This window comes from Chromobacterium sp. W521 (assembly GCF_052805975.1).
In genome coordinates this window covers 1-56,022 of sequence record NZ_JBRBAF010000016.1, presented here as the reverse complement: position 1 = coordinate 56,022, position 56,022 = coordinate 1, and the positions used below count along the sequence as shown (strand labels likewise).

51 protein-coding genes (1 of these 51 only partly in view) are annotated in these 56,022 nt (G+C 64.3%); 20 read left to right on the top strand and 31 right to left on the bottom strand.

Going from position 1 to position 56,022, the window contains the following annotated elements; translation table 11 throughout:
• The 4 genes in view from choX to ACUXV1_RS20735 are tightly spaced (at most 1 nt apart) and all read left to right on the top strand, a layout consistent with a single transcriptional unit that may run on beyond the window.
• Positions 1–209: the 3' portion of a choline ABC transporter substrate-binding protein gene (gene choX / locus ACUXV1_RS20750; protein WP_446016376.1), read on the top strand. Its footprint begins 748 nt before the window's first position; only the last 209 of its 957 coding nucleotides appear in the window; the start codon falls outside the window, past its left edge; its stop codon occupies positions 207–209.
• Positions 206–1,108: a 3-keto-5-aminohexanoate cleavage protein gene (locus tag ACUXV1_RS20745; protein ID WP_446016378.1), complete on the top strand. Its 903-nt coding sequence runs from the start codon at positions 206–208 to the stop codon at positions 1,106–1,108. Before choX ends, ACUXV1_RS20745 begins: the two co-directional genes overlap by 4 nt.
• Position 1,109: 1 nt before the next feature.
• Positions 1,110–2,072: an L-carnitine dehydrogenase gene (locus ACUXV1_RS20740; RefSeq protein ID WP_446016379.1), complete on the top strand. Its 963-nt coding sequence runs from the start codon at positions 1,110–1,112 to the stop codon at positions 2,070–2,072.
• Entirely contained in the window at positions 2,065–2,535 is a 471-nt protein-coding gene (locus tag ACUXV1_RS20735; RefSeq protein WP_446016380.1) for a thioesterase family protein, read from the top strand. The genes ACUXV1_RS20740 and ACUXV1_RS20735 overlap by 8 nt, the downstream gene beginning before the upstream one ends.
• 49 nt (positions 2,536–2,584) lie before the next feature.
• Here the strand turns inward: ACUXV1_RS20735 and ACUXV1_RS20730 are convergent, their stop codons facing one another.
• On the bottom strand, positions 2,585–3,520 hold the full coding sequence (locus tag ACUXV1_RS20730) for a GlxA family transcriptional regulator (RefSeq protein WP_446016381.1): 936 nt from the start codon (positions 3,518–3,520) through the stop codon (positions 2,585–2,587).
• 345 nt (positions 3,521–3,865) lie between these two features.
• On the opposite strand from ACUXV1_RS20730, the gene ACUXV1_RS20725 reads away from it, so the two are divergent.
• From ACUXV1_RS20725 to ACUXV1_RS20700, 6 genes are all read left to right on the top strand, one after another.
• On the top strand, positions 3,866–4,573 hold the full coding sequence (locus ACUXV1_RS20725; RefSeq protein WP_143330333.1) for a substrate-binding periplasmic protein: 708 nt from the start codon (positions 3,866–3,868) through the stop codon (positions 4,571–4,573).
• Between the two features lie 461 nt (positions 4,574–5,034).
• The gene (locus tag ACUXV1_RS20720; protein WP_446016382.1) at positions 5,035–6,156 is read left to right on the top strand and encodes a Re/Si-specific NAD(P)(+) transhydrogenase subunit alpha; all 1,122 of its coding nucleotides are present in this window, start codon (positions 5,035–5,037) and stop codon (positions 6,154–6,156) included.
• A 10-nt stretch (positions 6,157–6,166) separates the two neighbouring features.
• Positions 6,167–6,463: a proton-translocating transhydrogenase family protein gene (locus ACUXV1_RS20715; RefSeq protein ID WP_446016383.1), complete on the top strand. Its 297-nt coding sequence runs from the start codon at positions 6,167–6,169 to the stop codon at positions 6,461–6,463.
• Positions 6,464–6,472: 9 nt separating this feature from the next.
• Positions 6,473–7,849 carry an NAD(P)(+) transhydrogenase (Re/Si-specific) subunit beta gene (locus ACUXV1_RS20710; RefSeq protein ID WP_043639174.1) on the top strand — a complete coding sequence of 459 codons (1,377 nt, stop codon included), beginning with the start codon at positions 6,473–6,475 and terminating at the stop codon, positions 7,847–7,849.
• Between the two features lie 173 nt (positions 7,850–8,022).
• Positions 8,023–8,694 (top strand): META and DUF4377 domain-containing protein, encoded by a 672-nt coding sequence (locus tag ACUXV1_RS20705; protein ID WP_043639171.1) that lies wholly within the window; start codon positions 8,023–8,025, stop codon positions 8,692–8,694.
• A gap of 65 nt (positions 8,695–8,759) precedes the next feature.
• The gene (locus tag ACUXV1_RS20700) at positions 8,760–9,437 is read left to right on the top strand and encodes a DUF4377 domain-containing protein (RefSeq protein ID WP_446016384.1); all 678 of its coding nucleotides are present in this window, start codon (positions 8,760–8,762) and stop codon (positions 9,435–9,437) included.
• 196 nt (positions 9,438–9,633) lie between these two features.
• On the opposite strand, the gene pgi is transcribed toward ACUXV1_RS20700, so the two are convergent.
• The 5 genes from pgi to zwf form a co-directional block, all read right to left on the bottom strand.
• Entirely contained in the window at positions 9,634–11,292 is a 1,659-nt protein-coding gene (gene pgi / locus ACUXV1_RS20695) for a glucose-6-phosphate isomerase (RefSeq protein WP_043639165.1), read from the bottom strand.
• Between the two features lie 5 nt (positions 11,293–11,297).
• Positions 11,298–12,149 (bottom strand): transcriptional regulator HexR, encoded by an 852-nt coding sequence (hexR, locus tag ACUXV1_RS20690; RefSeq protein WP_019103156.1) that lies wholly within the window; start codon positions 12,147–12,149, stop codon positions 11,298–11,300.
• A gap of 4 nt (positions 12,150–12,153) precedes the next feature.
• Entirely contained in the window at positions 12,154–13,179 is a 1,026-nt protein-coding gene (locus ACUXV1_RS20685) for a glucokinase (RefSeq protein WP_194427253.1), read from the bottom strand.
• Complete coding sequence (gene pgl / locus ACUXV1_RS20680) at positions 13,160–13,837, bottom strand: 6-phosphogluconolactonase (protein WP_043639158.1); 678 nt, start codon at positions 13,835–13,837, stop codon at positions 13,160–13,162. The genes ACUXV1_RS20685 and pgl overlap by 20 nt, the downstream gene beginning before the upstream one ends.
• A 547-nt stretch (positions 13,838–14,384) precedes the next feature.
• Positions 14,385–15,863: a glucose-6-phosphate dehydrogenase gene (gene zwf / locus ACUXV1_RS20675; RefSeq protein ID WP_446016385.1), complete on the bottom strand. Its 1,479-nt coding sequence runs from the start codon at positions 15,861–15,863 to the stop codon at positions 14,385–14,387.
• 254 nt (positions 15,864–16,117) lie between these two features.
• On the opposite strand from zwf, the gene edd reads away from it, so the two are divergent.
• From edd to ACUXV1_RS20660, 3 genes are all read left to right on the top strand, one after another.
• Positions 16,118–17,968: a phosphogluconate dehydratase gene (gene edd, locus ACUXV1_RS20670; RefSeq protein WP_043639151.1), complete on the top strand. Its 1,851-nt coding sequence runs from the start codon at positions 16,118–16,120 to the stop codon at positions 17,966–17,968.
• 2 nt (positions 17,969–17,970) lie between these two features.
• Positions 17,971–18,597, top strand: a complete 627-nt coding sequence (locus ACUXV1_RS20665) for a bifunctional 4-hydroxy-2-oxoglutarate aldolase/2-dehydro-3-deoxy-phosphogluconate aldolase (RefSeq protein ID WP_446016387.1) — start codon at positions 17,971–17,973, stop codon at positions 18,595–18,597.
• A 236-nt stretch (positions 18,598–18,833) separates the two neighbouring features.
• The gene (locus ACUXV1_RS20660; RefSeq protein WP_043639147.1) at positions 18,834–19,655 is read left to right on the top strand and encodes an HDOD domain-containing protein; all 822 of its coding nucleotides are present in this window, start codon (positions 18,834–18,836) and stop codon (positions 19,653–19,655) included.
• 324 nt (positions 19,656–19,979) lie between these two features.
• Here the strand turns inward: ACUXV1_RS20660 and ACUXV1_RS20655 are convergent, their stop codons facing one another.
• Positions 19,980–21,899: a ribonuclease catalytic domain-containing protein gene (locus tag ACUXV1_RS20655; RefSeq protein WP_081556479.1), complete on the bottom strand. Its 1,920-nt coding sequence runs from the start codon at positions 21,897–21,899 to the stop codon at positions 19,980–19,982.
• Between the two features lie 113 nt (positions 21,900–22,012).
• Between ACUXV1_RS20655 and ACUXV1_RS20650 the strand changes: the two genes are divergently transcribed.
• Positions 22,013–23,602: a GGDEF domain-containing protein gene (locus tag ACUXV1_RS20650; RefSeq protein ID WP_231138257.1), complete on the top strand. Its 1,590-nt coding sequence runs from the start codon at positions 22,013–22,015 to the stop codon at positions 23,600–23,602.
• Between the two features lie 126 nt (positions 23,603–23,728).
• Here ACUXV1_RS20650 and ACUXV1_RS20645 read toward each other — a convergent pair whose 3' ends face one another.
• The 3 genes from ACUXV1_RS20645 to argH form a co-directional block, all read right to left on the bottom strand.
• Entirely contained in the window at positions 23,729–24,496 is a 768-nt protein-coding gene (locus tag ACUXV1_RS20645) for a DeoR/GlpR family DNA-binding transcription regulator (protein WP_446016388.1), read from the bottom strand.
• A 120-nt stretch (positions 24,497–24,616) separates the two neighbouring features.
• Positions 24,617–26,224, bottom strand: coding sequence for an EAL domain-containing protein (locus ACUXV1_RS20640; RefSeq protein ID WP_446016389.1), 1,608 nt, complete (start codon positions 26,222–26,224; stop codon positions 24,617–24,619).
• 610 nt (positions 26,225–26,834) lie between these two features.
• Positions 26,835–28,220, bottom strand: a complete 1,386-nt coding sequence (gene argH / locus ACUXV1_RS20635) for an argininosuccinate lyase (RefSeq protein WP_081556481.1) — start codon at positions 28,218–28,220, stop codon at positions 26,835–26,837.
• Between the two features lie 164 nt (positions 28,221–28,384).
• On the opposite strand from argH, the gene ACUXV1_RS20630 reads away from it, so the two are divergent.
• From ACUXV1_RS20630 to ACUXV1_RS20620, 3 genes are all read left to right on the top strand, one after another.
• Complete coding sequence (locus ACUXV1_RS20630) at positions 28,385–29,377, top strand: sensor histidine kinase (protein ID WP_194427256.1); 993 nt, start codon at positions 28,385–28,387, stop codon at positions 29,375–29,377.
• A gap of 72 nt (positions 29,378–29,449) precedes the next feature.
• Complete coding sequence (locus ACUXV1_RS20625; protein ID WP_446016390.1) at positions 29,450–30,028, top strand: TMEM175 family protein; 579 nt, start codon at positions 29,450–29,452, stop codon at positions 30,026–30,028.
• Positions 30,029–30,155: 127 nt separating this feature from the next.
• Positions 30,156–31,688 (top strand): catalase, encoded by a 1,533-nt coding sequence (locus ACUXV1_RS20620; RefSeq protein WP_337882898.1) that lies wholly within the window; start codon positions 30,156–30,158, stop codon positions 31,686–31,688.
• 133 nt (positions 31,689–31,821) lie between these two features.
• On the opposite strand, the gene ACUXV1_RS20615 is transcribed toward ACUXV1_RS20620, so the two are convergent.
• The 10 genes from ACUXV1_RS20615 to ACUXV1_RS20570 all read right to left on the bottom strand — a co-directional run bounded on the left by ACUXV1_RS20615 (position 31,822) and on the right by ACUXV1_RS20570 (position 44,637).
• On the bottom strand, positions 31,822–32,271 hold the full coding sequence (locus ACUXV1_RS20615; protein WP_446016391.1) for a hypothetical protein: 450 nt from the start codon (positions 32,269–32,271) through the stop codon (positions 31,822–31,824).
• Between the two features lie 1,590 nt (positions 32,272–33,861).
• A complete protein-coding gene (locus ACUXV1_RS20610; RefSeq protein ID WP_337882896.1) occupies positions 33,862–35,277 on the bottom strand; it encodes an alkaline phosphatase family protein in 1,416 nt (471 codons plus the stop codon).
• Positions 35,278–35,281: 4 nt separating this feature from the next.
• Positions 35,282–36,172 (bottom strand): TatD family hydrolase, encoded by an 891-nt coding sequence (locus ACUXV1_RS20605; protein ID WP_196783814.1) that lies wholly within the window; start codon positions 36,170–36,172, stop codon positions 35,282–35,284.
• Positions 36,159–36,857, bottom strand: a complete 699-nt coding sequence (locus ACUXV1_RS20600) for an EboA domain-containing protein (RefSeq protein ID WP_081556486.1) — start codon at positions 36,855–36,857, stop codon at positions 36,159–36,161. The genes ACUXV1_RS20605 and ACUXV1_RS20600 overlap by 14 nt, the downstream gene beginning before the upstream one ends.
• Positions 36,858–36,873: 16 nt before the next feature.
• Complete coding sequence (locus ACUXV1_RS20595) at positions 36,874–37,815, bottom strand: UbiA family prenyltransferase (RefSeq protein ID WP_446016392.1); 942 nt, start codon at positions 37,813–37,815, stop codon at positions 36,874–36,876.
• Complete coding sequence (gene eboE, locus ACUXV1_RS20590; RefSeq protein WP_081862692.1) at positions 37,812–39,047, bottom strand: metabolite traffic protein EboE; 1,236 nt, start codon at positions 39,045–39,047, stop codon at positions 37,812–37,814. Before eboE ends, ACUXV1_RS20595 begins: the two co-directional genes overlap by 4 nt.
• Positions 39,034–40,266 carry a 3-dehydroquinate synthase gene (locus ACUXV1_RS20585; protein WP_205208464.1) on the bottom strand — a complete coding sequence of 411 codons (1,233 nt, stop codon included), beginning with the start codon at positions 40,264–40,266 and terminating at the stop codon, positions 39,034–39,036. The genes eboE and ACUXV1_RS20585 overlap by 14 nt, the downstream gene beginning before the upstream one ends.
• A 292-nt stretch (positions 40,267–40,558) precedes the next feature.
• Positions 40,559–41,620 carry a ferritin-like domain-containing protein gene (locus ACUXV1_RS20580; protein WP_043639121.1) on the bottom strand — a complete coding sequence of 354 codons (1,062 nt, stop codon included), beginning with the start codon at positions 41,618–41,620 and terminating at the stop codon, positions 40,559–40,561.
• A gap of 13 nt (positions 41,621–41,633) precedes the next feature.
• Positions 41,634–43,601, bottom strand: coding sequence for a hypothetical protein (locus ACUXV1_RS20575; protein ID WP_446016393.1), 1,968 nt, complete (start codon positions 43,599–43,601; stop codon positions 41,634–41,636).
• Positions 43,602–43,611: 10 nt separating this feature from the next.
• Positions 43,612–44,637, bottom strand: coding sequence for a hypothetical protein (locus tag ACUXV1_RS20570; RefSeq protein ID WP_337882893.1), 1,026 nt, complete (start codon positions 44,635–44,637; stop codon positions 43,612–43,614).
• 578 nt (positions 44,638–45,215) lie between these two features.
• Here ACUXV1_RS20570 and ACUXV1_RS20565 point away from each other — a divergent pair.
• Positions 45,216–45,554, top strand: coding sequence for a hypothetical protein (locus tag ACUXV1_RS20565; RefSeq protein ID WP_203390303.1), 339 nt, complete (start codon positions 45,216–45,218; stop codon positions 45,552–45,554).
• A 235-nt stretch (positions 45,555–45,789) separates the two neighbouring features.
• On the opposite strand, the gene ACUXV1_RS20560 is transcribed toward ACUXV1_RS20565, so the two are convergent.
• The 11 genes from ACUXV1_RS20560 to ACUXV1_RS20510 form a co-directional block, all read right to left on the bottom strand.
• Positions 45,790–46,443 carry a phage baseplate assembly protein V gene (locus ACUXV1_RS20560; protein ID WP_019102546.1) on the bottom strand — a complete coding sequence of 218 codons (654 nt, stop codon included), beginning with the start codon at positions 46,441–46,443 and terminating at the stop codon, positions 45,790–45,792.
• Entirely contained in the window at positions 46,440–47,504 is a 1,065-nt protein-coding gene (locus ACUXV1_RS20555; RefSeq protein ID WP_231138260.1) for a phage late control D family protein, read from the bottom strand. Before ACUXV1_RS20555 ends, ACUXV1_RS20560 begins: the two co-directional genes overlap by 4 nt.
• Complete coding sequence (locus ACUXV1_RS20550) at positions 47,501–47,716, bottom strand: tail protein X (protein WP_043639107.1); 216 nt, start codon at positions 47,714–47,716, stop codon at positions 47,501–47,503. The genes ACUXV1_RS20555 and ACUXV1_RS20550 overlap by 4 nt, the downstream gene beginning before the upstream one ends.
• A gap of 4 nt (positions 47,717–47,720) precedes the next feature.
• Positions 47,721–48,632 carry a phage tail protein gene (locus ACUXV1_RS20545; protein ID WP_019102549.1) on the bottom strand — a complete coding sequence of 304 codons (912 nt, stop codon included), beginning with the start codon at positions 48,630–48,632 and terminating at the stop codon, positions 47,721–47,723.
• A gap of 61 nt (positions 48,633–48,693) precedes the next feature.
• On the bottom strand, positions 48,694–51,423 hold the full coding sequence (locus tag ACUXV1_RS20540; RefSeq protein WP_446016394.1) for a hypothetical protein: 2,730 nt from the start codon (positions 51,421–51,423) through the stop codon (positions 48,694–48,696).
• Between the two features lie 124 nt (positions 51,424–51,547).
• Positions 51,548–51,676 carry a GpE family phage tail protein gene (locus ACUXV1_RS20535; RefSeq protein WP_194427266.1) on the bottom strand — a complete coding sequence of 43 codons (129 nt, stop codon included), beginning with the start codon at positions 51,674–51,676 and terminating at the stop codon, positions 51,548–51,550.
• A gap of 25 nt (positions 51,677–51,701) precedes the next feature.
• On the bottom strand, positions 51,702–51,956 hold the full coding sequence (locus ACUXV1_RS20530; protein WP_019101636.1) for a phage tail assembly protein: 255 nt from the start codon (positions 51,954–51,956) through the stop codon (positions 51,702–51,704).
• 215 nt (positions 51,957–52,171) lie between these two features.
• The gene (locus ACUXV1_RS20525) at positions 52,172–52,696 is read right to left on the bottom strand and encodes a phage major tail tube protein (RefSeq protein ID WP_043592621.1); all 525 of its coding nucleotides are present in this window, start codon (positions 52,694–52,696) and stop codon (positions 52,172–52,174) included.
• A gap of 2 nt (positions 52,697–52,698) precedes the next feature.
• A complete protein-coding gene (locus tag ACUXV1_RS20520) occupies positions 52,699–54,135 on the bottom strand; it encodes a phage tail sheath subtilisin-like domain-containing protein (RefSeq protein ID WP_446016396.1) in 1,437 nt (478 codons plus the stop codon).
• Positions 54,136–54,137: 2 nt separating this feature from the next.
• Positions 54,138–54,335, bottom strand: a complete 198-nt coding sequence (locus tag ACUXV1_RS20515) for a hypothetical protein (protein WP_043639092.1) — start codon at positions 54,333–54,335, stop codon at positions 54,138–54,140.
• Complete coding sequence (locus ACUXV1_RS20510) at positions 54,332–54,793, bottom strand: Gp37 family protein (protein ID WP_043639089.1); 462 nt, start codon at positions 54,791–54,793, stop codon at positions 54,332–54,334. Before ACUXV1_RS20510 ends, ACUXV1_RS20515 begins: the two co-directional genes overlap by 4 nt.
• A 242-nt stretch (positions 54,794–55,035) precedes the next feature.
• On the opposite strand from ACUXV1_RS20510, the gene ACUXV1_RS20505 reads away from it, so the two are divergent.
• Together ACUXV1_RS20505 and ACUXV1_RS20500 are read left to right on the top strand one after the other, a co-directional pair.
• Complete coding sequence (locus ACUXV1_RS20505; protein ID WP_114155307.1) at positions 55,036–55,383, top strand: Mor transcription activator family protein; 348 nt, start codon at positions 55,036–55,038, stop codon at positions 55,381–55,383.
• A 260-nt stretch (positions 55,384–55,643) separates the two neighbouring features.
• Positions 55,644–56,012, top strand: a complete 369-nt coding sequence (locus ACUXV1_RS20500; protein ID WP_156038999.1) for a hypothetical protein — start codon at positions 55,644–55,646, stop codon at positions 56,010–56,012.
• Positions 56,013–56,022: the final 10 nt, after the last annotated feature.

The following is a 56,022-nucleotide window of genomic DNA, read 5'->3' as shown; positions in this document are numbered from 1 at the left end:
GCCAGCTGCGCTTCAGCCTGGACATGGAAAACCAGGTGATGAACGCCATCCTCAAGCGGGTCCCGCCCGCGCGCGCCGCGCGCCAATGGCTGCAAGCCAACCCTCAGCCGCTGGAACGCTGGCTGGACGGCGTCTCCTCCTTTGACGGCAAACCCGGCCTGCCCTTGGTCCAGGCCTATCTGCGCCAAGGCGAAGGGAACGGGCCATGAACCGGGACATCGTGCTGAGCTGCGCCGTCACCGGCGCCGGCGACACCGTGGGCAAGCATCCGGCGATACCGGTCACGCCCAAGCAGATTGCCGCCGCCGCGGTGGAGGCGGCCCGCGCCGGCGCGACCGTGGTGCACTGCCATGTGCGCGACCCGCTCACCGGCAAGGGCAGCCGCGAGCCGGCGCTGTACCGGGAGCTGGTGGACCGCATCCGCGCGTCCGGCGTGGACATGATTCTGAACCTGACCGCCGGCATGGACGGCGACGTGGAGATCGGCCAAGGCGAGCGGCCGCTGCCGCTGGGGCCGGGCACCGATCTGGTCGGCGGCCTGGAGCGCCTGCTGCACGTGGAGGAATTGCGCCCGGAAATCTGCACCCTGGACTGCGGCACGCTCAACTTCGGCGACGGCGACTTCATCTACGTGGCCAGGCCCGGACAGCTGCGCGACGGCGCGCGGCGCATTCAGCAACTCGGCGTCAAGCCGGAGCTGGAAGTGTTCGACACCGGCCACCTGCGCTTCGCCAAACAATTATTGAGCGAGGGTCTGCTGGACGCGCCGCCGCTGTTCCAACTCTGCCTGGGCATCCCCTGGGGCGCGCCGGCCGACACCACCACGATGAAGGCCATGGTGGACAGCCTGCCGCCGGGCGCGCAGTGGGCGGCCTTCGGCATCGGCCGGCTACAAATGCCCATGGTGGCGCAAGCGGCCTTGCTGGGCGGCCATGTCCGGGTGGGGCTGGAAGACAATCTGTATCTGGCCAAAGGGGTGTACGCCAGCAACGGCGCGCTGGTGGAACAGGCGCGGCGATTGCTGGACCTGATGGGCGCACGCGTGCTGACGCCGGTGGAAGGCCGGATCCACCTGGGCCTGCCCCCGCGCCGCGGAAAAGGAGATTGAGATGTACCGTACCGACATCGCCACCTTCGGCGTGCTGGGCGCCGGCGTCATCGGCGGCGGCTGGGCCTGCCGCGCGCTGGCGGCTGGCCGTGACGTGCTGGCCTGGGACCCCGCGCCGCAGGCCGAAGCACGTCTGCGCGCCCAAGTGGAGCGCGCCTGGCCGGCGCTGGAACGCCGCGGCCTGGCCGCCGGCGCCGCGCCCGAGCGGCTGCGCTTCGTTTCCCGGCTGGAAGACTGCGCCGCCGCCGCCGACTTCATCCAGGAAAGCGCGCCGGAAACGCTGGCGCTGAAACAGGAGCTGCATCGCCGCGCCGATGCGGCCGCGCCGGAGACGGTCATCATCGCCTCCTCCACCTCCGGCCTGCTGCCTTCCGAGTTTTACCAGGACGTCCGCCGACCGGCGCGCTGCGTGGTGGGCCACCCCTTCAATCCGGTCTATCTGCTGCCACTGGTCGAGGTGCTGGGCGGACGCGACACCGCGCCGCAGGCGCTGGATGCCGCCGAACGCGTCTATACGGCGCAGGGCATGCGGCCGCTGCGCGTGCGCCACGAGGTGCCCGGCTTCATCGCCGACCGGCTGCTGGAGGCCCTGTGGCGGGAAGCGCTGCACCTAGTCAACGACGGCGTGGCCACCACCGGCGAAATCGACGACGCCATCCGCTTCGGCGCCGGCCTGCGCTGGGCCTTCATGGGTACCTTCCAGACTTACGCCCTAGCCGGCGGCGAAGCCGGCATGCGCCACTTTCTGAGCCAGTTCGGCCCGGCGCTGCAACTGCCCTGGACCCGGCTACCGGCGCCGGACTTGAGCGAAGCGCTGATAGATCGGGTGGTGGACGGTTGCGCGCGCCAGCTGGGTCAGCGCTCCATCGCCGATCTGGAGCGCTATCGCGACGACTGCCTGATTGGAATCATGGAAGCGGTGGCGGCCGCCAAGCGCAAGCATGGACTGGCCGCGCATGAATAAACGCCTCGTCCTGCTCCACGCGCAAACGCGGCCGGAATGGCTGGACTACAACGGTCACGTCCGCGACGCGTATTACCTGCTGGTGTTCAGCCACGCGGTGGACGCGCTGATGGAGCGCATCGGCATGGACGCCACGGCGCGTGAGCGCGGCGGCCACACCCTATACACGGCGGAGCTGCATCTGCGCTATCTGCGCGAAATCCGCCAACAAGCCGAGCTGCGGGTGGAGGGCCGGCTGCTGGACCACGACGCCAAGCGGCTGCGGCTCTATCTGAGCCTGCATCGCGACGAGGAGGCCGACGCCGCGGCCGGCTGCGAGCTGATGCTGCTCAATGTGGACCCCGAGCGGGGCCGGAGCGCGCCGTTCTCAGCGCCGGTGCGGCACAGCTTGGACGCGCTGGCGCGTCGACAAGCCGGCCTGCCCTGGCCCGAGGACTGCGGCCGCCGCATCGAGATGCGCTGAGAACCTGTTACGTGCCCGCCGCGCTATTGAACAAGCGCTGGAAAGCGGCTCACGCCTCGCGCCGCTCCGTTCCCGGCGCGCAGCCGAAGCGGCGGCGATAGGCGCGCGCGAAGTAACTAGCGGACTCGAAGCCGCACGCCGCGCTGACCTGGGTGACGTTGAGCCCGCTCTGGCGCAGCAAGCGCTGCCCGTGTTCCAGGCGCAGGCCCAGGTAAAAGACATTGGGCGCCGCGCCCAACTGGGCGCGGAACAAGCGTTGCAGCTGACGCGCCGTCACGCCCACCCCGGCCGCCAAGGCCGCGCTGTCCAACGGCGCGTCCATATGTTTTTCCATCAGGGCCAGGGCCTGGATCAATTTGCGGCTGTGCACACCGTAACGCGCGCCCAGCTCCAGCCGTTGATGATCGCTCTGGGCGCGGATGCGCCCCAGCACGAATTGCTCCGAAACCTGCACCGCCAGATCATGGCCATGGCTGCGCGCCATCAAGGCCAGCATCATGTCGATGGAGGCGGTGCCGCCGGCGGAACTGATGCGCCGCGGCCCCAGTTCGTAAAGCTCCTGCGTGGCATTGAGCAAGGGATAGCGCTCGCGGAACGCCGGCAGCGCCTCCCAGTGCAGGGTCAGCCGCTGCTGCCGGAACAGTCCGGCCTCGGCCAGGATGAAACAGCCGGTATCGATGCCGCCCAGCACCCGACCGGCGGCGTCCTGACCGCGCAGCCAGGCCAGCAGGCCGGCGCCGCCGTGGCGCAGCGGATGAAAACCGGCCACCACCAACACCGCGTCGGCCGCCTCCGACTCGCCCCAGGCGCCGTGCGCCGCCAAGGACATGCCGTTGCTGGCGACCACCGGCCGGCCATCGGCGCTCAACAGCCGCCAGCGATAGGCACCGCCGTGAAAGCGGTTGGCCACGCGCAAGGGCTCGGTGGCCGCCAGCAAACCCAGCATGGAAAACTCGGGCAGCAGCACAAAGCTGAAATCCCGCATGCTCAGCCCTCCTCCGCGGCGATGATGAAACCCATGGCGCGCCTTCGTTAAACATGTTTACAATCAACAGCCTACCGTTCTTCGATTGAAAACGGCAAGCCGACGCGCGGCGCTCCACGCCGATCCGCGCCGCGCCAGCCAATGGGACAGGTTGCCAATGCGGACATTTCCAATACCATACTGTTTTCATGGTTTTTTTCGGAACGGTGAATTTTCCCGCCCGTGCCGCGCCCAGCCGTCCGATAATGGCTCTCTGGCTACAGTCGGCTGCGTGGGGCCGCCGACGCCCGTTCGCATCTGTGCATCATTGTGAAACTCAAGTCCCTTTTGGCTCTGGCCTGCCTGATGGCAGGCATGCAGTGCGCGGCGGCGGAGCCGGCACTGGTCTTCGCCTACAATCTGTTCCCGCCCTGGAAGACCATGGACGCGCACGGCGCGCCTCAAGGCCCGTACACCGAGCTGATGCGCGAGATGGCCAGGCGCGCCAAGCTGAGGCTGGTCTTCCTCCCCTGCCCGCTGACCCGCTGTCTTCAATACCTGCGCCAGGGCAAGGCGGATGTGGTGATCGGGGTGAAAAGCACCCCGGCCCGCCGCGAGTTCATCGACTTCATCGACCCCGCCTTCGCCTCCGGCAGCCGTCTAGCCTTGTATCAGCGCGCCGACGACCCGCGGCCGCTGCGCAGTTATCGTCAGCTCTACCCCTTTCTGATCGGCGTGGAGGAGGGCGTGCGCTACCAGGATGAATTCGACAGCGACCTGCGCGTGCGGCGCGAGCCGGCCCCGTCGCTGGACTCCAACTTCCGCAAGCTCAAGGCCGGCCGCATTGACGCCTTGATCGCCGATGAACGCCAAACCGCCGAGCTGGCCGCCAGCTCCGAATTCCGCCAATACGTAAAGCGCGCGCCGCTGCTGCTGTATTCCCCGGAACCGCGCCGCATCGGCCTGTCCCCGCGCTCTCCGCACAAGCGCCGCATCGCCAGGGCGATGCGCTCCATGTTGCAGGACGGCACCGTGGAGCGGTTATTGGCGGAAGCGTCGCGGCCGGCTTTCTAGCCGGCCCTCCGTCGCGCGCGCGCAACAGCCAACGCCGGCCGCCGCGGGCGCTCGCCCTGGCTGGCAACTGGCGCATGGCGCAGCTTTACAAGCCGCGCCATCAACGCTAGTGTCCTGCATAAGCCTTGCCGGCAGCATATGCGCGTCGACCGGCCGTACTTGCCTCCGCGCCTTGTTCCGCCTGCCCGCCCGTGGCTGCTTCGCCGTCTTTCTTCCGCATTTCCGCTCCAACAGCCGTTGACTGGCCTCTGTCTGATTCACGTCACATCGCTGCTGTAGGGTTTTGCTAGCATCCGGCCCTTTATCCGTCGAAATTGTCCGACGGTATACGGTCGGCAATATAAGTGTTGCGCGGAAAAATCCCGCATGCCTTTAATTGAATTCAAACGCTCGTTCGATTTTCGCCGCACGGGCGTTCGCTATCTGGAATCTTTGTTATCTAATCGCAGGAAAGGAAGACCATGCATATCGCTATCCCAGCCGAGAGGCTGGCCGGTGAACACCGCGTGGCCGCAACGCCGGACACGGTGAAGAAACTCGTGGCCGGCGGCCACGCCGTCACGGTGGAAAGCGGCGCGGGCCTCGCGGCCGCGCAGCCGGACGCGGCCTATCAGGACGCCGGAGCCGCCATCGCGGCGGACCGCGCCGCGGCGCTGGCCCAGGCCGACATCGTGCTGACGGTGCGCCCGCTGGACGAGGACGGCATTGCCGCGCTGAAGGACGGCGCGGTGCTGATCGGCCAGCTCAACCCCTATCACAACCACAATCTGCCGGCGCTGGCCGCCAAACGCGTCTCCGCCTTCGCGCTGGAATTGCTGCCGCGCAGCACCCGCGCGCAGAGCATGGATGTGCTCTCCAGCCAGAACAATATCGCCGGCTACCGCGCGGTGCTGCTGGCCACCCAGCACTATCCGCGCTTCATGCCCATGCTGATGACCGCGGCCGGCACGGTGAAGCCGGCCCGGCTGCTGATTCTGGGCGTGGGCGTGGCCGGCCTGCAGGCCATTGCCACCGGCAAGCGCCTGGGCGCGGTGGTGGAGGCCTTCGACGTGCGTCCGGCCACCAAGGAACAGGTGGAGTCGCTGGGCGCCAAGTTCATCGAAGTGCCGATGAGCGAAGAAGAGAAAATGGCCAATAGCGGCGTTTACGCCAAGGAAATGTCCGAGAGCTATCGCCAGCGCCAGGGCGAACTGGTGGCCAAACACGCCAAGGCGGCGGACATCGTGATCACCACCGCGTTGATCCCGGGAAAACCGGCGCCCAAGCTGCTGTCGGCCGAGGTGGTGGAGGCGATGAAGCCGGGCTCGGTCATCGTGGACCTGGCGGCGGAAACCGGCGGAAACTGCGCGCTGACCCGCCCCGGCGAAACCGTGCGCCTGGACAACGGCGTCACCGTGGTCGGCCAGACCAATCTGCCCGGCCTGCTGGCGGCGGACGCCTCCAGCCTGTACGCCAAGAACCTGCTGACCTTCCTCGGCCTGCTGCTGACGCAGGAAGGCCTGAACCTCAATCTGGAAGACGAGCTCCTGTCCGCCACGCTGGTGACCCACGCCGGCCAGGTCCGCTTCCCCGCCGCCGATTAAGGAGAACAAGATGGTAGATCCCTTCATCACCAGCCTCACCGTCTTCGTGCTGGCCGTCTTCGTCGGCTACCACGTGGTCTGGAACGTCACCCCCGCGCTGCACACCCCGCTGATGGCGGTGACCAACGCCATTTCCGGCATCATCATCGTCGGCGCCATGCTGCAGGCGGTGGACATCAACGGTTCCGAAATCACCCTCACGTCAGTGTTGGGCACCATCGGCATCTTCCTCGCCAGCATCAACATCTTCGGGGGCTTCCTGGTCACCCAGAGGATGCTGGACATGTTCAAGAAAAAGAAGAAATAAGGGACCAAGATGGAAAACCTGTCCGCAATTCTTTATCTCATCGCCGCGGTGTTGTTCATCCTGGCGCTCAAGGGGCTGTCCAGTCCGGCCTCCGCCTTGCGCGGCAACCTCTACGGCATGATAGGGATGCTCATCGCCGTGGCCACCACCTTGCTGATCATGGACAAACCGGTGCTGGCGCTGATCGCGTCCGCCATTGTCGCCGGCGGCGCCATCGGCGCGTGGAAGGCCAAGACCGTGCAGATGACCGGCATGCCGGAACTGGTGGCGGCGATGCATTCGCTGGTGGGCCTGTCCGCGGTGCTGATCGCGGTGGCGGCCATCTTTCACAGCGGCGTGGAGCACACCCAGGTGCAAAAGGTGGAGCTGTTCATCGGCGCCTTCATCGGCGCGATCACCTTCACCGCCTCGGTGATCGCCTACGGCAAGCTGTCCGGGCGCTTCGGCTCCAAAGCCGTGAACTTCAAAGGCCAACACCTGCTTAATCTGCTGCTGGCCGTCGCCATGGTTGGCTTTGGCGTGGTGTATTTCCTCAGCGACAGCCAGGCCGCCTTCCTGACCATGCTGGCCATCGCGCTGGCGCTGGGCGTGACACTGATCATTCCGATCGGCGGCGCCGACATGCCGGTAGTGGTGTCCATGCTCAACTCCTACTCCGGCTGGGCGGCCGCCGGCATCGGCTTCACGTTGAACAACCCGGTGCTGATCATCGCCGGCGCTTGCGTCGGCGCTTCCGGCGCTATTCTGTCCTACATCATGTGCAAGGCCATGAACCGCTCCATCATCGCGGTGCTGCTGGGCGGCTTCGGCGCCGAGGCGGCCACGGGGGGCGGTGCCGGCGACAGCGGGCCCAAGAACCACAAATCCGGCTCCCCAGAGGACGCCGCCTTCCTGATGGCCAACGCCGACAGCGTGATCATCGTCCCCGGCTACGGCCTGGCGGTGTCGCGCGCTCAGCACGCCTTGCAGGAGTTTGCCGAAATCCTGCACCAGAAGGGCGTCAACGTGCGCTACGCCATCCACCCTGTGGCGGGCCGGATGCCGGGCCATATGAACGTGCTGCTGGCCGAGGCCGAGGTGCCCTACGAGCAGGTGCAGGAGATGGAGGAGATCAACTCCGACTTCTCCAACACCGACGTGGTGCTGGTGATAGGCGCCAACGATGTGGTCAACCCGGCCGCGCAGAAGGACAAAACCAGCCCGATCTACGGCATGCCCATCCTGGACGCGCACAAATCGCGCAGCGTGATCGTGGTCAAACGCTCGATGAACGCCGGCTACGCCGGTCTGGACAACGAGTTGTTCTATATGGACAAGACCATGATGGTGTTCGGCGACGCCAAGAAAGTGGTGGAGGAGTTGCTCAGGGGAGTGGAGCAGCTATAGCGCATCAAGCATGCCCATGGCATTTCAAAACCGTCCAATGTTTTAAGCTTGGGCGGTTTTTTGTTTCCGTCTATTTCGAGCCCCGCTTTTCCGCGCCGCCCTGCTTCACAAGCGGCGGTTATCAGGTGTATTGTAAACAAATATTAGTTTTTGTTTATACATGGAGTATGGCAATGCAAAATACTGGCTTCTCCGCCCGGCGCCTGGCTGCGCTCTGGCTGGGCGCGCTGGCCTTGCCGCTGCCGGCGCTGGCCATGCCCAATCTGCAGGGAACCGAATGGCAGATGGTGGAACCCGCGCCCGCGGGCCAGCCGCCCACCGTGGCCTTCCAACCGGGCAAGATGACCGGCTTCGCCGGCTGCAACCGCTTCATCCGCACCGTTGACGCTCAGGGCAAGGCGCAGGTGGCCACCACCCGCATGGCCTGCCGGCCGCCGCTGATGGAGATGGAGCAGCACTTCATCGCCTTCCTCTCCAGCCCCTTCCGCGTGCTGCCGGACGGCCGCGCGCAGAAGCTGGTGCTGAAATCGGAACGCGCCGAGTACCGCTTCGTGCGCTTGACGCCTAACCCCGACCCGACGGCCCAGCCGGCCAAGCTGCAATACCTGTACGTGGCGCCTGAACGCCAGGCCTGCCACAACGGCGAAGCCACGCGCGACTGCCTTCAGGTGCGCGAACGCGCCGAGCAAAACTGGCGGCCGTTGCAAGGCGAAATCGCCGGCTTCCACCCCAAGCCCGGCGTCAGCTACTACATTAAGCTGAAACCGGCGGCGCAGGCCGACGCCGGCTCGCGCTGGACGCTGGAACGCATCGTCTACAGCGAGGAAGTCAGCAAGCTACGCTGAACTCTAGAGAACGGCGGGCGCTCCAAGAGCATCCCGTCCCTGCCCTTAACCACGGAACATCGATAATGAAAAAATCTCTTTTGCTCGCCGCACTGACCGCAGCCGCCCTGAGCGCCTGTGCCACCCCGCAAACCGGAGCCAAAATGGACGCTCAAGCGGATATCAAACTGGACGCGCTGGCCGGCCAATGGAAACAGGCCGCCGCCGAGCACACGATCACCCTGAGCTTCAAGGACGGCAGCGTGTCCGCCCGCGCCGGCTGCAACGGCATGTTCGGCCCGGTGTCGCTGGAAAGCGGCAAGCTGGTCAGCGGCCAACTGGGCAGCACGCTGATGATGTGTCCGCCGGAAGCGATGGAGCGGGACCGCGCGCTGGCCGCCTTCCTGGGCGCCAAGCCCGCGGTGAAGCTGGACGGTGACAAGCTGACGCTGCAAGCCGGCGACAAGACGCTGAGCTTTGACCGCCAGCCCTCGCTGGAAGGCGGCCTCACCCGCTTCGTCTATGTGGCGGCCGAACGCAAGCCCTGCACCGGCGTGGCTCCAATGCAATGCCTGCAGGTCCGCGAAAGCAAGGACCAACCGTGGCAGTTGCACTACGGCGAGATCGAGGGTTTCAAACCGGAGCCGGGCATCGCCTACCGCCTGCGCCTGAAGGAATTCAAAGTGGCGAATCCGCCGGCCGACGCCTCGTCCATCCGCTGGGTGCTGGACATGGTGGTGGAGCAGGAAATCGTCAAGAAATAAAGCCTATTCACGATCTCGCGAGCTAAGGCGGGACAAGGAGAAAACGGCCGAGAAAGCGGAGTGCACACAGGGTGCCTGAGCATTTCGAGGCGGTTTTCAACGCGGTATTGCCGCCCGCAACGGATCGTGCGCAGCGGCGAGATCCAAACAAAACGCGAGGCCGAGGCCTCGCGTTTTGTTTGGGCCGGCGTCCGGCTCAGCACTTGCAGTCGTCGGCGTTGACCTGACGGTACAGCTCGATCAACCGCCGGGTGGAGCTGTCGTGTTCGGCGTGCTGGAGCTTGCCGGTCAGCTCGGCGTGTATGGTCTTGGCCAGCTGCTTGCCCAGCTCCACGCCCCACTGGTCGAAGCTGTTGATGTGCCAGATCACGCCCTGCACGAAGATCTTGTGCTCGTACAGCGCAATCAAGGAGCCCAGATTGCGCGGGTTCAAGCGGCTCATCAGCAAGGTGTTGGTGGGCCGGTTGCCGCCGAACACCTTGTGCGGCACCAGCGCTTCCAGCGCCTCGCCCTTGAGGCCCTGCTCCTTCAGCTCTGCGCGCACCTCGTCCGCGGTCTTGCCGCGCATGAAGGCCTCGGCCTGGGCAAACACGTTGGCCAGCAGGATTTCATGGTGGCCGGGCAGGCTGGAACAGTTTTGCACCGAGGCAATCAGGTCGATCGGCGAAATATGGGTGCCTTGATGCAAGAGCTGGAAGAAGGCGTGCTGGCCGTTGATGCCGGTCTCGCCCCAGATAATGGGAGCGGTTTCGAAGTTCACCGGCTGGCCGTCCAGCATCACCTGCTTGCCGTTGGACTCCATGTCCAGTTGCTGGATGAAGGCCGGCAGGCGGTGCAGGTATTGATCGTAAGGCGCGATCACATGGCTGCCGCCGCCGTAGAAATTGATGTACCAGACCCCAATCATGGCCAGCAGCACCGGCATGTTCTGTTCGAACGGCGCGTTTCTGAAATGCTGGTCCATGATGTGGGCGCCGTTGAGGAGTTCGGTGAAGTTCTCCTCGCCCAGGTAGAGCATGATGGGCAGGCCGATGGCCGACCACAGGCTGTAGCGGCCGCCCACCCAGTCCCAGAATTCGAACATGTTCGACGGGTCGATGCCGAAATCCGCCACCGCCTTCTGGTTGGTGGACACCGCCACGAAGTGCTTGGCCACCGCGCTTTCATCGCGCGAGCGCTGCAAGAACCAGTCGCGCGCGGTCAGCGCGTTGGTCAGCGTCTCTTGAGTGGTGAAGGTCTTGGACTCCACCACGAACAGCGTGGTCTCGGAATGGACCTTTTTCAGGGTTTCCTTGAGTTGGGCGCCGTCCACATTGGAGACGAAGTGCATGTTCAGCCGCGGGTGGCCGAAAGGCTTGAGCGCGCTACAGACCATCAACGGGCCCAGATCCGAGCCACCGATGCCGATGTTGACGATGTCGGTGATGGGCTGGTTGGTATAGCCCAGCCATTCGCCGGAACGCACCGCGTGAGCAAACTTGCCCATGCGCTCCAGCACCGAGTTGACCTTGGGCATCACGTCCTCGCCGTCCACATGGATGGGCGAGTTGGTGCGGTTGCGCAGCGCCACGTGCAGCACTGCGCGGTTTTCGGTGCTGTTGAGCTTCTCGCCCTTGAACATGGCCTTGATCTTGGCCGGCAGCCCGGACTCGCGCGCCAGCTGCATCAAGCCCTTCAGGGTCTCATCGGTGATGCGGTTCTTGGAATAGTCGAGGAACAGGCCGCCCACCTCCAGCGCATAGCGCTCCGCCCGCTCCGGATCGGCGGCGAACAAATCGCGCATGTGCTGGTGCTTGGCCTCGGCAAAATGGTCCCATAGTGCCTGCCAGGCCGGCAGTTCGGTCAGTTCGCTCATGATGGTCAATCCTCTTCGGTTTTGTTGTCCAGCCTTCGGTTCTTCAGGCTGTGCTTGGTTTTTTCCAGCTGGCTGATCAGGCCCGGCCCGCGCTTGAGCGCCACGCTCACCGCCAGGATGTCGATCTGCACCAGATGCACGATGCGCGAAATCATCGGGCTGTAGGTTTCATTGTCTTCCAATGTGTCGGCGATCAAGGCCACGGTGGCGCGGCGCGCCAGCGGCGAACCGCTGGTGGTCAGCGCCACCACGCTGGCGCCGGCGGACAAGGCCACGTCCACGGCTTCCAGCAACTCCAGCGTGCGGCCGGAGCTGGAGATCGCCACCAGCACATCGCCCGGCCCCAGCACCGACGCCGCCATCATCTGAATGTGGGTGTCGGAATAGGCGACGGTGGGAATGCCGAAGCGGAAGAATTTGTGCTGGGCGTCCGCGGCGATGATGCCGGAGTTGCCCAGGCCGTAGAACTCGATGCGGCGCGCGTCGGTCAGCAGCCTCACCGCGGATTCTATCGACTGCGGATTGACGTCGTTGCGGCACTTGAGCAGCGCGGACACGGTGTTGTCGAATACCTTGGCGACGATTTCCGAGGTTGGATCTTCAGGGCGCACGCTGGAGTGCACATAGGGCACGCCGGTGACCAGGCTGCCGGCCAGCTTCAGTTTGAAGTCCGGCAGGCCGGAACAGCCCACGGTGCGGCAAAAGCGGATCACGGTGGGCTGGCTGACGCCGGCGTTCTTGGCGATGTCGGCCACCGCCGCCTGGATCACGGTGTAAGGCTGCTCCAGCACCAGCTCGGCCACTTTGCGCTCGGCCGAGGACAGGATCTCCAATTGGCTCCTGATACGTTCAAGCATGTATTTACTCTCCTGCCGCGCCGTCGTCAGGATGCGCCCGGGGTCGGGCGCGGGCGCTCGCCAGTTCGGCCGCCAGATGGGCGGCCACGCCCGGCAAAGCCGGGTAGGAGCTGACGATCAGATAGACCGGAATCGCGGCCAGATAGCCGGACATCCGTCCCTTATCCTCGAAGCGGCGGCGGAATGGTGATTGTTCAAAAAAACCGCGTAGACGCGGCACGATACCACCACCTAGATACACGCCGCCACGGGCGCCGAGATTCAGGGCCAGATTTGCCGCCGCGCCGCCCAGCATGCCGCAGAACACTTCCAGGGTTTCGCGGCAGCGCGGACAAGCTCCGGACAGGCCGCGCGCGGTGACCTCGGCCGGGTCCAACACCGCGGCCGTTTCGCCTGCGCGTTCGCACAAGGCTTGGTAAATCAACGGGATACCGGATCCAGACAGCAGCCGTTCGGCGGATACGTGGCCAAAGCGCCGCATCGCGTGCCGCCAGATATCGGCCTCCCGCTCGTCAAACGGAGCGAAACCGACGTGACCGCCCTCGCCGGACAAGGGCGCGTAGCCGCCCGGGTAGGGAATCAGCGCCGACACGCCCAGGCCGGTGCCGGGACCGATCAGCGCCATCGGCGCGCCGGCCTCCGCCTCGCCGCCGCCGATGCGCAGCAGTTCGCTCGCCGGCAAATGCGGCAAGGCCAGCGCCAGCGCGGTGAAATCGTTGATCACCCGCAGCGTGGTCAGGCCCAGCGCCCGGCGCGTAGCCTCAATGGAAAACGCCCAGTGATGATTGGTCATCTGCACCCAGTCGCCCAACACCGGGTTGGCGATGCCGAAAGCGGCATGGGCGACCGCTCGCGCGCCGGCCAGGTCCAGATAAGCGCGGATCGCGTCCAACAGCGTGGGGTAGCCGGCGCAAGGCAGCACCTCGATGTCCTCGATCACGCCGGGCGCGGTTTCCAGCGCAAAGCGGGCGTTGCTGCCGCCGATATCGGCCAGCAGCCGCGGCCATTGCTCAGGCAGACCAGTAGACATCCAGCTCCACCTTGTTCTGGGCCAGGAAATGGCTGATGGGCAACGCGTCGCTGACGCCCTTGGCGGCGGCGTCCAGCACCTGGCGCTTCTTGTCGCCCTGGATGGACAGAATCAGACAACCGGCGCGCAGCAACGCGGCGTAGCTCATCGAGATCCGGCGGTGCGGCGCGGTCTTGGGCGTCACCGCCAGGAAGGCCGCGGCGGAGGCCGGGTCCAACCCGGCCGCCAGCTCGTCGGCGCCGGGGAATAGCGAGGCGGTGTGGCCGTCCTCGCCCATGCCCAGGATGGCGACGGTGGGCGGCGCAAATCCGGCGTTGGCGCGCGCCACCTCAGCGTCGATGTCCGCGGCGTCTTCCACCAGGGGGAGGAAACGCGCCTCCACGGCGCGGTCGCGCAGCAAGTGGGCGCGCACCAGCGCGGCGTTGCTGTCCGGATGGCTGTCCGGCACAAAACGCTCGTCCACCAGGGTGACAGTCACCTTGGACCAGTCTATCGCCATGGTGCTGAGCATGTGGAAAAAGGGAATCGGCGATTTGCCGCCGGACACCGCCAACACGGCGGCGCCCTGACTGGCGATGGCGGCGCCCAGCCTGGCGGCCACGCTATTGGCCAGCGCGGTGGACTGTTGCTCGCTATCGGAAAATTCTACGCAGTTCATCAGCGGCGCTCCGCGGGTAAAAAATTAAAATCAAACATCGCAGCGTTCGAGTTCGAAACGCGCTGCAAAACAGTCAGCATGGCGCAGCCATCGTCCATCGTCGCGAGCGCCTCAAGGTCGAAGCGAGTAGTACAGCCGTACAAGTAGTACGGCGAGCACCGCAGCATTCGAGATCGAGACGCGCAACAAACGGTCAGCATGGGACAGCCATCGTCGCGAGCGCCTCGAGATTGAAGCGAGACGCGCAGCCGTACAAATAGTACGGCGAGCACCGCAGCATTCGAGATCGAGACGCGTAGCAAACGGTCAGCATGGGACATCCATCGTCGCGAGCGCCTCAAGGTCGAAGCGAGTAGCGCAGCCGTACAAATAGTACGGCGAGCACCGCAGCATTCGAGATCGAGACGCGTAGCAAACGGTCAGCATGGGACATCCATCGTCGCGAGCGCCTCGAGGTCGAAGCGAGAAGCGCAGCCGTACAAGTAGTACGGCGAGCACCGCAGCATTCGAGATCGAGACGCGTAGCAGATGGATGCCTCCATGCGGCTTAGCATTCCTCGTGCCAGCCTATCCCATCGCGCGATAACAAAGCACTGGACGCCGCCGGACCCCAGGTGCCGGCGGTGTACTGCTTGGGCGGCAGGTTGCTGCTGCGGCTCCAGGCGTCCATGATGGGCTCCACCCAGCGCCAGGCCTCGATCAGCTCGTCGCGGCGCATGAAGAGGGCCAACTTGCCGCGGATCACGTCCAGCAGCAGGCGCTCGTAGGCATCGGCGCGGCGCACCTTGAAGGCTTTGTAGAAGTCCAGGTCGAGGTAGGCCGGTTGCAGGCGCATGGTGTCGCCGGGTTCCTTGGCCAGGAAGTACAGGCGGATGCTTTCTTCCGGTTGCAAGCGGATCACCAGCCGGTTGGCGGTGTGGCTGCCGCTCATCGGGCCATTGAACAGCTGGTGCGGCACGTCGCGGAAGTTGATGACGATTTCGGCCAGCCGCTCCTGCATCCGTTTGCCGGTGCGCAGGAAGAAGGGCACGCCGGCCCAGCGCCAGTTGTCGATCTCGGCCTTGAGCGCGACGAAGGTTTCGGTCTGGCTGTCGGCAGGGATGCCCTGCTCGCTCAAATAGCCCACCACAGGCTGGCCGCCCACGGCGCCGGCCTTGTACTGGCCGCGCACGGTCTTGGCCGCCACGTCCTGCTCGCTGAACGGGCGCAGCGCCTTCAGCACCTTGAGCTTCTCGTCGCGCACCGCGTCAGCTTCCATATTGGCCGGCGGCTCCATCGCCACAATGCACAGCAGTTGCAGCAGGTGGTTCTGCACCATGTCGCGCAGCGCGCCGGTGCCGTCGTAGAAGTCGCCGCGGCTGCCCACGCCCAGGTCTTCGGAGATGGTGATCTGCACGTCGTGTATCCATTCGCGCCGCCACAGGGGTTCGAACAGCGCGTTGGCGAAGCGGATCGCCATCAGGTTTTGCACCGATTCCTTGCCCAGGTAATGGTCGATCCGGTACAGCTGCTCTTCCTTGAAGAAGCGCGCCACGTCGTCGTTGATCTCGTTGGAGGAGTCCAGATCCGTGCCCAGCGGCTTTTCCAACACCACGCGCACGTTGTCGCTATTGAGACCCACCGTCGCCAGGTTCTCGCAGATGCCGGCGAACAGATTGGGCGCGGTGGCCAGATAACAGACCACCACGCGGCCGTCGTCGCCCTTGAGCTTATCCGCCAGCGCCGGGAAGTCCCGCGGCTGGGAGGCGTCCACTTTCAGGTATTCAATCCGCGCACAGAAGCTGTCCCAGGCGGCGGCGTCGAAATGGGCTTTAACGTGCTGGCGCGAGTTCTTCTCGACAAAGGCCAGGTAGTCGTCGCGGCTCAGTTCCTTGCGGCCCAGCGCCAGGATGCGGCCCTGCTGATTGAGCAGACCGGCCGCGTGCGCCTGATACAAGGAGGGCAGCAGCTTGCGCATCACTAGATCGCCGGCGCCGCCGAACAACACCATATCGAAGGCCGGGGTTGGCGTAGTACGGGTATCCATCCTGATCTTCCATCTCGAGATGTTTGTAGATGTAGTTATATTACCACCAGCATTTACCTTGTCCATGTCATCCCGCTGACGCAGGCCGCTTTTGCAACACCTTTTGCCTCAAAGCAAACAATTCGCTCAATCGCTGCAACGGCGGGTGTTGCCCAGCGCCGCCGGGCGTATCATGGCGAGACGGCGCTGGAGCGCGTCTTGCATTTTGAGTGTAGTAAAACTACTATCAACCCACTTCAACACGGAACGTCATCATGGCCTTGCATTCCACCCTGTCCGCCGTTACCGAGCGCATCGTCAATCGGAGCCAGGCAACGCGCGCCGCCTACCTGGACCGCTTGCGCGCCGCAGCCCATCAGGGAAGGGTGGAGCGCTCGCAATTATCGTGCACCAACTTGGCCCACGCCTTTGCCGCCATGCCCGACGGCATCAAGATACATCTTAAGGAAGAACACCGCCCCAATCTGGCCATCGTCTCTTCCTACAATGACATGCTGTCCGCCCACCAGCCGCTGGAAACCTATCCGGCGCAGCTGAAGGAAGCGGCGCTGGCGGCTGGCGCCACCGCTCAGTTCGCAGGCGGCGTGCCGGCGATGTGCGACGGCGTGACCCAGGGCCAGCCGGGCATGGAACTGTCCCTGTTCTCCCGCGACATCATCGCGATGAGCACCGCGGTGGCGCTGTCCCACCAGATGTTCGACGCCGCGCTTTACTTGGGCGTGTGCGACAAGATCGTGCCCGGCCTGTTGATAGGCGCGCTCTCCTTTGGCCACCTGCCCGCGGTATTCGTTCCCGCCGGCCCGATGACCACCGGCATCGCCAACGATGAAAAAGCCAAGGTGCGCCAGCTGTACGCCGAAGGCAAGGTGGGCCGCGACGCGCTGCTGGAATCCGAGTGCCAGTCCTACCACGGCCCCGGCACCTGTACCTTCTACGGCACCGCCAACTCCAATCAGATGCTGATGGAGATCATGGGCCTGCACTTGCCCGGCGCCGCCTTCGTCAATCCGGGCACCCCGCTGCGCGAGGCGCTGACCCGCGCCGCCGCTCAGCAAGCGGCCCGTATCGCAGCCCAAGGCAAGGCCTTCACCCCGGTGGGCGAGATGATAGACGAGAAGTCCATCGTCAACGCCATCGTAGGGCTGCTGGCCACCGGCGGCTCCACCAACCACACCATGCACATCGTCGCCATTGCCCGCGCCGCCGGCATAGCCGTGAACTGGGACGATTTCGACGAACTCTCCGCCGTGGTGCCGCTCTTGGTCCGCGCCTATCCCAATGGCAAGGCCGACGTGAACCACTTCCACGCCGCCGGCGGCATGGGCTTTGTGATCCGCGAGCTGCTGTCCGCCGGCCTGCTGCACGAGGACGTGGGCACCGTGGTGGGCCGCGGCCTGTCGCGCTACGCGCAGGAGCCGTGGCTGGACAACGGCGAGCTCAAATGGCGCGACGCGCCCACCGACAGCGGGGACGATAGCGTGCTGCGCACCGCCGCCGACCCGTTCTCCGCCGACGGCGGCCTCAAGCTGCTGTCCGGCAAACTGGGCCGCGCGGTGATCAAGGTGTCCGCGGTCAAACCGGAACACCGGGTAGTGGAAGCGCCGGCGGTGATTTTCCACGACCAAAACGATATGCTGGCCGCGTTCAAGCGCGGCGAGCTGGAAAAAGACTTCATCGCGGTGATCCGCTTCCAGGGCCCGCGCGCCAACGGCATGCCGGAACTGCACAAGCTGACCCCGGCGCTGAGCATTTTGCAGGAACGCGGTTTCAAGGTGGCTCTGGTCACCGACGGCCGCATGTCCGGCGCTTCCGGCAAAGTGCCGGCCGCCATCCACGTCTCGCCGGAAGCCTTGTCCGGCGGGCCGATCGGCAAAGTGCGCGACGGCGACCTGATACGGCTGGACGCCAATAGCGGCGCGCTGACCGTGCTGGTGGACGACGCCGAATGGGCCGCGCGCGAACAGGCGCAGGCCGACCTGACGCATAATGATTTTGGCATGGGCCGGGACTTGTTCGCGGTGTTCCGCTCGGTGGCAGACCACGCCGAAGCCGGCGCCACCAGCTTCCGCCATCCCGACTTCCACCCCGCTTCTTGGAGAAAATGAATATGGACGCATTGACCCTGCTGCGCCAAGGCCCGGTTGTTCCGGTGATCATCGTCAACGACGCGGCCGTGGCCGTGGAGCTGGCCCAGGCGCTGGTGGCCGGCGGCGTGCGCGTGCTGGAAGTGACGCTGCGCACCAAGGCCGCGCTGGCGGCGATGCGCCGCATGCGCGACGAAGTGCCGGGCGCCATCGTGGGCGCCGGCACGCTGCGCACCCGCGCTCATGTGGAAGCCGCCATCGACGCCGGCGCGCAGTTCGGCGTCAGCCCCGGCTTCACCCCGGAGCTGGGCGCCGCCGCGCGCGCCGCCAATCTGACCCTGATTCCCGGCGTGGCCACCCCGTCCGAGGCCATGCGCGCCCAAGACGAAGGCTTCACCATCCAGAAGCTGTTCCCGGCCGAGGCCGTGGGCGGCGTCAAGCTGCTTAAATCGCTGGCCAGCCCGTTCTCCGATCTGCGCTTCTGCCCCACCGGCGGCATCGACATCAAGAAAGCGCCGGAATACCTGGCGCTGCCCAATGTGTTGGCCGTGGGCGGCAGCTGGCTGACGCCGGACGACGCCATCGCGAACCGCGACTGGGACCGCATCACCCAGTTGGCGCTGGAAGCCAGCCAGCTGCACAAGAATTAAACGACGTTGCTTCTTTACAGGGCCTCCCGGCCCTGTTTTTTTTTGGGTCGCCCCGCCGCTGGCGCGCCTCTGTCCGGTTTTGTCCTTCCTTTCCCCCGCCAATTGCCTAAGCTCAAGGAGCAGGACTTCATCGCCGCCGGCCCACGCCCGCGCCGGCGACGGCACCGTTGGGTTTGTTGACGCCTGTTTTGCCGCTGGAAAACAGACGTCAGCAAACCCTCATATTGGAGACCCATATGCAAGTGGCGGAAATATTTGAAAAAGCGTCGGGCAAGCTGCCCATGGTGCCCAAAGTGGTTCAGGAGCTGGTGGCCAGTTTTCACCGCACCGACGTGAACATCGATGAAATTACCGACAAGGTGGGACATGACCAGGTGTTGACCGCGCGCGTGCTGCGCTTGGCCAATACCGCGCGCTTCGGCGGCAGCCGACGCGTGGGTTCTCTGGACGACGCCATCATTCTGCTCGGCTTCGACAATCTCAGGGTGCTGGTGATCGCCTCCGGCGTCACCGGCGCTACGCTGGGCATTCAGGGCTTCGACATGAAGGCGTTCTGGCAGCGCAGCTTTGCAATGGCCAACGCCGCCAAACGGCTGGCCAGGCTGGCCAAGCTGGACCCGCAGTTGGGCTATACCTGCGGCCTGCTGTCCAATATCGGCGAACTGGTGCTCTACGTGGCGGTGCCGGAACAGGCGCTGCAGATAGACCGCATCGTTGCCGGCGGCGCCGACCGGGTGGCCACCGAGCGCATGCTGCTGGGCATGGATTTGACCGAGGTGGGCGCCGAGCTGGCGCGGCGCTGGAATTTTCCGGACGAAATCCAGGAGGCCATCTTCAATCAGCACGACCTGCTGAACGAGGAAGTGTCTCCGTTCGCGCTGCTGATTGGTCTGGCGTCCTTCATGACCTCCGGCTTCAATCACGATATGAGCGAGGAAGACATGCTGGCCACCTTGCCGGTCAGCGTGATGGAGCGCGCCGGCCTGCACCGCGAGGCGCTGGCGGAAGCGCTGCCGGAGTTGCGCGAGGCTTGCACCGCGCTGGACGAGATGTTCTAAGAACGTGTTTACGATCTAGCGAGCTAGAGCGAGACAAGGCGAAAACGAGCGAAAAAGCGGAATGTACACGTGGTACATGAGCATTTTGAGCTTGTTTTTAACGCCGTATCGCCGACGCACAGCAGATCGTAAGCAGGTTCTAAGAGCGGCTAACAAAACCCTTGATGCTGCGTTGCGCCGACTTGCCGTACTCAATGTACTGTCTGAGTCGGCGCGCCTTGCCTCAGCCTTAATACTAAGTTTTGTCAGCCACGCTAAGCGCCATCCAGCCGGACGCAAAAAAGGCGGCCTGGGCCGCCTTTTCTCACGTCTCGCATGGCGGACTCAGCCGGCCTGGCCGCCCGCCTCGCCCACCTCGCCGGTTGTCTCCGCTTCGGTCTCTTCATCCTCGGCGGCATCCACATGGCCGAGCACTCCGACGCAGCGCAGCTCGATCTCCTGCATCAACTCGTCGATGCGAATCACGGCCAGCTGGATGCGGTCGCCGCGCGCCAGTTCCGGCAGGCCCGGGATGCGCACCCGCATCGGCAAGCCGTCGATGCGCACCAAGTCTTCCTTGATGAAGGTGGCGGTGGGGTCGGACACCCCTTCCTGGCTGAACCAGCGCAGGCACCAGAAATGCTCCATCCGGTCCTGGAAGCCTAGGTAGGCGGAGTAAGTGGTGTCGAAATCGCGTAGGATGGCGAACAACATCGCGTCGCCCTGCTCGAACTGCGGCTTCTCCTCGCGGATCATCGACATCAGCTGGCGCTGGTTGATGAAGTCGGTGGCGCGGCGCAACGGCGACGTGGCCCACGCGTACTGGGCCACGCCCAAGCCGGTGTGCGGCTCCGGCCGCGTGGTCATCCTCACCTTGCCCATGCTCTGCGCGCGGTACATGCCGGGGATGTCGGCCTCGGCCAGCATCCGGCCCCACTCGCTGTTGGCCAGGATCATCAGCTCGGACACCAGCTTGTCCATCGGCGCGCCGCGTTTGCGCAGGGTGATCAACACCTTGCCGTCGACTACGTCGAAGTTGTAGTCCATCTGCACCGGCCGGGTCGGATCGTATTTGCCGCGGCGCTTCTCCAAGGCCTCGGCGAACTGCCAGAACCAGATCAGCTCCTGCTTGAACGGATAGTCCACGCCCGGATCGCAAGCCAGCGTCTCTTCGTTGAAGAACTGCTCCAGCGCGGCGTGGCGCAGGTTGGCGGCGATATGCACCTTTTCGATGCGGTTTTCGTAGGCGACCGGCTCGAACTCCGGCGTCACCTCCACATAGAGGCTCAGCGCCGGGCAATCGTGTCCTTCCTTCAGGGTGAACATCTCCACCAGATCGTCCGGCAACATGGTGATCTTGTCGCCGGGGAAATACACGGTGGACAGGCGGGACAGCACCAGCTTCTCCAGCGGAGAGCCGATTTCTATCCCCAGCGACGGCGCGGCGATGTGGATGCCCACGCGCTTATTGCCGTTAGGCAAGTCCTGTACCGACAGCGCATCGTCGATCTCGGTGGTGTTGGCGTCGTCGATGGAGAAGGCGCGCACCGGCGACAAGGGCAAGTCCTCCGGCAATGCCGGCAGCTCGTATTTGCCGAAACCGCGGCCCTTGGGGAAGAACTCCAGCATGAAGCCGGCCATCAGGTAGTCCGGCACCGAAGAGATGCCGCCCACCTTGTCCGCCAGCCGCAGCGGCGGCAGGCTCAGTTCGCGCGCGGCCTGGTCGAAGGCTTTGAACTCCAGCGTGTTCTTGTCGGGTTTCCACAACAACGTCATCAACTGGCTGCGGATCGCCTCCGGCAGTTGGCCGGCTTTCAGCTCCGCCACCCACAGGTCGATCTGCTCCTGTTCGCGCTTTTTGCGTTCCAGCCCGGCCAGCGCTGCCTTCAGCGCGTCTTCCGGCGCCTTCTTGTAGCGGCCCTTGCCCTTTTTGTAGAAATACATCGGCGCGCCGTACAGACGCGACACGATGGCGGCGGCCTCCGCCGCCGACGGCGCGCGGCCCCAGTAATCGGCCGCCAACGCCTCATAGCCGAACTCGTCGTCCGGGCAGCATTCCCACAGGAAATCCAGGTCAATATCCGCGGCAAGTTGCTCTACCATGGGCAGAAAATCGCCCAATGCGGAGCTAAACTCCAGAAAAACATTCGCAGCCTTGATCTTGGCGCGCTTGCCATGCTGGGTATCCACTTGCAGACTAGCGTCATTGCGCGAAACGATGCTGCCGACCTTAAAGCCGCCGCTCTCTTCGTAAAAAACGTTCATTAAAAATTTTTGCCAGGCCGTTGCAATCCAACGGCGAATTATAACAGCGCGCCCAAGGCGCGGCTTCAGAACTTGAATATCGGACAACCGGGTCCACCGGGGAACACTTGACCATGTCGCAACATCAGGCTTTCAAACAACGCGTGCATCTGGCACAGGAAATCGATCGCATCGGCCACCTGCTGGTCACTCGCTGGGAACGACCGCTGGCCGCTCACCTGCTGTCGCTGATCCTGCGACTGGAAGATATGGTGCGCGAGCAGGACCTCAACGAAATCACGGGAGAAATCCAGACCCTGTCGCGCTTGCTGCAGGGCTGGATCCAGCAACCGCAGACCGCGCCGTCGGAAAGCGAGCGCTACAACCGCCTGCGTCACCACCTGGGCCTGGTCAGCCAACTGGGCATGATGGAACGCAAGGACGGCCTGCCGGAGATCGACTACGACAAGCTGCTGGGCGGCGACTTGGTCACCCTTTATCTATGGCTGCCGCAGGATGTGGACGCCACGCCGTTGATCCAGCAGTTGTCCTGCTACGGCATTCACGCCAAAGTGATCCAGCAGGCGGCCAAACTGGCCCAAGCCTTGCAGGACATGGCGCCGGAAGCCGTGGTGGCCTTCACCGAATTCGCCGCCAACGACCCCATCCTCTTGCTGGCGCCCACCATCAGCAGCATCTGTCCGCTGATCCTGACCTCGCCGCGGCACGATTTCCAGGCGAGGCTGGCGGCGGTGCGGGCCGGCGCCGGCAGCCTGCTGGACTGGCCGCTGCAGGCGCATCAGCTGATAGACCAGCTGAGCTTTGGAGATTTGGGCGAGAAGCGCGAGCCCCTGCGCGTGCTGATCGTGGAAGACATGGAGTCGCTGGCCGGGCTCTACTCCAGCGTGCTCAACGCCCAGGGGGTGGAAACCCGCGAGGAGACGCAGCCGGAACGGGTGCTGGACATGATAGAGCAGTTCCGCCCGGACCTGATCCTGATGGACATGTACATGCCGCAATGCAGCGGCATGGAGCTGGCCAAGGTGATCCGTCAGCAACGGCTGCTGGACGGCATCCCCGTGGTGTTCCTGTCTGTGGAAAAGCGCCAGGCGGTGCAGCTGGACGCGCTGACCCTGGGCATAGACGGCTTCCTGACCAAGCCGGTGGCGCCGGAGGAGCTGATCGTCACCGTGATCAACCGCGCGCGCCGTTACCGCAAGCTGCGCTCCTACATCATCAACGACAGCCTCACCGGCCTGCTCAATCACTCCCATCTGCACGGCCAGCTGGAGTACAGCATCCAGCGCGCGCGCCGCGATCAACGGCCGTTATCGCTGGCCATGCTGGATCTGGACTTCTTCAAAACCATCAACGACAGCCACGGTCACCCGGCCGGCGACGAGCTGCTGATCAATCTGGCGCGCTTTCTCAAGGAGCGGCTGCGCAGCAGCGACCTGGTGGGCCGCTACGGCGGAGAGGAGTTCGCCATCGTGCTGCCAAGCACGAATCAGACGCAGGCGCGTGAACTGATGGACCAATTGCGTCAGGACTTCAGCCAGATCCAGCAACGCGCGCCGGACGGCGATTTCCGTCAAACCTTCAGCGTGGGCATCAGCTCGCTGGATACCGCCGGCAGCAGCACGGAGCTGGTGCAGCAGGCCGACGAAATGCTGTACCGGGCCAAGGCCAACGGCCGCAACCGGGTGGAAACCATGCCGGGCTGAGCCTGGCGCGGCAATGAAAAAGCCGGGGCGTCAAGGACGCTCCGGCTTTTTTCGCGCACGCTCAGAGCCTGTTCAAGGTCTCGCGAGCAAGAGCGAGATCGTAAACAGGCTCTTACACGCGGGTCATCAGGCCTCGGTCAACACCAGGCGCACGCCCTGCTCTTCCAGCAGCTTGGTCACCGGCTCCGGCGGCAGCGAGTCGGTGAACACGGTGTGGAATTCGCTGATGTGGCCCATGCGCACCAAGGCGTTGCGGCCAAACTTGCTGTGATCCGCCGCCAGATAGCGGTGACGGGCGTTGGACATCATCGCCTGCGCCACCCGCACTTCGCGGTAATCGAAGTCCAGCAACGAGCCGTCCGGTTCAATGCCGGATACGCCGATGATGGCGTAATCCACCTTGAACTGATTGATGAAGTCCAGCGTGGCCACGCCGGTGATGCCGCCGTCGGACGCGCGCACCGTGCCGGAGGTAATCATCACCGTGAAATCCGGATTGGTGGACATGATGGAGGCAACGTGAATGTTGTTGGTGATCACCCGCAAGCCTTTGTGCGTGCTGGTCAGCGCCTGGGCCACCGCCTCTATGGTGGTGCCTATGCTCATGAACAGCGAGGCATGATCGGGAATGCTGCTGGCGATCATGTCCGCGATATGCGCTTTTTCGTTCTGGAATTTTCCTTTGCGCGCGAAATAGTCCTCATTCTCCACACTGCTGCCCAAGGCGGCGCCGCCGTGGTAACGGCGCAACAAATTGGCCTCGCACAGCTGGTTGATATCGCGGCGAATGGTTTGCGGGGTGACATCGAGCAGTCTGGCCAGCTCTTCGATCGGCATGAAGCCGTTTTCGCGGACCAGCTGCAGAATCTTGTCGTGACGGGGTGAGCGGCTCATAACTATTCGGAATCGAAAATCACGTCACTTTAGTAACATATTTTGCGGGTCAGCGGCAAACAGAACCACTATTCCGGCTTGATATCGGCCAATAGTGTTCGTTTATTGCGCATTTTTTACTCAGGGAGCCGCCTGGCCCTCCGCCAAGGACGCACGCCGTCCCCACAGAAAATCGCGCAACTGTTCCAGCGGCATCGGCCGCGCCAGCAGATAGCCCTGCAGGTAATGCACGCCGCTTTGCTGTAGATAGGCGCGTTGTTGTTCGGTTTCCACGCCCTCTGCCACCATGGAGATGCGCAGTTGCTTGGCCAGGTCGATGATCATTTCCAGAATGCGGTTGGCGATGGAATCACTGCCTATCGCCGCCACGAACACGCGGTCTATCTTCAGATGGTCGGCGTGAATGCGGTTGAGTTCCGCCAAGCTGCTGTGGCCGGTGCCGAAGTCGTCGATGGCGATCTGCACCCGCATCCGCCGCAGCTCGGCCATCACCTGCTGGCTTTGCGGCGTCACCCGGATAGGCTCGCGCTCGGTCACTTCCAGCACCAAGCGCGGCGGCGTCTTCGAGAAGTGTTGCAAAAACGCCTGGCAATCCTCCACCAGCTGCGCATGTTGCAAGTGGCTGGGCGACAGATTGAGCGCGACAAAGAAGCAGTCGGGCAAGGATAGCGACTCCATGTCCGCGGCCACCCGCCGCATGAGGTAGCGGGTAATCTGGATGATCATGCCGGACGCTTCCGCCACCGGGATGAACAGATCCGGCGGCGCCAGGCCCTGGCGCGGATGCTGCCAGCGCAGCAACACTTCCACCCCCATGCAGCGATGGCCGCAAGCGTCGAACACCGGCTGGTAGTAAGGCAGGAACTCCTGATTGCGCAAAGCCAGCAGTATCTCCCCGCTGACCGAGCCGCGCTTGCGCAAATAGCCCAGCAGCAGGGCCGCCCCCACCACGCCCACCGGCAGCAACAGCAGCAAGGCGCGCAGCAGGCGCGCCGACGCGCCGCGCCACAGGTACTCGGAGTCCACCCAGCTGTGCACCGCCAGCGGATAGTGCCGAGACGCCGCGATCACGCGCAGCACCGCGCTGCCCGGCACCTCGGCGACGCCCGGCAAGGTGGATTGCACCGCTTCCTTATGGTTCAACACCAGCAGCGAGCCGCTGTGGCCGTCGTCGGCCTGCCAGGGCAGCAAGGGGCTGAAATAGGCCAGCTCCACGCTGGCGACAATGCCCTGCCCCCGCTCCCCCAGCAAAGAACGCATCAGGAAGGGGCGCTTGGGATACAGGGGGCCGGAACCCTGGCGATGGATCAGCTGTTGCGGCGCCGATGGAGTGAAGGGCAGCACCGTGTCCTGCGCGCCCAGCACCGAGGTGCAATACAGGCGGCGCCCGTCCAGCAGCCCCAGCGAGCGGATATAGGGGTCGAAAGCCGCCAGCGACACCAGTTTCCCGCGCGCCTGCGCGCAGGGCAGGCCACCCAGCGGCGCGGCTTCGCGCAGCGAGCGATCCACCTGACCAAACACCCGGTCCACAGAATTGACCGCGCGCCCCGCGGCGCTTTGCAGCTGCGCCTGCACATCCAGCTGGTAGCGGTTCCAGGTCAAGGGCAGGCCTATTGCCGCCGGCAACACGGCCACCAGCAAGACCAAGGCCCATTCCGCGGCGTTGAGGCTGCCGCGGAACTGATTGCCTCGGCTGATCAGGTGACGGAAGCGATGGCGACAAAACACATTGTTCCCCGGCGTGACTGAGTGACTGAATGACAAGAAGCAGCCCGGCGCCCGGCCATGACGACGCGCGCCAATCCGCGACACGGCTGGCGCTGGCGAGAACAGCATGGATGGACGGGGACTGCCAGGATGAGGGATGAGCGGGCATTGCCGCGCGGCGCGTGCTCGGCCGCCATCGCGATTTTTCGAAGCTCCCGCAAGTCTGGCGCTAAAGATAACGGTTTAGCCGAAGACAGAAAAGCTAATTAGAAAGATTTATTTAATAAAATGTCTTTGATTGACTTATGTTTGATATAAATTGCCGCAATCGACGCCGCCCAAAACGCAATCGGGCCGCGTGCCGCCAGGGTGGGCGGGCGCGGCCCGACAGCCATGCGTGGTGTTTAGAAGTCGTGGAGCGTTGCACGGTGAGTACAAGCTCAAGATGCTCATGCACCCCTCGCACATTCCGCTTTTTCGCTCGTTTTCGCCTTGTCTCGCCCTTGCTCGCGAGACTTTGAACAGGCTCTATAGAGCCGCTAACAAAACCGCGCAGAGAACCTGAGCCAAGGCGCGCCAACGCAGGCAGTACACGTAAGGCGCGCAGGATCAGGGGTTGTGTTAGCGGGTATTAACGCGGCTGCAAGCGTTGACGATGGCGCTCGATCTGCAAGCGCACCTGGCGCGGCGCGGTGCCGCCCACGTGATCGCGCTGCGCCAGGCTGCCTTCCGGGCTCAGCACGGCGAACACGTCGTCTTCGATCAGCGGCGAGAACTCGCGCAGCTTGGCCAGAGATAGGTCTGCAATGTCCACGCCCTGCTGCTCGGCGTGGCGCACCGTCAGCGCCACAACCTCGTGGCTGTCGCGGAAGGGCACGCCCTTCTTCACCAGATAGTCGGCCAGATCCGTGGCGGTGGCGAAGCCTTGCAGCACCGCCGCGCGCATCGCCTCCGGCTTGACGGTGACGCCGCGCATCATGTCGGCGTAAATGCGCAAGGTGTCGATCAAGGTGTCCGCGGTGTCGAACAGCGGTTCCTTGTCCTCCTGGTTGTCCTTGTTGTAAGCCAGCGGCTGCGCCTTCATCAGCGTCACCAGCGCAATCAGGTGACCCACCACGCGGCCGGACTTGCCGCGTACCAGCTCCGGCACGTCCGGGTTCTTCTTTTGCGGCATGATGGAGCTGCCGGTGCAGAAGCGGTCGGCGATGTCGATGAAGCCGACGCGCGGGCTCATCCACAGGATCAGCTCCTCGGACAGCCGCGACAGATGCACCATCACCAGGCTGGCGGCGGCGGTGAATTCAATCGCGAAATCGCGGTCGGACACCGCGTCCAGCGAGTTGTGGCAAACATCGTCGAAACCCAGCAGCTGGGCGGTGTAATGACGGTCTATCGGGAAAGTGGTTCCGGCCAACGCCGCCGCGCCCAGCGGCAGGCGGTTGACGCGCTTGCGGCAATCGCTCATCCGCTCGGCGTCGCGCGCCAGCATTTCCACGTAGGCCAGCATGTGGTGGCCAAAGGTCACCGGCTGCGCCACCTGCAAATGGGTGAAGCCCGGCAACACGGTTTCGGCGTGCTGCTCGGCCAGGTCCAGCAGGCTGTGCTGCAGCTCGCCGATCAGGCCGACGATGGCGTCGATCTGCGCGCGCAGCCACAGGCGGATATCGGTGGCCACTTGGTCGTTGCGGCTGCGGCCGGTATGCAAGCGCTTGCCGGCGTCGCCGATCTTGTCGGTGAGCCGGCGTTCCACGTTCATGTGCACGTCTTCCAGATCCACGCTCCACTCAAAGCGGCCTGCGCGGATATCGTCCAGCACTTCGCCCATGCCTCGTCGGATCGCTTCCAGGTCTTCGGCGGACAGGACGCCGGCGCGCTGCAACATGGCGGCGTGGGCCAGCGAGCCCTCAATGTCGAATTCGGCCAGTCGTCGGTCGAAATCCACCGAGGCGGTGTATTTCTTGACGAGTTCGGATACCGGCTCCGAGAAACGGCCGGACCAGGCGTGTTGATCTTGCATGGCAATGCTTTCTACGATGGCTGCGGACGAAAAACTTGGCGAAACCCCGGACACGCGCAATGCCGCCGGGAACCTCTTACTATGCCAGCGGCGAGCGCCTTCGGCCAGTGCGGGTTTTCCTTGCTATGATGCGGCTATCCTATTTCGCTCCTCCCCGCGCCGCCATGCCGCTACCGTCCCCGCCCGACCTGCCCGACTACCGCAACCTGGGCGTGCTGCTGCGCGCGCTGCTGCTGCTGGGCTTGTTCCTGCTGGGCGGCCTGTTGCTGGACGACGGCGGAGAGCCGCTGCCCTGGCGCTTGCTGCGCCTGTCCAGCCTGCTGGTGCCCGGCGCCTTGCTTAGCCTGGGCCTGCTGGCCCTGCTGGGCCGCCGCCTCCACCACGGACGCCGCGCCGCGCTGGCCGCCGCCGCCATCTGTCTGCTCTCCTTCGCCTTCTGCGGCCGCCTGCTCAACCCGCTGGCGCCCATGCCCTGGGGCCAGGTGCTGCTGGCCGGCGCGGTGGGCGGGCTGATGCAGCACTACCTCAATCTACGCGCGCGCGCGCTGTCCCCGGCCTTGTCCGAGGCCCGGCTGATCGCGTTGCAGGCCCGCATCCGTCCTCATTTCCTGTTCAACAGCCTCAACGCCGCCATCACCCTGATCGGCAAACAGCCAGACAAGGCGGAAATGGTGCTGGAAAACCTGGCCGACCTGTTCCGTGCCCAACTGGGCGACCCGGCGCGACAATCCACGCTGGGCCGCGAAATCGAATTGGCGGCCATGTATCTGGCGATCGAGGCCGAGCGGCTGGGCGCGCGCCTGCAAGTGAGCTGGGACGTGCAAGCGCCGCTGGACGCCGCGCTGCCGCCGCTGATCCTGCAACCGCTAGTGGAAAACGCGGTGTTCCACGGCATAGAACGGCTGGCCGACGGCGGCGAGATCCGCATCCAGGCGCGCCGGCATGAACAACTGCTGGAGCTGACGCTGAGCAATCCGGTCAACCCGGAACCCGCCGCGGACACGCCCGGACACCATATGGCGCTGGACAACCTGGCCGAACGGCTGGAGCTGTATTTCGACGCCGAGGCCTCGCTCAGCGCCCGGCTGGACGGTGATCGTTTCATCACCCGCATCCGCCTGCCTTACCGCCCGGCGCCAACCCAGCAGCCAGGCTGAGAACCTATTTACGATCTGCAAAGCCGTCTATACTCCCCCTATCATTCGATTGAAACAGCTGATAGGGATATCATGGGAAAGAACCGGCTAGAAGCGTTCAGCGACGGCGTGCTCGCCATCATCATCACCATCATGGTGCTGGAGCTGAAAGTGCCGCACGACACCAGCTGGACGGCCCTGCAAGACCACTGGCCGGTCTTCCTCAGCTACGTGCTGAGCTTCATCTATGTGGGCCTGTACTGGAACAACCACCACCATTTCTATCACGCCATCCAGCGCGTGGACGGCCGCGTGCTGTGGGCCAATCTGCACCTGCTGTTCTGGCTGTCCCTCATTCCCTTTGTCACGGGCTGGATGGGAGAAAACCACTTCGCCCCGCTGCCGCTGGCCCTGTACGGCGTGGTGCTGCTGATGTGCGCGCTGGCCTGGTGGCTGATGCAACAATCCCTGCTGTGCCTGCCCGGCAACCGCACCCGGCTGTCCGAGGCGCTGGGCAAGGACATCAAGGGCAAGATATCCCCGCTGTGCTACCTGATCGGCATCGCCGCCGCCTTTTACTGGGAATGGCTGTCCGCGGCGATGTACGTGCTGATGGCCCTGATCTGGCTCGTGCCGGACCGGCGCATTGAGCGGCTGTTGGCGGAAAAGTAACGCCGTCGTCGTCGCCCATTAATAAACACTATCAAACAAATTGTAATTTAAGATTTAACAAAACTATTGCCAGTTCCGATAATGGCCACTCCCTTAGTAAATGTTCTAATAATTTATGGGAGTGCCAATGTCTGCTCTGACCTTTTCCGTGAACCGCAAGCTTTTCACCGTGGCGCTGGCTTGTAGCGCCGCTCTGACCCAAGCCGCAGCCCTGACCCAGGACAACGGCGCGCCGGTGGGCGACAACCAGAACAGCCAAACCGCCGGCCCCAACGGCCCCACCCTGCTGCAAGACATTCAACTGCTGCAAAAGCTGCAACGCTTTGACCGCGAGCGCATCCCGGAACGCGTGGTGCATGCGCGCGGCGTGGGCGCAGGCGGCGTCTTCGTCGCCAGCGAGGGACTGCAAGACGTCAGCCGCGCCCTGGTGTTCCGCAAGGGCGAACAAACCCCGGTGTTCGTGCGTTTCTCCACCGTGATAGGCAGCCGCGGCGCGCCGGAAACCGACCGCGACCCGCGCGGCTTCGCCACCAAGTTCTACACCGCGCAAGGCAACTGGGACCTGGTGGGCAACAACCTGCCGGTGTTCTTCATCCGCGACGCGATCAAGTTTCCGGACATGGTGCACTCGCTGAAGCCGGACCCGGTGAGCAATGAGCAAGACCCCAACCGTATCTTCGACTTCTTCTCCCACCTGCCGGAATCCACCCACATGCTGACCCGGGTGTACTCCAACTACGGCACCCCGGCCAATTACCGTGAGATGAATGGCAGCAGCGTGCACGCGCTAAAACTGGTGGCCGCCGACGGCCGCTACCAATACGCCAAGTTCACCTGGAAATCGCGCCAGGGCGAGCGCAATCTGCGCCCGGACGAACTGCCCAAGGTGCAGGGCCAATCGGTTGGCCACGCCACCGCGGACCTGCTGCAAAGCATCGAACAGAAACGCTACCCGTCCTGGGATTTGTACGTGCAGCTGATCCAGCCTGAGGACATGAACCGCTTCGCCTTCAATCCGCTGGACCCCACCAAGGTGTGGACCGGCGTGGCGGAGCGCAAGGTGGGCACCATGACGCTGAACCGGATTCCGGCCAACTTCTTCGAAGCCACCGAGCAAGTGGCGATGTCGCCGGCCAACTTGGTGCCGGGCATCGAGGCCTCGGAGGACCGACTGCTGCAAGGCCGGCTGTTCTCTTACCTGGACACTCAGATGCACCGCGTGGGCACCAATTTCCAGGCATTGCCGGTAAACCGCCCGCGGGTTGAGGTGGTGAACAACAATCAGGACGGCGCGCAAAACGCCTCCGGCCGCCAGGGCAGCGTCAATTACGAACCCAGCCGGCTTGCTCCCAAGCCGCAAGACCCGCAGTTCAAGCACAGCCGCCTGCCCTTGCAGGGCAACACCCAACAAGAGGCCATCGCCAAAACGCTGAACTTCCAGCAGGCCGGCGAGTTCTACCGTTCGCTGAGCGCGCAGGGCCAGGCGGACCTGATCCGCAATCTGTCCGGCGACCTGGCCAAGGTACGCAATGCCGAGACCCGCGATGTGATGTTGTCGCACTTTTACAAGGCGGACCGCCAGTACGGCGAGCGTCTGGCCAAGGCCTTGAAGGTGGAGGTGAAGGGGATTGAGCGCAGGGCGGCGCTGTTGCAGGAGTAAGCGTAGCCGCTTGAATGAAGCGGGGCGGCCCATGGCCACCCCGTTTTTTTTTTTTGCGCCCGCTCCGCGCAGTGGCAAGCGGCGGCAGCGGGGTTTGGTGGATATCGCCTACGGCTCCACCCACCTGCTTAGGTCAGCGATTGCGCAGGCGGATGCGGCGGAAACGCGCCTCCAGCTTGAGCCGTTGTCCCAGCGCCAGATAGAACTGATGTTGGCTATCGACATGGCGGTAGACCCTTACCCGGTCGGCACCCAACAGCATTATGGTTTCCAGATAGTTGAAGAAACCCATCCACTGACCGCGTCCATCGCGGTCGTCAAAATCGATGTCGCGCGCCACGCGGCTGAGCAGGCCCTTGCCAACGTATTCGCGGTTGTCCTTCATCCATTGCAGCAGGTGGGCCGCGCATTCGCGGCCATAGGCGCTGTCGGCGGGGTAATCCTTACGGGGCGTGGGCATTTGCCAGTAATGCGCATAGGTGCGGCCGGGGCAGAAACGAACAAAGGGAAGCAAGCCTTCCTGCTGCTCCAGCGAGTGCAGTTTGTAGCGGCGGCGACGGGGGTAGTTTTGAGCGTGATGCATGGTGTTTCTCCTGCTGTGACACAAGATAAACCACCTGCCGGGAAAGGCTGAGGTATTAGGCAGGCGCGTGGCAGGATTGGCGTACCGAGCTATGAAACCGGCGAGTGCATAGCACTCTCCCACCACACGCCTGCCAAGTTGGCATGGCTGTGGGTGTGCTGCCTACGTAACAAGTACGCAGAATTTCATAGCAACGGGACGCCAATCCCGTGTGCCGCTTGTTTTGGCGGCAACGGGGGGATTGTTGCCGAGGGGGCGGTTGGGGTCAAGGTGAGGTGGTTGCTTTGATTGAGCGTGGCTTACTTGTTAGATGGTCTGGTTTTGAATCCGCTGCGCGGATGATGTTTTGGGTGCCGCTTTCCGCGCGGCGAACGGGAAAGGGGCGGGCCGCCGCCCCCTTTCATCCCCCCTCGTCCCCCAGGACGCGAAACCCCAAGGGGGCACCTGGGCGCTACACAAGGTGGTCAATTTTTTGAATATGAGGTTGGTTTGTTGTAATCATTATGAAAATTTATAACTTAACACAATGGCATTCCGCAAAATTCCCATTTAAAATCAATTAGATAAATTGATTGTGTTTGCTTTTTTTTTACTGTCTAGACTTGCTATTCTTTGCATACTTTTTTATTAATAGAGCACAATACTTAGAAAGAAATTCTCTCTGAAATCAAGATATGGGATGGGATTCATATGACAATAGTTACTGATAGATGTGCGCATTGTGAGCAGCCATTTGGCAAGCTTGACCCGAGAGTACAGGGGGAAAATGTAGTTGTAATGTCCAATGGAGAGTCAGGGATCTTTTTTCATAAGGACCAGATAAATTGCCTAAAACGAGCAGGAAACATACCCCCAAGTGGGATCAAAGTAGGCCCATCCTTGCGCTGAGAGATTTCTGCCCCATCACCAGGATGGTTGTGAAGCACAGAGGACACTGAGTATCTGATGCCCCGGGGCCCAACAAGCTTAACCTAGGGCTTCCCATGGGGACCTCAGGCCCAAAGCGCGGCTGAACCCTCTACGTGCGAATCTTTGGTTCGCTCAGTGATGACACGCTAACGTCGCGCGGCTCAAACAAACAGCCGCTTAAGACCTCGGGCCTGCCACCCGTCAGCAGGCTTGAAGGGATCTGGGGCGCGTCGGAGACGTACTTTCTTCTTGATTTGTCTTAGATATCCACAGGAAGGGTCAAACTGGATAGTTATCCACAGAACTAGCCAGCAAAGCTAAATCACTCTTTCTTTTCAAAAAAAGACTACCTCGTGTAGCGCCCAAGTGTCCCCTCGGGGCGCGCCGAAGAAAAAGGGGTCTGCAAGGTTTTAAGCGGCTGCTTTGTTTGAGCGATTTGACGCTAGCAAATCGCGAGTTCAGCCGCGCCTTGCAGGCCCCTTTTTCTTCGGGGTTTCGCGTCCAGGGGGACGAGGGGGGATGAAAGGGGGCGGCGGCCCGCCCCCTTCCCGTTCGCCGCGCGGAAAGCGGCATCCAAAACATCATCCGCGCAGCGGATTCAACAGAAAAACCATCACCCATCACAACCCTAATCAAAGGAGAACCAGTCAATAAACGTCGCACCGGAATAAACCCAAACCCCTACTCCATCACCCCATGCGCCCCATACGCCAGCCGCGTCTCCACCTCCCCAAACATATGATCCATGATGATGTCCCGCACCGCCGTCGCCGGCACCGCCCCCGACGGCAAACTGTCCGGCAAAGAACTAATCATCAATGGACCATGCTCCGGATTCAGCGTGGGACGTCCATGCGACCCCCGCACCAAAGACGGATCCAGCGGAATCACCTCCAACAAACTCCGCATCCCCAACTTGCGCTTCAACAACGTCCAGGCAATGTCCAACTTCGGCCAACTTAAAGCCGGGTCCAAAAACAACTCCACCGGGTCATAGCCCGGCTTACGGTGAATATCCACCGTGCGGGCGAAATCCGGCGCGTGCGCATCGTCCAGCCAATAGTAATAACTGAACCAGCGATCCGGCCGGCTCACCGCCACCAGCTCGCCGGAACGCGGATGATCCAGCCCCAGCAAGCGCTTGCCGGCCTGGTCCAACACCATTTCCACCCCCTCCAGCTCCAGCAACAAAGCCTTCACCTCCGGCACCAACGCCGGCTGGCGCACATAGACATGAGCGATCTGATGATCCGCCAGCGCGAAAGCCGCCGACGCGCCGCAGTCCAGCTTGTCCTCGCCCTGCTCCTCCCGCACCTTGAGCCAACCGGCCATGCGCAGAACGCGGTTGATGGCGATGTCGTTGCTGACCGGCGTGACGCCGTACTCGGACAAGACGATCACGCGGCTGCCGTCCCGGTCAGCCTCCTCGATCAACTCCCCGCACAACTGATCCACCGCCGCCACCTCCACCGCCACGTCCGGATGATCCGGCCCCAAGCGCTGCAGGCAGTAATCCAGATGCGGCAAGTAGACTAGGGTCAGCGTGGGCTGGCGCGAGCGGTACAGATGCAGCGCGCAGTCGGCGATCCAGCGGCTGGAGCGGATATCCGCCGCCGGCCCCCAAAAGTGAAACAAGGGAAAATCGCCCAGCTTTTGACGCAACTCCGCGTGCAGTTCCGGCGGGTTGCAGTAGAAGTCGGGAATCTTGCGGCCGTCGGCCTTGTAGATCGGGCGCGGCGTCACGCTCCAGTCCACGTCGGCATACATGTTGTACCACCAGAACAACTGCGCGCAGCTGAAGCCGGCGTGCAGGCGCCGGGCTTCGTGCCAGAGTTTCTCGCCCTGAATCAAGGCGTTGTTCTGTCTCCAGAACAACGGCTCGGCCAGCTCTCGCGAATACCAGCCGTTGGCGACGCAACCGTGCGCCTGCGGCAGCTGGCCGGTCAGATAGGTGGCTTGCGCCGGGCAGGTCAGCGCCGGCGTCACCGCCATGAGCGGGCGCTGCGCGCCGCGTTCCGCCAACCGGATCAAGTGCGGCGCGTACCGCAGCAGCTGCGGCGTCAGGCCCACCACGTTCAGAACGAGTGTGCGTTGCATGATGTCACTCCACGATGTCCACCTGCGGATTTTGACCACGCAGCACGGAATTGCCCTGATACAGCCGGCGCTGGTCCACTGCCAGCGGGCTGTTGGCTTCTTCTATGTCCAAGCGGCCGCTCTGGGCGAAGAAGTCCAGCGGATTGCGCCAGACGATGGTTTCGATGTCGCGCTCGGCGATGCCGGCGGCGCGCATCGCCTCTACGGTTTTGGGCACTTTCAGCGGATCGCTGACGCCCCAGTCGGCGGCGCTGTTGATGATGATGCGTTCGCTGCCGTACTGGCGCACCAGCGCCACCATCCGCGGTTCGTCCATCTTGGTGTTGGGGTAGATGGAGTGGCCGGCCCAGCAGCCGGAGTCCAGAACCAGCGGCAGGGTTTCTTCGGTGTTGTGGTCGATCAGCACCCGCTCAGGCGCAATGCCGCTGTCGCGCACCAGCGCCAGGCTGCGCAGGGTGCCGGCTTTTTTGTCTCGATGCGGGGTGTGGACCAGCGCCGGCAGGTCGAACGCTATCGCCAGTTCCAGCTGACGGGCGAAGTAGCGCTCCTCGGCCGGAGTTTCGTCGTCGAAGCCGATTTCCCCCACCGCCACCACGCCGTCCTTGTCCAAGTAGCGCTCCAGCAGCGCCATCACGCCGTCAGCCACGTCCGGGTTGTTGGTTTCCTTGGGGTTGAGGCCCAGGGTACAAAAGTGGCGGATGCCGAATTGCGCGGCGCGGAAGCGCTCCCAACCCAGCAGCGACAGGAAGTAGTCGTCGAAGCTGCCGACGTGCCGGCGCGGCTGGCCCATCCAGAACGCCGGCTCCACCACCACGCTGATGCCGGCCCGGCTCATCGCCTGGTAGTCGTCGGTGGTGCGGGAAGTCATGTGGATGTGCGGATCAAACATTTTCATGATGCAGTCCTTGCAGTAGGAAAACGACGTCGTCGGACACGCTGCGGCCGGCGGCGCGCCGCTCGCTGGCGTAGGCGGCCACCATGTGTTCCAGCTCTGGGCTCCAGCGCCGTTCCAGGCCGGCGATACGCCGCGCCGGCGCGCCGGTGAACAGGGCCTTTAGCACCAGCTGGTTGAAATTGAGATCGGGAAACTGTTGCGCCGGGTAGGCGTTGTCGCAAGCCAGCGCCTGGAACACGCCGGCCACGTGGCTGCGGCTGGCGTCGGTGGCCAGCGCCAGCCAGTCTTCCGGCTTGGGCAGCAGGATCAGCGCCTTGACCACCGCCTGCTGTTCCAGGCTGTCGCCGCCGCGATACAGATCGAACGCCAGCGCCGGATCCGCGCCGGCGGCCAAGGCCCTCAACAGCAGCAGGGCGCGGCCGGCGTCGCCGGGCGACCAGGCCTCCGCCGCCAGCACGCGTTGGGCTTGCAAGGCCTTGATCGCGGCCTTGGGCAGCAGGGTCAGCGCCGCCAGTTGCCGGTTGGCCACGCTAAATAAGCGGCGACAGGCGGCGGGCTCCGGCGCATCGGCGGTCAGCCGACGACAGGCATCCAACCACACCAGCGCCTGGGCGGCGTTGTGGCGGTCCGCCGCGTCCAGCAGGCTGGCGTGCAATTGATCCGCCAGCATGGTTTGCGTTTCCATCGCGCAGATTCTCCGTTCAAGTGCCCGGCACCCGGCGTTGCCATGTCCGGGTCAGCCAGGCGGCCAAAACCGCCAACGCCGCCCACTGCGGCTGGCCCGCGGCGGCGATGAACAAAGCGTCCGCCAGCGCGATGCCGGCGATCAGGCCGCCGACGGCGCGCGGCATGTCGCGGCCGGGTCCGGGCCAGGCCAGCCGCAGGCAATGCGCGCTCCACCCCAGGCTGAGCAGCAAAAAGGGCAGCGCCCAGGGCTGGAACGGTTGGCTGAGCAGGTAGAGCGGCGGCGCGGCCAGGCCCAGCAGCGGCGCCAGCCGCCCCAGCCCGGCGCGGCCTTCCTGCTTGGCCACGTAAGTCAGTGCGATCAGATAAGCCAGCAGCGCCAGCGCCGCCAGCAACAGCGGGCCGGATAAAGCTCCAGCGCCCAGCGCCAGGCCGCTGATCAGATAAACCTGCATCCGGCACAGACCCATCAGCAGCGGGCTGAGCGGATTGTGTTTGTGCCAGAGGTCGTAGAGCACCACGGTGGCGGCCAGGCACAGGCCGGCCAACAAGGCGGAGAGGCCCAGCGCCGCCAACAGGGCGACGCCGACCGCGAGCTGGGCGGCGCCGGCCAGCAACACCAGCCGCGCCGACGCCAGCCCGGCGGGAATCGGCCGTTCCGGCCGTTCGCGCGCGTCGATGTGGCGGTCGCAGACATCGTTCAGATACATGCCGGCCACGTAGATCAAGGACAGCGACAGCAGCAGCAAGGCCAGCGGCCCGCCAGTCACGGCGTGGCCGGACAATACCGCGCCGGCGAGGACGTTGCTCCACACCGTGGGCAGGTTGGACACCCGGCCCAGCCGCAGCGCCAGCGACCAGACCCCGGCCACGCGCCGGCGGGTCTGGCGCGCGTGCCGCCGCGACAGCCTCCGCCGGGCGCTGGTCTTGGGAATGGGCAGGGCACGCTGGCCGCTCATCGCAGCTGGCCCTCCGCCCATTGCAGCTCCCGGCAGATGGCTTCGCCCAGGTCGCCCTGACGGTGGGCCGGGGGCAGCACGCCCCAGCTATAGGTTTCCACTTCCAGGTGGCCGCTCAGCGGCCGCTGGCGTTGCAGGGCCAGCAGCCGCGACAGAAAGTCCTGAGTGCTGGCGAACGGCGCCAGCGCGGCGTGGCAGATGGGCACGTGGAAGTGGATGCGCCATTCGTCGGCCGGCTGTCGCGGCAGAGCCGCCAGCGCCGCTGGCAGGTCCGGGTAGCGCCACAGATCGTCGCCGCGCCGCGCCACCACTTGGTGCAGATAGGTGTCTTCGGCGAAGGCGCGCAGCGCTTCCGCCGCCATCCGGTCCGGCCGAGTCACGCGCAGGCCGGCGCTGAGCTGCAGCTTGGCGATGGCGATGCCGGCCTGATCCAGCCGCGCCACCGCGTCTTCCGGCTGTTCGTACTCCACCGCGGCGTGGCAGGCGTCCAGGCACACGCCCAGGTGCCGCCGCACGATGGCTTCGGCTTCTTCGCGTTTGACATTGCACCATTTGGCCACTTGGTTGAGCGCGGCCCGGCTCAATAGATGCAGCTCGAAGAAGGCGACAGCGTCTTCGCTGGTGGCCAGCAGGCAATCCGGCTCCGGTTCCAGCGCCAGCACGATGCGGCGGCCGCTGTCCTGCCGCAGCCGATGCAGGAAGGCGGCGTGCTCCAGCAGATGGGTGGCGATCCACAGCGCGCCGCTGCCGTCGCCGCTCAGATGTTGGCGATAGCCGCCGGGCACGGTGCTGACGCTGCCGTATTCCAGTTCCGGCGGCAGCAGCGCGGCCAGCAGCTGAGCCAGCCGGTTGCTGTAGTTCAGCCGCTGCGGGTCCCGCCAGTCCGGCAGGTAAACCGCTTCCTTCACCGCTTGCCGATGGAAGGCGCCAAAGGGAAAGCCGTTGAGGGTGAACACATAGCATTGGTGTTCCGCCAGAAAATCGCGGAATTCCGCCTGCGCCGGCTCCTCCTCCAATTGGCGCGCGGCCAGCGCGGACAACCGCAGCCCAATGCCGAACGGCCGGTCCGGCGCCACGCGCGCCTTGATCCGCGGCAGGTGGAAGCCCAGTTGAGCGCGCATTTCCTGCCAGCTTTCGCCGGGGTGGATATTGGTGCAGTAGCTCATGTGGACCGCGGGCAGAGTGGCGGCGGGCAGACTGTCCGGCCGTTGTTGAGGGTCAAGCAGCAACATGGTCTTCGCTCCTGTCGCGCAGCCAGTCTATGGCCGCGTTCATTCGATCCGCATCGATGGCGTGCACTTCCACCCCCTGCCCCAAACGCTGCAGCAGGGTGATGGTCAGTTCGCCGCCTAGGTGTTCGCGGAACTCATCCAGCCCGGCCAGCACCTGGCGACGCTCGCCGTCGCGCCAGTCCAACGCCGGGTGCCATAACGAAAAGCCCAGCCGCAGCAGTAGCCGGTGCAAACTCAGTTGCGCCGGTTCGCGCAGCAGGCCTGCCAACACCGCGTAGCGGCAGTCCAGCGCCAGCCCTATCGCCACCGCCTCGCCGTGGCGCAAGGCGTAAGCGCTCAGCGCTTCCAGTTTGTGCGCGGCCCAGTGGCCGAAGTCCAACGGACGGGCACTGCCGAACTCGAAGGGGTCGCCGCCCTGGCCGATGTGGTTCAGATGCAGTTCAGCGCAACGCCGTATCATCCATTGCATCGCTTCGTCGTCCCCGTCGGTGAGCGCTTCGGCGTTGGCGTCCAGCCAGTCGAAGAAGGCGCGGTCGCGTATCGCCGCCACTTTCACCGCCTCGGCGATGCCGGCGATGCGGTCTCGGCGCGGCAGGCTGGCGATGAAGTCGTAGTCGTTGAGCACGGCGAACGGCGGCGCGAAGGCGCCGAGGAAGTTCTTGGCCCCGAAGGCGTTGATCGCGGTTTTGACGCCCACGCCGGAATCGTTCTGCGCCAGCACAGTGGTGGGCATGCGCACCACGCGCACGCCGCGGTGGGTGGTGGCCGCGGCGAAGCCGGCCATGTCCAGCAGGGCGCCGCCGCCGACGATGACCAGGCAGCTGTGACGGTCTACATGGCATTGCTGCAACCAGCTTTGCAGCGCGAACAGCTGCTCCGGATCGTTCTTGCAAGCTTCGCCGCCCATGGTCAGCCGCGGCGGCGCGGCCAGCTCCAGCGCGTCGCTGTGACGCCGGGCGTAACGCTCGAAGGCGGCGGGCAGCCGCGGGTGGGCGGCGGCTACGTCCTGGTCAATCAGAACCACGAACCGATGACGCCGTTCCGGCTCGCGCCGGCAGATGGCTTGCCGCAACAGCGGGTTGCCAGGGTCGCTCAGCAGGCCGCGGCCGAAATACACCGGGTATTCGAACGGCACGCTGAAACGCTGCATGGTCATGGCCCCCGCGCTGCGGCCGCTTGCGGCGTCGCCGAGGTCTGGCTTGCTGACTGGCAGTGGCATGGCTCTGCTCCTAAAAAAACCGGCTCTTTCGACCCGCTAACAAAACCCCTGATCCCGCGTTGCGCCTCCTTGTCGTACCACTTTGTACTGCCTGCGTCGGCGCGCCTTGGCTCAGGTTCTCTGCGAGGTTTTGTTAGCGGTTCTTAAATCTGCTGCGCGTTGACGGTCCGGCGCTGCGGCCCGCCTAAGCTTGGCTCCGTATCCCGCGGCCAGTGCGCTTGCTCCGATGAGATGGCAAACGCGGTCCGGCATCCGCCGGACCGCTTTGGCCTTGCGCAATGGCGGGCGGCGTTTAATCGCTGGTATCCATCCCCCCCTGCGTGTTGACGTAGCGATAGCTGGGCCCGGCGGTTTTCTCGCTGCCCGGCGCCACCGGCGTTTCCATCAGGCTCACCGCTTGCACTTTGAGGTCGTACATCAGGCCGATGGCGGTATCGATGCGCTTGGGCTCACCGTTAAAGGCCTGGTGCAAGGCGTTGAGCAGGCTGCTGTAGCTATAGGCGAAGGCCTCCACCCTCACCTTGGCCTGGGTGTTGTCCTGGTAGTCGTAGTCCTGCGGATTGGACACCATCGGATAGACCCCGGCCGGGTCGTAAGGCACTTCGGCGCCGGCATAGGCGTAGCCGCCGTCCGGGGTGCTGACGATGCGGCGGCCATAATAGATTTCGCCGAACTTGTAGTAGTGCGCCGGGTTGCCCGGAGATTGGTTCGGGTTGGTGCTGGTGCCCTCGCCTTCAACGATGATGATGTTGATGGCGTGCAGGGCGCTGGCCACGTCGGTGATGGGGAACAAGCGCTCCGGCGAGAACCAGCCCAGCACCTGCTTGGGCACGGTGGCTGGAATGAAGATGCCGTCGCCCAGTTCCTTGATCTTCTTTTTGATCGCGTCGTAGAACTCGCCGATGGTGGCGTAGTCCGGCTCTTCCTCGGCGGCGAGCTTGGGCGTTTCCACCGGTACGGGGTCTTCCGGTTCCTCGATCACCATGAAGGTGTTGAACACCAGCTCCTTGGAGAACGGTTCGATGCCGACGATGAAGTCGTCGCCGCCGATGGACATCGGCAGCGGCCCCGGATATTTGGGGATGAACGGCGGCTTGTTGATCTGCGGATGGCCGCCGATGGCGATCAGGATGTTGCCGGCGATGCACATGTGCAACATTTCCTGCATCACGATGCTGTGGATCAGCTGGCGGATTTCCACGTTGTAGCCCGGCTTCAGCGAAAACATCGCGGTCAGATAGGGGGGAATGGTGGCGTGCTCCAGCTCCACCGCGTTTTGCAGATAGTAGTGCAGTTCCGCCGCGGTCTTGGCGGCGCGGATGCCGTGGATGATGCTGCGTTGCAAGCGAATCATGGCCTGTTCTCCCTCAATCCTTGGACGACGCGGCTTTGCGTCGCGCCTGGAGTTGCAACACCACCGCGCTCTTGCCGGCGATTTGCAGATCGTCCAATGCCACCGCCACCGCATCGGTGTCCACCTCCCGCGGCGCGGGCACGGCGGCGGCCTTGAGCGGCGGCGCGCCCTTGAGCGGTTTGCCCTGGGCATCCGTCTGCTTCAACCATTTGAGGATGATGGCGCGCTTGTCGTCGGACAGGTCGCGAGTCACCGGCATGTGGTTGGGGTCGCTCATCGGCAGGGCGAACGCCAGTTTGAGGATGTCCACATGGCGCACCACGGAGTCGTAATCGCCCAGGTCCACCACGTATTTGCTCATGATGGGATAGAGGTTGCCGTACTGGACGAAGATGGGCCGGATATCGTCGTACCAGGTGGGATGTTCCGGCACCGGCACGCGGTCGAAGGCCAGCACGCTGACGAAATTCCAAGGGTTGTCGATGTAGTCTTGCGGCTGCAGCCGCAACTGGTAGCCAATGCCGTAGAGCTGGCCGTCGATATAGCCGCGCGGATTGCCCGGCCCGGCCGGAATCGCGCTGATCACCGCCCGGCCATGACCGCTGTCGTTGGTGTGGATGGAAGCCGGATACTGCACCGCGTCCACCGGCACGCTGATCCTGGGCGGCAACACCGGTTTGTTGTTGGGCGGCGACGGCGGCAAAGCATTGCCGCCGCCCATTGGGTTCTTGTCCTTGGGCAGCAAGCCTACGTCGACTTCGGCGGACAGCGGCTGGCCGTAGCGGCTGGCGAAGAAGCTGACCGGAAGCTGCTGACCGGCGTTCAGCCGCAGCACATGCTCGTCGGAACGCACGTAGAGACCGTCTATGGATTCTTGCACCAGCACCTGATAGCCGTCGTCGGCCGGGCTCAGCAACAACAGCGGACAGGCTTCCAGCGCCTGCCGGGCGCCGGGGATGGCGGCATAGTCGAAGTCCTGGATCGCCGCGGTCTGGCGAAACCACTCGGACGGCTCGTCGCTGGGCGCCGCGCCCGGCTGCGGCGGGTCGTAGGCCAGTTGGCCCAGCACGATGACCTGGTCCTTGGCCAGCGTGCCGCTGATTGGCGCATGCGCCGGCTGTTTCAACACCGCCATGGTCAACGGCCCCAGATCAACGAAGGCGCCGCTGGCGTCAATGATGGGCAGCGCGTTGCCAAAGTCCGCGGTCAGGGTTTGACGGTCCGGATGATTCTTGCACTGGAAGCTGTAAACCCCTTCAGTCGGCTTCATCATATTGTTGCTGTCCACCTGCGCCGTCATTTGCCGGCCCAAGATGAAATGCTTGGGCTCGCGCTCATGGTAAGGACCGATGGTGCCGACGATGTGGCCCTGGGTGTAGCGTGGAATAGAGGGGTCGCGACCGTAGCCGAACAGATTGAATTCGATGGCCAGCAGGCCGTGCTGGGTGGCTTTGCGCATTGCCTCCAGCACCGGCGAGTGGCTGTGCCCGTGCCATTGCACGTTTTCCAGGATGGACTGGTAGTTGGCGGCCAGCGTTTGATCGTTGAACGCCTGGGTTTGCTGACGCTTCCATAAATTCATGAAGCCCACCGGCAGCATGTCGCCGATGAACAGCGCGCGCTCGACATTATCGGTCAGCCTCACTTGCAGCGCCCAGATCTGGGACACCATTTGCTGTTGCGGGTCCAGGTCCGCCATCTTGCCCGGCGCGCGGCAGTCCGCATTTTCCATCGCCATGCCGATGATGGGGTCCTGCGCGCTGCTGGTGACCGGCTTGCCGTTGAGGCTGGCGCCGGTGACGCTGCAACTGACGAAGCGGAAAATGGCGGTGCCCTGCGGGTTCCAGCCCCCGTCGCCGTACTGCTGGTATTGCTCCTTGAAGGCGTCGGAATCGTAATAACAGACATTGTTGTTGACGGTGGATACGTCCGACTGGAAGTAGCCGGAAAAGTGAATGCGGGGAGAGTCGAGATAACTCATGACGGTTCCTTTACGGCTGCAGGGTGGCCCAGCTCGGGTCGGGTTGGGCGTTGGCCTTGTCGGCCGCCGGCGCGTCCGCCTTGCCCTTGTCCGGGCAATCGGTGGCGAAAAGGCAGCACCATTCCGGCTTGGCCGGGCACATCTCGGCCACCTTCATCCAGGTCTGTTTCGGGTCCGGTTTCTGCGCGCGGAAGTGGCTGTAGTTCTGGCTGACCATGGGCGCGTCCGGCGGCGAGCCTGGATCGCCGGAGAAGAAGAAGGACTGCGGGTGCCGGTACGGCGCGCCCTTGCCGCCGTCGCGCGTTGGCTGTTTGTAGAAGGCGTAGCCAAACAGGATGCTGCCCGGCTGCACCACGCGCGAGTACGCTTGGACGCTGCCGTTCAAGTGGGTGCTCTGCGCGGCGTTATACGGCAGATGCTTGATGAAATCTCGACGCGGCGGGTGGTTGTCCAAGGAGAACTGGCAGCACTGCGGCGTGCCCTTGGGCCGGTCCGCGTAGCGCAGGAAATAAGCCTTGTTGCCCAGCGATACAAAGGAGCAGCTGTAATGATTGCTGCCGGGGAAGATGGGCAGGCAGCGTTTTTCATAATGCTCCATCATCGCGCCGCGGCCATCGCCGTCCGCCGGCACATAACTGGAGTCGTAATAGCTGGCGCCGTAGGACGTTTCGTAATCCTGGCCCTCGCTCATCCCGGCAGGCGGCGAGGCGTACGGCGGCGGGTATTCCTTGATCGCCGCCTGATTGAAGATGCGATACATGGTCCAGTCGCTGACCCACCATTCAGGAAACAGCGGATCGCTGGGTTCGCCGGGCTTGCGCGGATAGACGCAGCTGCCCGGCAACAGACAGCCGACGGTGTTGTGCACCCCGCCGGTGTAATAGCTGTGACGCCCCGCCGGCGTGCTCTTCAAAGCCTTGAGCGCGGCGGCGGCGGAAGCCTCCGGCATGTCCGCGGCCTGAACGCCGGCGGCGGCGCAAGCCAGAACCAGCCACCCCCAGCGCGAGCTGACGGAGACAGACTGTTGCAATGACATCGATTGTGCTCCTTCGTATTGGAACCCCGGTGCCATCCGCCCCCTTGGCGGCCGTTCCCTTCCCGGCTGACTGCGGACGGCGCCGCTTCACAGGCGGCGAACCCGCCCTCTCTGATGCAGCGCACTACGTATAGTCACTTAGTATTAATTCGCACCAACAATCATGCTTTTATCATTACATGCAAGTGTGGTTATAGCTGGCGGCCAGATCAGCCGCAAAGGAAAATGTGAGATGCGAACTAAGCGCGGATTCAAAGGCTCGGGAGCCAGAGCGAGACAAGGCAAAAACGAGCGAAAAAGCGGAATGTACACGTGGTACATGAGCATTTTGAGCTTGTTTTTAACGCCGTATCGCCGCAGCGCAGCAGATCGTGAACAGGTTCTAAAGCGGTTTGGGCGCGGCGGCTTCCTCCGGCCTTGACCCCAAGCGCGGCGCTGGACGACAATTCATGACGTGCCGGAGTTCCCCGGCGCCGGGAACGCGGCCCACGCAGGCCGGCAGGCCGCCCCGCCATGGACTTGCCCGCTTCCGATCGGTACCGGACAGGCTGCGCCGACATCAATTGGAAATTTTCATCATGGCCCTCCCCCCCACCTCCTCTGCCGCCGAAGGCAAACCCACTCATCAGTTGGGACAGGCCATTGCCCAATTACAGGCGCTACGCCAGCAACACGCGGAGCTGGGCATGCTGGATGCGGTGATAGACGAATTGAGCCGTTGTCATCAATCCATCCGCCAGATCGCCAGCCGCCACCTGATGGAGCTGGACACCGCCAACAATAGCCTCAGCGCGGCCCTGCAGTTGCTGTGGCAAGGCGAGGACGCAGGGGTTTACGGCAGCCACCTCGCCTTCATGCTGGAGCCGCTGCACGCGATGCAGGTGAACGCGGCCAGCGAGCTGAACCGCTTGCTGTAAAAACGTGTTCACGGACTCATGACCAAGAACGAGGGAAGGCGGAAACGACCGAGAAATCAGCATGCGCGAGTGACGCACGAGCAAAGTCATAGCAATGCCCGCGGTACTGCGGCTCCCCCGGCGCAGCAGACTGTGCGCCGGTGCGGATTCTCTTGCCCCATGAAACAACCCAGCCCCGACGGCTCTCGCCATCGGGGCTGGGCGCTTGACGCTGCGGTTAGACTAAACGCGAGGCCTACACTGGGCCGCCGGTCATGCCGCCCGGCGCCGGATGCACGTGGCCGGCCAGGCTCTTGCCGCTGGCCACCACGTCGCCGCCGGCGTTGTTGAAGCTGCCGCCGCTCTGGCTGATATTGCCGGAGAAGCTGGCGCCGCTGCCGCCGGAACCGCTCAAGCCGCCCTGGTAGGTGAGCAGGCCCTTGACCAGCAGGGTGCCGCTGATCTCCGTCGCCGGCGCGTCTATGCTGACCTTGGCGCCCGCCTTGAGGACAATTTCCGCCCCCGCTTCCACCACCACTTTTTGCACCCCGCCGCTGACGGTGAGCTGATGGGCCGCGCGATCGTACTCCAGCGTCGCGCCGTCGGCGAAACGCCGATGCCATTTATCGACACTGGCCACCGGCACCGCATCGGCGGCGGAGAAGATGGCGCCCAACACCACGCCGTCCTCGCCGCGAGCGTCCAACAACACCGCCACTTGTTCGCCAATGTCCGGCAGCCAGTAGTCCTTGTCGCGGCCGCTCTTGCGGCTGAGCACCGGCAGCCAGGCAGTGCGCAGCCGCCCCAGTTCCGGCAGCCGCACGCGCACGCGCTGGGTATTGGCATCCACGGCGGAGACGCTGCCGAACTTGAGGGTGGCCAGCGCTTCCGGCAGGGGTACGTCCATCATGGCTTGTTCCTCTCGTTTGCTGTGTTTTGGGCGGCGCCAGCGCTCACCCGTTTCAGTTCCAGTTCGCAGACATAGCCGTCCTGACGGCTGATGCGGTGGCTAGCGCGCTGGATCTGGTAGCGGCCGGACAATTTGCCGAACCCGTCCAGATCGATATTGCTGCCGGCGGCCAACTGCGGCGAGCCGTCCACGGTGATGGACATGCGGGTGCGCTCCAACTGGCGCCGTTCCAGTTCCGCCGCCGCCATCTGCTCCGCCTGGCGCTTGCCGGCCGCCTTGCGGGTGAGCTTGACGATATCCGCGCTGCTGGCCTTGCCACCCGGCGCCTTGGCGTCGGCGCGCACGCTGGCGGTGCGCAGCGCGCGCTTGGCCGGATCGTGATAGCTGACGTCCACCTGGGCCGGCACCTTGCTAAGCTGGTCCTGCGCCTGCCAGGCCATCAGCTGGGCCGGGGTGTAACGACGCACGCTGGGGCTCTGCATCAGATCGCTGCGTTTCCAAAACACCAGCTTGCGGTTGTTGTCCATCACCTTGCAGACATAGCCGTGCTGGTCCGCCACCCGCTGCAGGAATTGCAGATCGGTTTCGTGGTACTGGGTCAGCCGGTCGATGTTCACCGTCTCGATCTTGCCCTGCAGCTTCATCCGGTGGCGCTTGGCGACGCGCTGGGCCAGCGCTTGCAAGGTGATCTGTTCATAGGCGCGGCCGTTCTTGGTGCGCAGCGGATGCTGCACGCCGGTGGCCAGCGCGCGGATGCGCACGGTGGACGGCGGCGAGCGGTATTCCACTTCGTCGATGTCGAAGCTCCCCGCCGCCACCAGCGCCGCGCCGCGATAGCCCAGTTTGAGCGCCAGCGTGGCGCCTTTGTCCGGATACCAGCCGTCCAGCCAGCGCCCGTCCACGTCCTCCAACTCCACGTCCAGTTCGTCGGACTCGCCGCTCAGGTGGTCGGTATAGCTGACGCTGAGCGCGTGGCGGGCGATGTCCGCGGTGATGGATTTGCCGTTGTAGCTGAGTTCGAAGGCCGGAGTCGGCACCTCCTGCGCGCGGCTGTCGCTCATGAGCGCCTCCACGGCGGCAATTGCTCCAGCGCCTCGCTGTCCGCGGCCTCCAGCACCGGGATGGCCAGGGTCAGGCCGGCGGGCAGGGTTTCGCCTATGGGGATGTGGGCGTTATTGGCGATCAGCTGCGCCATTTGGCCGACATCGCCGTAATAGCGCCAGGCGATCTGGTCCCAGCGTTCGTTTTCTTGGGTCACATGGTTCAGGAACATGGCGTCACCTCAGGATGCGCCGCACCGCGGCCTTGGCGGCCAAGCCGGCCAGCGGCTCGGCCAGTTCGCGCAAGGCCACTTCGGAGCGGCCGTTGATTTCTTCGCAGGCGGCCAGCTTGTCCAGCACCTGGCCGGCAGGGGTGCCTGTCAGCAGCCGGCCCATCGCCGTCATATTGAGCTTGGCCTGCTGCAGGCTCTGGCCCACGCGCACCGCGTCGCCGGCCAGCTTGCTGTATTGCTCGAACTTGGCCATCTGCTCGGCGCTGACTTGCAATCCGGGCACCGCCGCCTGCACCTCCTTGAGCAGGCCGGGCAGCTTTTCCAAAGCCGCGGCCGGGTCGCGGCCAGCCAGCTGACGCAGCTCTCGCGCGGTGTTGATCACGGTCTTGACCTTGCCCACCACGCTTTTCACTTGAGCCACGGTCTTGGCCAAGCCGGCGATATCGGCCTTGAAGCGCTCCAGCCCGGCCGGCAATTTGAGCTTGCCCGCGGGCAGGCTGGCCGCGGCCTTGGCCAGTGCCGGCTTGGGTTTGGGCGGGGCGTCACCGCCGTACTCGCGCAGGCTGAGCTGGGCCTCCACCGCCAGCAGGCTGCCGCTGCGGTCGGTCTGACGGCCGGTGCTTTGCAGTTCGGCGATGACGAAGCGGCCTTTGTAGTCGCCGTTGCCCAGCACAAACGCCAAGGCCTGGTGCTGCTGCCTCGCCGCCTGCAGCTTCTGTAACTCCTCGTCCGGCTGGCAGTAGGCGGCGTGCAGCACCAGGTCGATGCGGATTTCGTCCAGCTTGTCGCCGACGAATTGCAGCACCGGCTTGCCGCCGATGCGGCCGTGTTCGGCGAAGTCGCTGCCGCTGCGCTGTTCCAGGCCGTCGAAATAACTGATCAGATCAAACTCGATATTGCCCAGTACCGCGTACATGGGTTGCCCTCCGAATGGGTGGAAAGAGGACCCGGCGCACGAGCGCGCCAGGCTCCGCGGCTCAAGCGCGGGCGCTATAGCTGCGCCGTTGCCTGTCCGCCTCGTAGCGCCGCATCAGGCGTTCAAACTCGGCGTAGGACAACTGCACCGCTTGCTGCACCTGCTGCTTCACCGTGGCAGCCGCGCTGGCAGTAACGGTGATGTGCGGCGCAAAGGTGACGTTCATCCCGCCGCCGGCGTTCTTGGCGGGCGCCTTGGCCGCCGCGACGCCTTGTTGCAGGCGTTGCAGCTGCCGTGCGCGCACTTCCGCCTGGGCGGACACCGAGACGCTGGCCGTCACTTCCGCGTTGCCCCCGCCACGCATGCCGGTCGGCTTGTTGAAGTCCACCTTGGGCGGCCGCGACGGCGGCTGGGTAGCCGCGGGCGGCGGCGCGGCGGGCGGCTGCTTGGCCTTGCCGGGCATGGGCGCGCCGTGGATGGCGTTGCCCACCTTGCCGCCGGCCCATTCCCCAGCGTATTTGCCGGCGAAGTGGCCGATGACCCCACCCACCAGAGTGCCGACGCCAGGCAGGATCATGCTGCCGATGGCCGCGCCCATCGCCGCGCCGCCTATGGAGCCGCCAGCCTTGCCGCCTATCTTCCAGTACTCCTTGTTCTTCTCTGTCTGGCTGCGGTTGGACTTGTTGACGTTCCAGGCTTCCTGGCCGGCCTCCATCACCGTGATCACCGAGCCGGCGATGCCGGCCTTGAGCAGGCCGCCGGTGCGCTTGAACACTTCCTTGCCGATGCCGAGGCCGGCCTTGGCCACGCCAACCCCCGCCTTCAACAACGGAGCCGCCCGCTGGGCCGCCGCCCTGGCCAGCTTCGCCGCGCCGCTGACGCCGCCGCGCGCCAATCCAGGCAGGCGCTTCATCCCGGCGCCGATGCGGCTCGCCGCCGAACCCGCCGCCTTGGCCGCGCTCTGCGCGCCGGCCTTGGCCTTGCCCGGCAAGCTCTTGAGCCAGTCTCCCGTCTTCTGCACGCCGCCGCGCAACATGCCCGGCACTTGCTTCAGCGCATTGCCCAGGCCTTTGACGCCGGCTTTGGCCAAGGCCGCGCCGCGGCGGAACAGGTCGCCGATGCCGCCGGGCAGGCCACGTCCCTTGGGTAAACGCCGCGGACGCGGGCTCCTTCTGGGATTCTGCTTCGGACTGGGCTTAGGTCTCGGACTGGGCCTCCGTTTCGGGCTGGGCTTGGGACGCGGCTTGGGCCTGGGTCGCCGCTCCTTGCGGCCCCGCTCGCGCCGATCGTTCTTTTTCTCCTTATCGCGCTTGTCTTCCTTTTTGCGCTCGTCCCGGTCCGGGTCCATGCTGTCGCCGGGCTTGTCGATGTCGCGCGTGACCGGCTGGCAGCAACAGCAGCAGTTCTCGGGCTTGGCCTCCATGCAATCGCCCGGCTTGTCGGCCTGGCTCTGGGTGGCGCCCGGTTTGTCTTCCTTGAACCATTCGGTGCCGGCGGCCCACAGTTTGCTCAGCAAGCCGCCCTTGGTGTCCTGATAGCGGCGCAGCGATTTGCCCACCTTGTCGCTGATCTCGCCGGCCTTGGTTGCGCCCTCTTCCAGCGCTTTCACCGAACCAAGTATGCTTTCCACGCTGGGCAGCTTGCCGCCCAGCAGCGGATTGAGCTTGCCGTGCACATAGCGCAGCGCCTTGTTGCCCATGCCTTGCGACAAGGTCTTGTGTACCGTGCCGGCCGCCTTCGCCACATCGCGGCTGATGCTGCCCAGCTTATCGTTGAATTCGATCAAGGGCGCGGCGTCCGGCGCCGGCAGGCCTTGCAACAGCCGAATGGCGGAGCGGATCTTGCCGCCGCCGGCCTTGCCCTTGGCGGCCGCGCCGCCCGTCTTGCCCGACGCGGCAGACTTGGCGCCGTCTTCTTTCAACAGCGCCTCGCTGGCTGCGGCGATCTTGGCCAGTACACTGCCCGGAGCATCGGCGTAACGACGCAGCGCCCGGCCCACCCTGGCCGCGCCCTTGGCGATGGTGTCGCCGGCGTCGCGAGTGCTTTCCAGCGCCCCGAGCATGCTTTCCACGCTGGGCAGCTTGCCGCCCAGCAGCGGATTGAGCTTGCCGTGCACATAGCGCAGCGCTTTATTGCCCAGGCCTTTGGATAGGACTTCGTGGGTTTTGCCGGCGGCGTCGGACAGCCAGCGCGAGGACAGCTGAACAGCGTCGGCCACGCCTATCCATCGCTGGATGCCGGGCGTGCGCAGACGCTTGAGAGTGGATTCGAGATCGGGGGGCGCGTCTTTGGCTTTGTCGTCGCCATCGCCACGGGGTGTCGGCCGTTTTGGGCAGGTTGGCGGGCGAGGATTGCAGGTGGCGTCTTTTTGCCGCTCCTGGCTTTCCAGCACCCGCTGTTCCACTTCGATCACCGCCTTGACCTTCACCGAGGCCTGCAGCTCGACGCGGCACTTGGCCACCAGTTCGCTGACCTGGGACACGCCGGGCAGGGCGAGCTTGACGCCCTGGCCGCGTTTGACGCTTTCCAGCCAGGCGTCGTGCCGCTGCCGCAAACGGTCCAGCGTCAGCTCCAGCTTGTGATGGTCGCGCTCCAGCTGCGGCAGATCCAGCGCGGCGAAAGCCTTGCGGGAACGCTCCACGCTGTCGCTCAGCTCTCGCTGGCGGTCACGCAGGCGCAAGCTGGTCTTGCCCAGTTCATCCAAGGAGGCGCGCGCGGAGCGGAAGGCGTTGTCGAAGACCCCGGACAGCGTCGCTCCCACCTTAAGGCCGATGAAAAACTCGCTTACCATGGTGTTAGCCTGTGAGTATGTGGGGAGGGCCGCCAAACCAGCTCCGGCGGCTCTGGGTGGGGCCGGCGGACGTCCTGACGGATGGGCCGGCCCCGGGCCGCGCGGACGCGCGGCGCAGGAAAAATCAGTCTCGATCCAGCCACTGTTGTTCGCGCTCGTGGCGGCGCTGGACCTCTCGCTCCGCCACCTCGCACCAAAACCAGTAGTCGTCCATCGCCAGCGCGTCGATTTCCGACGGCGGCAGGCCGAGCACGGTCAGCAGCGCTTCGTCGAAATCTTTAAGCGTCGTCGGAGACGCCCACCATGTCGCGAAAGCAGTCCGCCAGCGCGCGGCTGTCGGCGATGTCGAGCTGGTCGATGTCTTCCAGGGTCAGGCCGGTCATGCGCGCGAACAGAAAATCCTCCTGGTCGGCGTCGTCCTGGCTGTGATGGCTGGCGGCCTTGAGGTCGGCGCGCTTCAGACGGCTGATTTCCAGGCTGTCCAGGCGTTCGCCGGCGGCGTTGGTGAACGGGTATTTGAGTTTGATCTTCATGGGAGCTCCTTGTCGCGGACTGCGTGGTTGATGAGCTTCATTGTCCGGTTTACGGCCCTGCGGGTCTGTTAAAGCCCTTTAGGGAAAGGCTTGAAAGCGCCAGCCGGCTTGCCTGCAAACTGAATCGCCGTGGCTCCGGCGGGACCCGGCCAAGCCGGGCCCACCTTCATGGAAACGGGAGCGTGCCGACAAGCCGGCCGGCGGCCGGCCCTTCATCAGCCGCCGATGTTGCGGCGGTACAGTTCCAGCATGTCGTTGCCGCCCACCCGGAAGATATTGGCCAGGTAGTCCAGCTCCAGCACATCCTCGCCATCCACTACCTGCTTGATGTAGGTGGCGGAGAAGGAGGAGCTGAAATCGGCGTTTTCATGCTGTTTGTAAGTGCCCAACGGGTTCTTCTTGAACATCACGGTCAGGAAGGTCACCAGGCTGACCTGCTGCAGGCGACCCTGCGCGCCGTAGGTCTCGATGCTGGAACGGGCCTGCAGCTGCACCGCCTGGAACGGATTGGCGATGATCTTGGCCACGTCCTTGTACAGCGAGTTCCACTTGATCTCGCCCTCCAGCTTGTCAAAACCGGCCGGCAGCTCGATCTTGCCCACCATGCCCAGCGCCTTATGCTCCTGCATGATGGCGGACACGTCCGGCAGCTTGATCTCCTCGGCGCGACCCAGCAGCGAGTTGCCGTTGATATAGATGTTGGCGTTGGTGATGCGGTTGATTTCAATCTTGCCTGCCATGATCAATTGCCTCCCTTCAGGCTCAACAGGTATTCCGAGGTGATCTCGGTTTCAAAGGTCAGACGTTCCAGCGGCGGCGGCACCGTGTACTTGTAGCTGATCAGCAGGTGGCCGGCGGCCAGCTCGGTTTCCGGATGGCGCGCCGTGTCGAACCAGGCTTTGAAGCCCAGCAGCGCGCCGTCGCCAATCAGCTTGCGGCCGTAGCCGTTCACCGATTCCACCAGCGCGTCGATGGTGGCCTGGTTCAGCGGCATATCGATGAACTGCTGGCTGAAATAGCGAATCGACTCATTGATCACGTCGCCGGTGCGGCGCACGTTCTCGAAGTTGCGCATATGGCTGACAGTGGGCCAGGCGGCGGTGCGGTTGCCCCACAGACGGAAGCCGGAGCCAAAGCTGGAGAACACCGTGGTGATGCCCTGCTCGTTCAACAGGTTCACCTCGGACTGAGGATCGTCGATCATCGCGGTCAGCTGACGCTCCACGCCGATGACGCCAGCCAGTTCCTGGTTGGAACTGGACCACCAGAAGCCCTTGTCGTTGTCCACCTTGGCGCGCAGGCCGGCGGCGCGGGCCGACAGCGGCTCCAGGCGAGTGTCGTTGGTGGCCGGGTCATATACCTTGACGTGCGGATAGCACAGGCGCACGCGGTCGCTGGACGTGTTGAAGTTGATGCCGCCCGCCGGACCGCGGCCGGCTTGCGCCTGGGCGAAGCTGGTGCCGATCGGCGCGTCAACATAGGCGATGGCGTCCAGCTTGTCTGCCATGGCGGCCATGGCGCTGGCCACCGAGTTCTGCGTGCAGAAGCCCGGAGCGATCAGCAGCTTGGCGAAGAAGCCAAAGCGGTTGTAAGTGTCCTGCAAGGCCTTCAGACCGGTACGGTTGCCGGCGGCGTTGACCGAGCCGATGATGTCGGCGGCGGTGATCTTGCTCGGGTCGGCGTAATCGTAGCTGACCTTCAGCACCGCGCCCGCGGCGATGGCGCCGTCTTTCACACGCGTGATCTTGCCGTTGACCGCATCCAGCAGGTAGTCGGTCCCAAGCGCGTAAGCGGTGGCGCCGTCGGCGCTCTTCACCGCCACGTTCAACAGCGCCGCCTTGGCGGTTTTGCCCTGGCCGGTGGCCGCGTCCAGCGTCACCGCCTCGCCAGCCACCGCGGTTTTATGCACAGCCGGGTCCAGCACGTTGATCACCACCACGGTGCCGGCGCCGTGATCGTAGATCGCATTCAACGCTTGCGGAATGGTAAAGCCGGCCAGTTGCGGGCCAAAAGCCGCCGCGTCTTTTTCCGACAGGCACAACACCGGAGTATGGGCCGCCTCCGGCGCCGTCGGCGCGGTGCCGATCAGGCCGATCACCGCCGATTTGACGGTGCGCACCGGGCGCGCGCCGCGTTCGACTTCAATGGTTTCCACGCCATGCAGATAATTGGCTGCCATGCTCAAGCTCCTTGTTCAGCGCTAGGGGACGTCGATGCCGTCGCCGCTTGCGGCAACGGGCTCAGATGCTGCAAGGCCAACAGCATGCGGGTGTAATCGTGCTGTTCCGGCATCTCCACCTCAGCGCCGGGAAACAACATGATTTCCTGGCCGTCGGCCAGAGTGACGCCGCTGATCGGCCCGGAATACAAGTACTTCATGACTGCTCCTCCTTAGTGACTGCGGTTAACACAGGCTCATGCCCCGGGGCCGCCTCCGCCACCTGCAAGGTGTCGGCGGCCAGCGAAATGGCGTAACGGGCGATACCGTCGCTGAAGCCCAAAAAGGTTTCGCTCGATAAGCAGGCGGGTCGGCAATCCGGCGCGGGGAATCCCAGGCAGGCGCTCCGCGCCGCGTCCAGCGCTTCCGTATCGTTGAGTTGCGCGCTGGCGCGTCGCAGCAGCAGCGTCAGCTCCAGCTGCAGCGTGCGCTGCTGGCAAACTCCGGCTACATCGCGAGGCAAGGCGAATTGGCTGCCGCGGTAGCTCAACAAGAGCGCGCCTTGCGGATGTTCAAGCCGGTAATCGGCCGGAGCGGCGCAATGCTCGACGCTCAATGACGGCAAAGCGCCGCGCAAACGCGCCAACAGCGCGTCAACAATTTGGGAAGTGCTGGCCACGGGCGGGCTCCTGGACATCGTGGGAAGAAAGGCGAGATCACTCGCAATGACGGTTGCCGACGGCGCCTGGCCATCGAACGAGGGCAAGGATGCGCCACCAGGGTCCTGGCGGTCTTTTAACGCGCTTTACAGAAAAGCGGCCGCCAATGCGCCCCGGTCGGCGCTGACACGCGTCATCCGGGCCGCGCGCGCGAAGATGACGATAATGTCCTTCATCGACACCGTCGCCAAAGGACAACGCCATGCAAGCGCGCTTTCGCAGCAAAGGACCGGAACTGCTCGTAGATCTGGCACAACACGTGGCCATGACGCTGAGGCAGCTCGCCAACACCGAGCAGCAGCAAGCGGAACAACTGGGCCAGGAAATCGCCGAACGCATGGCCAAGCACTGGGGCGGACAGAACATCTATTTCCCCATCGGCCTGTCCTATAAATCCTCCCAGCGCGACCAGCAGATCTACCGCGAATTCACCGGCGGCAACCACGCCGAACTGGCGCGTCGTTACGGCGTCTCGCTGCAATGGATCTACAAAATCATCAAAACGGAACGCCAGCGGGAGCAGGAACAACGCGCCAGCCAGGCCAGCTGAGCCCCTCCCAGTCGCTCGAATGCAAAAAGCCGCTCATCCGAAACCGGAGAGCGGCTTTTGTCACGTAAATTTTAAACAATATTGGATTAATAAAGACTTGATTTGTAACTTTTATAGATATTTACTATTAAACACGGTTTTAACATATTAATTTTTTGCTGGAATCAAACTGGATACCGCCTATATCTAGAAGGCCACACCGCCACAACGGCCGCCAGAGTCGTTGGGAACAAGCTTATTCGATCAAACGGGGTATTCATATGAAACAACCAGCGTCGCTTGCCGCCATGGCTTGCCTGCTGCTGTCGTCGGTCGCACTGGCCGACGGCGGCGTCATCATCTTCAACGGCCGCATCGTCGAGGCTCAATGTCCACTCGCGCTCAACGCGCCCAGCGGCCTCAATGGCCCTAGTCGGCTGGAAGTCGGCAAATGCAAAGCGCCGGTCCACATCCAGGCCCTAGCGACCAACGGCGAGAACCTTCTTGTGCGGGCCAACGCCGACGCAAAATCCAGCAGCCAAGCCGCCGCGAACGGCTACGACCTGGGGCGCAGCGATAATCTGCGCAGCTTCAGCATCGCCACGCCTAAAAACAGCCAGCGCGGCCAATTGGTCGTCAGTTACTACTAAGCCCTGCAAA

Excerpts from the sequence above, each read along its gene's own strand:
- ACUXV1_RS20745 (WP_446016378.1), top strand. The coding sequence starts at position 206 with ATGAACCGGGACATCGTGCTGAGCTGCGCCGTCACCGGCGCCGGCGAC.
- ACUXV1_RS20740 (WP_446016379.1), top strand. The coding sequence starts at position 1,110 with ATGTACCGTACCGACATCGCCACCTTCGGCGTGCTGGGCGCCGGCGTC.
- ACUXV1_RS20735 (WP_446016380.1), top strand. The coding sequence starts at position 2,065 with ATGAATAAACGCCTCGTCCTGCTCCACGCGCAAACGCGGCCGGAATGG.
- ACUXV1_RS20730 (WP_446016381.1), bottom strand. The coding sequence starts at position 3,520 with ATGCGGGATTTCAGCTTTGTGCTGCTGCCCGAGTTTTCCATGCTGGGT.
- ACUXV1_RS20725 (WP_143330333.1), top strand. The coding sequence starts at position 3,866 with ATGGCAGGCATGCAGTGCGCGGCGGCGGAGCCGGCACTGGTCTTCGCC.
- ACUXV1_RS20720 (WP_446016382.1), top strand. The coding sequence starts at position 5,035 with ATGCATATCGCTATCCCAGCCGAGAGGCTGGCCGGTGAACACCGCGTG.
- ACUXV1_RS20715 (WP_446016383.1), top strand. The coding sequence starts at position 6,167 with ATGGTAGATCCCTTCATCACCAGCCTCACCGTCTTCGTGCTGGCCGTC.
- ACUXV1_RS20710 (WP_043639174.1), top strand. The coding sequence starts at position 6,473 with ATGGAAAACCTGTCCGCAATTCTTTATCTCATCGCCGCGGTGTTGTTC.
- ACUXV1_RS20705 (WP_043639171.1), top strand. The coding sequence starts at position 8,023 with ATGCAAAATACTGGCTTCTCCGCCCGGCGCCTGGCTGCGCTCTGGCTG.
- ACUXV1_RS20700 (WP_446016384.1), top strand. The coding sequence starts at position 8,760 with ATGAAAAAATCTCTTTTGCTCGCCGCACTGACCGCAGCCGCCCTGAGC.
- pgi (WP_043639165.1), bottom strand. The coding sequence starts at position 11,292 with ATGAGCGAACTGACCGAACTGCCGGCCTGGCAGGCACTATGGGACCAT.
- hexR (WP_019103156.1), bottom strand. The coding sequence starts at position 12,149 with ATGCTTGAACGTATCAGGAGCCAATTGGAGATCCTGTCCTCGGCCGAG.
- ACUXV1_RS20685 (WP_194427253.1), bottom strand. The coding sequence starts at position 13,179 with ATGTCTACTGGTCTGCCTGAGCAATGGCCGCGGCTGCTGGCCGATATC.
- pgl (WP_043639158.1), bottom strand. The coding sequence starts at position 13,837 with ATGAACTGCGTAGAATTTTCCGATAGCGAGCAACAGTCCACCGCGCTG.
- zwf (WP_446016385.1), bottom strand. The coding sequence starts at position 15,863 with ATGGATACCCGTACTACGCCAACCCCGGCCTTCGATATGGTGTTGTTC.
- edd (WP_043639151.1), top strand. The coding sequence starts at position 16,118 with ATGGCCTTGCATTCCACCCTGTCCGCCGTTACCGAGCGCATCGTCAAT.
- ACUXV1_RS20665 (WP_446016387.1), top strand. The coding sequence starts at position 17,971 with ATGGACGCATTGACCCTGCTGCGCCAAGGCCCGGTTGTTCCGGTGATC.
- ACUXV1_RS20660 (WP_043639147.1), top strand. The coding sequence starts at position 18,834 with ATGCAAGTGGCGGAAATATTTGAAAAAGCGTCGGGCAAGCTGCCCATG.
- ACUXV1_RS20655 (WP_081556479.1), bottom strand. The coding sequence starts at position 21,899 with ATGAACGTTTTTTACGAAGAGAGCGGCGGCTTTAAGGTCGGCAGCATC.
- ACUXV1_RS20650 (WP_231138257.1), top strand. The coding sequence starts at position 22,013 with ATGTCGCAACATCAGGCTTTCAAACAACGCGTGCATCTGGCACAGGAA.
- ACUXV1_RS20645 (WP_446016388.1), bottom strand. The coding sequence starts at position 24,496 with ATGAGCCGCTCACCCCGTCACGACAAGATTCTGCAGCTGGTCCGCGAA.
- argH (WP_081556481.1), bottom strand. The coding sequence starts at position 28,220 with ATGCAAGATCAACACGCCTGGTCCGGCCGTTTCTCGGAGCCGGTATCC.
- ACUXV1_RS20630 (WP_194427256.1), top strand. The coding sequence starts at position 28,385 with ATGCCGCTACCGTCCCCGCCCGACCTGCCCGACTACCGCAACCTGGGC.
- ACUXV1_RS20625 (WP_446016390.1), top strand. The coding sequence starts at position 29,450 with ATGGGAAAGAACCGGCTAGAAGCGTTCAGCGACGGCGTGCTCGCCATC.
- ACUXV1_RS20620 (WP_337882898.1), top strand. The coding sequence starts at position 30,156 with ATGTCTGCTCTGACCTTTTCCGTGAACCGCAAGCTTTTCACCGTGGCG.
- ACUXV1_RS20615 (WP_446016391.1), bottom strand. The coding sequence starts at position 32,271 with ATGCATCACGCTCAAAACTACCCCCGTCGCCGCCGCTACAAACTGCAC.
- ACUXV1_RS20610 (WP_337882896.1), bottom strand. The coding sequence starts at position 35,277 with ATGCAACGCACACTCGTTCTGAACGTGGTGGGCCTGACGCCGCAGCTG.
- ACUXV1_RS20605 (WP_196783814.1), bottom strand. The coding sequence starts at position 36,172 with ATGAAAATGTTTGATCCGCACATCCACATGACTTCCCGCACCACCGAC.
- ACUXV1_RS20600 (WP_081556486.1), bottom strand. The coding sequence starts at position 36,857 with ATGGAAACGCAAACCATGCTGGCGGATCAATTGCACGCCAGCCTGCTG.
- ACUXV1_RS20595 (WP_446016392.1), bottom strand. The coding sequence starts at position 37,815 with ATGAGCGGCCAGCGTGCCCTGCCCATTCCCAAGACCAGCGCCCGGCGG.
- eboE (WP_081862692.1), bottom strand. The coding sequence starts at position 39,047 with ATGTTGCTGCTTGACCCTCAACAACGGCCGGACAGTCTGCCCGCCGCC.
- ACUXV1_RS20585 (WP_205208464.1), bottom strand. The coding sequence starts at position 40,266 with ATGCCACTGCCAGTCAGCAAGCCAGACCTCGGCGACGCCGCAAGCGGC.
- ACUXV1_RS20580 (WP_043639121.1), bottom strand. The coding sequence starts at position 41,620 with ATGATTCGCTTGCAACGCAGCATCATCCACGGCATCCGCGCCGCCAAG.
- ACUXV1_RS20575 (WP_446016393.1), bottom strand. The coding sequence starts at position 43,601 with ATGAGTTATCTCGACTCTCCCCGCATTCACTTTTCCGGCTACTTCCAG.
- ACUXV1_RS20570 (WP_337882893.1), bottom strand. The coding sequence starts at position 44,637 with ATGTCATTGCAACAGTCTGTCTCCGTCAGCTCGCGCTGGGGGTGGCTG.
- ACUXV1_RS20565 (WP_203390303.1), top strand. The coding sequence starts at position 45,216 with ATGGCCCTCCCCCCCACCTCCTCTGCCGCCGAAGGCAAACCCACTCAT.
- ACUXV1_RS20560 (WP_019102546.1), bottom strand. The coding sequence starts at position 46,443 with ATGATGGACGTACCCCTGCCGGAAGCGCTGGCCACCCTCAAGTTCGGC.
- ACUXV1_RS20555 (WP_231138260.1), bottom strand. The coding sequence starts at position 47,504 with ATGAGCGACAGCCGCGCGCAGGAGGTGCCGACTCCGGCCTTCGAACTC.
- ACUXV1_RS20550 (WP_043639107.1), bottom strand. The coding sequence starts at position 47,716 with ATGTTCCTGAACCATGTGACCCAAGAAAACGAACGCTGGGACCAGATC.
- ACUXV1_RS20545 (WP_019102549.1), bottom strand. The coding sequence starts at position 48,632 with ATGTACGCGGTACTGGGCAATATCGAGTTTGATCTGATCAGTTATTTC.
- ACUXV1_RS20540 (WP_446016394.1), bottom strand. The coding sequence starts at position 51,423 with ATGGTAAGCGAGTTTTTCATCGGCCTTAAGGTGGGAGCGACGCTGTCC.
- ACUXV1_RS20530 (WP_019101636.1), bottom strand. The coding sequence starts at position 51,956 with ATGAAGATCAAACTCAAATACCCGTTCACCAACGCCGCCGGCGAACGC.
- ACUXV1_RS20525 (WP_043592621.1), bottom strand. The coding sequence starts at position 52,696 with ATGGCAGGCAAGATTGAAATCAACCGCATCACCAACGCCAACATCTAT.
- ACUXV1_RS20520 (WP_446016396.1), bottom strand. The coding sequence starts at position 54,135 with ATGGCAGCCAATTATCTGCATGGCGTGGAAACCATTGAAGTCGAACGC.
- ACUXV1_RS20515 (WP_043639092.1), bottom strand. The coding sequence starts at position 54,335 with ATGAAGTACTTGTATTCCGGGCCGATCAGCGGCGTCACTCTGGCCGAC.
- ACUXV1_RS20505 (WP_114155307.1), top strand. The coding sequence starts at position 55,036 with ATGCAAGCGCGCTTTCGCAGCAAAGGACCGGAACTGCTCGTAGATCTG.
- ACUXV1_RS20500 (WP_156038999.1), top strand. The coding sequence starts at position 55,644 with ATGAAACAACCAGCGTCGCTTGCCGCCATGGCTTGCCTGCTGCTGTCG.